This window comes from Klebsiella sp. JN_Kp121 (assembly GCF_040062145.1).
Taxonomy (GTDB): domain Bacteria; phylum Pseudomonadota; class Gammaproteobacteria; order Enterobacterales; family Enterobacteriaceae; genus Klebsiella; species Klebsiella aerogenes.
The window spans coordinates 1-57671 of the sequence record NZ_JBEAHX010000026.1; the positions used below are offsets into that span (position 1 = coordinate 1).

Here is a 57671-nt window from a genome sequence, read left to right on the forward strand (position 1 = left end):
CGACAACTGGCGCAGCCAGTTGGACAGACCGCGAACGCAGTAAGCGGGCTGCCCCACACGGGCGAGCGAAGCGAGTCAATCCCCCCCTCACCGCCATATTCGAGATAAGAGCTCGTACGAAAGTACGGGCTCTTTTCGCATCTAGCCCCTGTAAACCTCCCCGGGGTCGGCATAAATGCCTCGCCCGGGCTACCCATCCCACAGGCCACACCACCAGCCAGTAGCCCGTCCAGGCGCAGCGCCGCCGGGGAAATGCTGCAAAAACAACAAAGCCCGGGGCATCCCGGGCTTTGCACACTCACTAGCGTTTAGTAATAGGCTTTCAACGTTCGCTGGCAAAGCGTTGAACGCACGCAGTCATCGGTGGTAAAGCGCACGATGCCAATCATGTCGTCTTCTTCAAAACGCGACAGCGCGTCACTCAGGCCTGATTTTACGCCAGAGGGCAAATCACACTGGGTAATATCGCCGTTGACGATCACCGTGACGTTCTCCCCGAGGCGGGTCAAAAACATCTTCATTTGCGCCGCGGTCACGTTCTGGGCCTCGTCCAGAATCACCACCGCATTTTCAAAGGTGCGTCCGCGCATATAGGCGAACGGCGCGATTTCTACCTTGCCGATTTCCGGACGCAGGCAGTATTGCATAAAGGAAGCGCCCAACCGCTTCACCAGTACGTCATATACCGGTCGGAAATAAGGAGCGAATTTTTCGGCGATATCTCCCGGTAAGAAGCCGAGATCTTCGTCGGCCTGCAGAACGGGACGGGTAACAATAATTCTGTCCACATCCTTATGGATCAGGGCTTCAGCTGCTTTAGCCGCGCTGATCCAGGTCTTCCCGCACCCGGCTTCGCCGGTGGCGAAAATCAGCTGTTTATTGTCGATGGCATTCAAATAATGCGCCTGAGCTTCATTACGCGCTTCAATCGGCGAAAGATCGCGGCTATCCCGCGCCATGCCGATTGCTTCTACGCCACTCATTTGCACAAGCGATGTGACCGATTCTTCTTCACGTTGTTTATGGCTACGCGAATCCCGTCTCAGCACACGTTTTGCCTCACGACGAGCTTTGATCACTGCTTTTTGTCTTCCCATGGATAGCACCTTGCGTTGTTGGTTTACATCACGCGCGTCAAGAGCAACGCGATTATGCGCACGAACGATTGAGGTTTGGCTTCCTTGTAAGCCATTGCTTGCCGGTTGAATGGACAACGAGCCGCGGCTACGCGCACCGCGTACCCTGCCAGAGTTAGCCTGATTAATAGTGGAAGAGATTGGGGTTACAGAGTGAAAATCGCTGCCGGAAGCTGGGCCTCCGTGCTGGAAAGTACGGTATGTGGTTTTACGTTGTCCGCTACAGGACCTTACCATTCGCGATCTCCATAGTGAGCGACATCACTGCCGGGAACTACCGCGTATGTAATAAGTACATCAAAAAATATTCTTAATGCAACTTATTTTTTACATTGACGCAACAATGATTTCTCAATTTACTATAGAAAACTATCCGTCATTTGTATTACAGAAATATAACACATGGCAGGAAATATATTGAATCCGAGAAAAACAGCAGAAAACGCCCTGCCTTCGCCGGCAGGACGCGTATCAGGCTTGCAAAAGAGATTGTCCAAGATAATGCTGGTCGTTCATCACGCCGGGCAACACAAAGAAGTATCCACCACCAATCGGTTTAACGTACTCCTCCAGGGCCTCGCCGTTCAGCCGTTTCTGCACAGTCAGGAATCCCTTTTCCAGATCGTGCTGATAGCAAACGAACAATAACCCCATATCCAGTTGTCCGGAGTTGGTGACCCCCAACGAATAGCTGTAACCGCGGCGCATCATCAGGCTGGATTGCGTCTCAGGCGTACGCGGGTTCGCAAGACGAATATGGCTATCAAGGGCGATCACTTCACCATTCGGATCGCGACTATAATCCGGAACATCATGTTCATGTTTCATCCCCAACGGCGCGCCAGAATGTTTATCGCGACCAAAAATCGTCTGCTGCTCTTTCAGCGGCGTACGATCCCAGAACTCAACGTGGAACTGAATGATACGTGCTGCCTGGTAACTGCCGCCGATCGCCCAGGCCGGTTCGCCTTGGTCGGCAGTAACCCACACCACGTTATCCATTAGCGCTTTATCCTGGCTCGACGGGTTAGCGGTACCGTCTTTAAAGCCCAGCAGGTTAATTGGCGTCTCTTTGCCTTTGCTACGGGCCGCGCTATCAGAAATAAACCCTTCCCGCTTCCAGCGCACGCTCAGCAGATCGGGCGTGTGCTTGATAATGTCACGTAGTGCGTGAATCACCGTATCCTGGGTATTGGCGCAAATCTGCAGTAGCAGATCGCCATGGCACAGTGCAGCATCCAGCGAATCATTCGGGAAACGCGTCATTGCCTGCAGTTTTTTAGGCGCTTTGTCCGCTAATCCAAAGCGCTCATCGAACAGCGAATGGCCGACTGAGACGGTGATAGTCAGGTTATCCGGCGCAATCCACGGCCCTAAAATCCCGGAATCCATCGGCGGCAATCGGGGATTCGGGGTATCCGGTGCCGGACCGCCTGCGGTTAAAAAGGCGATCCGCTGAGTCAGCAAGCGGAACAGGCGTTCGAGGTCAGCTTTATCCGCCGCCAGCACATCAAACGCCACCAGCATCATCGAGGCCTGCTGTGGCGTCAGGATGCCCGCCTGATGCGGGCCATAAAATGGCTGTTTTTCCTGACGCGCATCGGGTGCGAGCGTGCCGGGGGAGCTTTCCGCTTTCGCCGCCTGCACCATCGGGCAACCGCCGCTGATGGCCAGCGCGCCGCCAAGCGCGCCGATCCCCTTCAGTAAGCGGCGACGTGACGGTTCATTCACGTCGCGAGGTTTCTGTTGTGTCATCGAATTAATCCAGGCCCAAAATTCCGCGTAGTTGAGCCAGATCTTCTGCCAGCGTCGTGATCGGCCCTTTCAGCGCATTACGGTCAGCGGTGGTAAGTTTGTCATAGGTCTCGAAACCGTCTTTCGTGCGGTATTTAGCAAGGATGACATCAACTTTTTTGAAGTTGGCGTCAACTTTGGCCAGCAGCGCGCTATTATCCTTTTGCAGCTGCGGGCGCAGCAGGTCGACGATTTTCTGTGCGCCGTCGATATTGGCCTGGAAATCCCACAGGTCGGTATGGCTATAGCGATCTTCTTCACCGCTAATTTTGCTGGCCGCCACTTCTTCAATCAGCCCCGCCGCGCCGCCTACCACTTTCGACGGCGGGAAGGCCAGCTCGCTAATGCGTTTTTGCAGTTCCAGCACATCGCTGTTCAACTGTTCAGCATAGTTTTCCATCCCTTTAACGCTGTTATCGCCAAACAGCGCTTTTTCCAGACGGTGAAAGCCGGTAAATTTCGGATCTTCGGCTTTTTTCTCGAAATCGTCTTCACGGGCGTCAATGCTGCCGTCGAGGTCAGAGAACAGTTCCGCAATCGGTTCGATGCGCTCGTAGTGCTGACGGGTCGGGGCATACAGCGCCTTCGCTTTCTCGATATCGCCAGCTTTTACCGCATCGGTAAAGGCTTTAGTACCGCTAACCAGCTGCGTGGTTTCCGCGGTGACGTAGGCTTTATACGCAGTAATCGCCTCGCCAAGACTTAGCACCGCATCGGCTTTCGCCGCATCTTTGCTGGTTTCACCGGTGACAATCAGCTTTCCTTTCGGATTAGTCAGCAGGCCACAGGTCATATCGTATTCGCCCGGCTGTAGGTTAGCCGTCAATTTTTGCGTGAATCCCGGCGCGATATTTTCACGCTCCTCGACCACCATTACGCCTTTCAGGATCTCCCACTCCAGCGCTTTCTGGCTGTGGTTCTGAATGATGAACTGGGTTTTACCCGCCTTCACCGTCACATTCATCGGTTCGCACTGCTTGTCGTTGACGGTAACTTTTACTTGCGGAATATCCGCAGCCTGAGCGTAGCATGCGGAACTGAACAGCGCGGCGACGGTTAACTGCAGCGCAGTACGGCGAAATTGAATTATCATGGCCATCCCTTTCGAAAAGTATGTTGTAACTATATTAATCAGCGGCGCCTGAATTACGCGGCCCGCGATGCTGTCGTTTTGCTGCCCGGCGGCAAGGCAAAACACACCAGTGCCGGGATCAAATAGAGAAGATAAACCGCCACTTCGCTGACGGTGGGCGTCTCCTGATAACCAAAGATGCCTTCCAGCAGCGTGCCGAACAGCGTATGCGTCGATACCACGTTGCTAAGATCAAAGGCGACATTCTGGAAATAATTCCACAGTCCCGCCTCATGGAAGGCGCGAATCGCCCCGGCTGCCAGACCGGCCGCCACCAGCAGGATAAACAGACTGGTCCATTTGAAGAACACGCCGAGATTAAGGCGGACACCGCCCCAGTAAAGCAGGAAGCCTAATACCACCGCCGTCGCCAGGCCGAGCATCGCCCCCAGCGGCGGCCAGATGCCCACATCCTGCTGGAATGCCGCCAGCAGGAAAAAAACCGACTCCAGGCCTTCGCGGGCAACCGCAAAAAACACCATCATCACCAGCGCCCAGCCGTGGTTATTCCCGCGCTGCAGCGCGTTATCCACCGCCTGCTCCAGCTGTTGTTTGACGTTGCGCGACACTTTACGCATCCAGAACACCATCCAGGTGAGAATAAATACCGCTATCACCGCCACGATGCCTTCAAACAGCTCCTGCTCGCGCTGCGGAAATTCTCCGGTGGTCTCGTTGATAAAAACCCCTAACCCGAGACAGAGCGCCGCCGCGAGGAATACGCCAATCCACATGACGCCGATCCAGTTGCCGCGCTGGGTTCGTTTTAAATAGCTGGCAATCAGGCTGACAATCAGCGCGGCTTCCAGCCCTTCGCGTAACATGATGAGAAATGGAACAAACATGCCGAAACCCTTAAATGTGAACCGCAGTCAACGGATGCAAAGATAGGTAAATATTTCTGATAGTGATTATCATTACAACAATGAGAAACACAAGCGAAATGTTCAGGGAATGATGACTAGTTGTAAATTAATCGCTACAAAATAGTCACTTGCGAAAATACCTCACCAACTAAGCATTAAAATGGCAAATAGCATGATTTTTTATGCCACATATTTACCGGGCCGGAGCGCTGTGGCTAAATGGCGGTCCTGATTTATCTGCGAAATAAATAACATGACTCAAATTTTGCACTTCCTGCTGGCGCTGGCGGTTATTCTCGCCCTCGCCTGGCTTGCCAGCTATGACCGACAAAAAATCCGCATTCGCTACATTCTGCAGTTAATTATTATTGAAATCGCCCTGGCTTTCTTTTTCCTTCACGCTGAAAGCGGTTTATGGGTAGTGAAAAATATTTCTGGATTTTTTGCTTCGTTACTCGGGTTCGCCGCTGAAGGGACCAATTTCGTATTTGGCGGGATGGGTGAAAAAGGGCTGGCCTTTATTTTCCTCGGCGTACTGTGTCCGATTGTCTTTATTTCCGCGCTGATAGGTATTCTGCAACACTGGCGTATTCTGCCGATCTTTATTCGTCTGATCGGCACCCTGCTGTCGAAGGTGAACGGCATGGGCAAGCTGGAATCATTCAATGCCGTCAGCTCGCTGATCCTCGGCCAGTCGGAAAACTTTATTGCTTACAAAGGCGTACTCGGGGACCTCTCCTCACGTCGCCTGTTCACGATGGCAGCAACAGCCATGTCAACGGTATCACTGTCGATCGTCGGCGCGTATATGACCATGCTTGATGCGAAATACGTGGTAGCGGCGTTGATTCTTAATATGTTCAGCACCTTTATTGTGCTGTCGATTATTAATCCTACGCGCCCCGGTAGCGAAGCAGAAATAAAGCTAGAGAAGATGCATGAATCGCAGAGCTTCTTTGAAATGCTGGGCGAATATATCCTGGCAGGCTTTAAGGTGGCGATGATTATTCTGGCGATGCTAATCGGCTTTATCGCCCTGATTAGCGCCGTTAATGCGTTATTTGCGACCGTTTTCGGCTTAAGCTTCCAGCAAATCCTCGGTTACGTATTTTATCCGCTGGCGTGGCTGGTGGGTATTCCATTAAGCGACGCGCTAAATGCCGGTAGTATTATGGCTACCAAGCTGGTTGCCAATGAATTCGTGGCGATGATCGAGCTGCAGAAAATTGCCGCCAGCATGACGCCGCGCGGGCTAGGGATCCTTTCCGTGTTCCTCGTCTCGTTTGCCAACTTCGCCTCCATTGGCATTATTGCCGGGGCGATTAAAGGGCTTAACGAGCAGCAAGGCAATACCGTTTCCCGCTTCGGCCTGCGTCTGGTCTATGGCGCGACGCTGGTGAGCCTGCTGTCCGCCAGTTTTGCCGGGCTGGTGCTGTAACTCATCGGGCGGGGGAGCTCCCCGCCCTGCGTTTCAGAAGTGTACGCAGACCGGCTGATCAACGCGCATAACGGACTCCTGGGCAAAGCGCGTCTTATACGTATTACGCAACGCTTCAATCCCCTGCTCGCTTTTCGCATCGTTGCTATGAATAAGCATTAGCGCCTTGCTGGATTCGCGGGCGACTGCGCCATTGTTGCCTAGCCACTGGCCGCGGGCGTCAAATACCGTCAGGCCATCGCGAAAACGCGGCGTCACATCGCGGTCGACAAACTGCTGCCATTCCTGAGCGGTAATATCTTTTCCCGCCGGGCGGCTAAGGCCGAAATAGAGGGTGGTTTGCATCATCCTGTTATCCGCCTGACAGCCGTTATTATCAACGTGCGCGGCGCTTTTCTCGGATGGCGCCACGCATCCTGCCAATAGTGCGGCAACGATCAGCACCGCAGCGCCCTGGGGTAATTTCATTTGCTATCCTCATTGTTTTTTGTACACAGATATCAGCGTATTTTCAGTGAATTAGCAAGAGATGCGCGAACATGACTCTCTGGCGATACGGCAGATTTTCTTTTGTTCTACACTGATAAACACAGCCTGGGCGAAATTCTTTTTTAAATTATTTCCTGCGTTTTTTATTTCAAAGACTTCTCTATAGTTGAGCGTTTTTAACTGGCCTGGCGGCCGCGTAAAATAACAACTGGAATAATTCATGATAGAAAATAATGAGTTAGCTAATATTGAGAAAAGAATTGTCACCCGCTTTCTCGATATGTTTATTAAGTTCGGCTTGATACTGGCGCTGGCCTCCTTCTGCTTTACCGTCTTCTCGCCGTTCCTGAACATGATGCTATGGGCGCTGATCCTGGCCGTCACCCTCTACCCTTTACATCAACACATCGCGCGACGTATCGGCGGGCGACAGGGGCTGGCATCAACCATATTGGTATTATTCGGCCTGCTGATCATCGTCATACCGACCATTTTCATGGTGACCTCGCTTGGCGAAAGCGCCGGTAGCCTGATTGATAAGGTCAGCGGAAGCGATCTGACGCTGCCGCCGCCTTCGGCTAACGTCGCCTCTATTCCCCTCGTCGGCGGTAAGCTGTATGCGTTCTGGCTGAAGGCCTCGGCGGACCTGCCGGCGGTACTGAGCAGTTATCACACGCAAATTGGCGAGGCGGCGAAACTGATGCTCGGCGTGCTGGCGAGTATGGGCGGTGGGCTGCTGGGCTTTGTCCTCTCCTTTATTGTTGCCGGCGCCATCATGACCTGGGGCGCGGCGGGCGCCAGCAGCGCTAAACGTATCGCTATCCGTATCACTGATGAAAATAAAGGTCTTGCTCTGAGCCGCCTGTGCACCGGCACTATTCGCGCCGTGGCGCAGGGGGTCATTGGCGTGGCGCTGATTCAGGCCTTGCTGACGGGAATTATTATTGCGTTGGCGGGGATCCCGGCCGCCGGGATCTTCTTTGTGCTGGCGCTGGTGCTCGGCATCGCGCAGATTCCGGTAATACTAGTCACCGCCCCGGCGATTGCCATTATGTGGATGACCGGCGACCACGGCACCGCGGTGAATGTCGTGTTTACCGTCCTGCTGATTGTCGCGGGAATGGTCGATAACGTCCTCAAACCGCTGATGCTGGGCCGCGGCGTAGACGCGCCGATGCCGATCGTTCTGCTCGGCGCGTTGGGCGGCATGGCCACCGATGGCATTCTCGGGATGTTTATTGGCGCGACCCTGCTCTCCATCGGGTATCTGATCTTCATGAACTGGGTAAACGAAGGCGCGGCGAAGTAACCGCCTTACCGCCAGTAGCTTTCCGCCGGGCCGTACAGGCAGCGAAAAAAAACGGCTCCCTTATGGGAGCCGTTGCGGTTTCTGGCGCTCGCTACTTTATTCAGCGGTGGCGCGTACCGGCGGCGCAGAGTGGTAATGCGCGTCCGCTTCAGCAAAACGCTGCTGCATGGCCGCCGATGGCGCCTTGCCCAGCAGGCTGAAGACCACAATCCCGATACTGCCGAACAGGAAGCCAGGGATGATTTCATACAGTCCCAGCCAGCCGAACTGTTTCCAGACGATAACCGTGACCGCGCCAATGATCATCCCGGCCAGCGCGCCGTTACGGGTCATACGCGACCACATCACCGAGAACAGCACTACCGGACCAAAGGCGGCGCCAAAGCCTGCCCATGCGTAGCTGACCAGACCCAGTACGCGGTTTTCCGGGTTAGCGGCCAGCGCAATTGCAATCAGCGCCACCACCAGCACCATAAAGCGGCCGATCCAGACCAACTCTTTCTGACCGGCGTTTTTACGCAGGAAGGCTTTATACAGATCTTCGGTAATAGCGCTGGAGCAGACCAGCAGCTGGCAGCTCAGGGTCGACATGACCGCCGCCAGAATGGCCGACAGCAGGATCCCGGCAATCCACGGGTTAAACAGGATTTGCGCCAGCTCGATGAATACCCGTTCGGCGTTCTGATTAACCGCGCCCGCCAGGCTCGGGTTGTTATTAAAGTAGGCGATACCGAAGAAACCGACCGATACCGCGCCCGCCAGACAGAGGATCATCCAGGTCATACTAATACGACGGGCATGAACGATACTGTGGTGCGAATCCGCCGCCATAAAGCGCGCCAGAATATGCGGCTGACCGAAATAACCCAGACCCCAACCCATCAGCGAAATAATCGCCACGAAGTTCAGTCCCTTAAGCATGTCGATATTTTCGATGCTTTTTTGCTTAATCACCTCCAGCGAATCGCCGAAACCGCCGACCGAGATAATCACCATCACCGGCGTTAAAATCAGCGCGAAGATCATCAGGCTGGCCTGCACGGTATCGGTCCAGCTCACCGCCAGGAAACCGCCCACGAAGGTATAAACGATCGTCGCGGCGGCGCCGGCCCACAGCGCGGTTTCATAGCTCATACCGAAAGTGCTTTCGAACAGACGCGCGCCGGCAACAATCCCGGAAGCACAATAAATAGTGAAAAACAGCAGGATAACCAGCGCGGAGATAATACGCAGCACGCGGCTTTTATCTTCGAAACGACCGGTAAAATAGTCCGGCAGCGTCAGGGCATTGTTGTTGACTTCGGTATGCACGCGCAGACGCCCGGCCACCAGTTTCCAGTTAATCCACGCCCCCAGCGTCAGGCCGATGGCGATCCAGCTTTCGGAAATCCCGGAGAGGAAAATTGCTCCCGGAAGCCCCATCAGCAGCCAGCCGCTCATATCCGATGCACCGGCAGAGAGCGCGGTAACAAACGGCCCGAGGCTACGCCCGCCGAGAATATAATCATCAAAGTTCTTGGTTGAGCGCCAGGCAATAAAACCTATCAGTACCATGCCAAAAATATAAACAATAAACGTCACCAACATGGGTGTGCTAATAGCCATGCAAATCTCCAGAATTTATTTCGACAACGTCCAACTTTGTCGTTTTAGCCACTACCGGAACGGGGTAATGGCGTATTGGTTGTATTGGGCGAGCGTATCCTGACGGATGCGTCGGTATTTCACAAACGATTTAACACAGCATTTACACGAAAGTTGTCTCAGGAAAAATAGCAATTTTCTATAGGTTGCACTCCCTCACGTTTTTACGGGTTGCACCTGAAAAAACTGTTAAGCAACGCAGATAAATACGTTATTTGAATGAGGCTATTTATTGGAAATTCTTATCAAGACTATTAACAATTCATTCATTTCTCAGCTTGCTAGCCAGGTCACAATTAACAAGGTTGCACAAAGTTGCAACATAGGTGATATTTCTACGCAACCAATAAAAGGGCATTACATAGCTAACAGGAGTTCCCGCAATGGGCACCACTACCATGGGTGTAAAACTTGACGACGCCACGCGCGAACGCATTAAGTCCGCCGCGAGCCGTATTGACCGCACGCCGCACTGGCTGATTAAACAAGCCATTTTCAACTATCTGGAAAAGCTGGAAAACGACGAGACGCTGCCGGAACTGCCGGCGCTCCTCTCCGGCGCCGCCAATGAAAGTGATGAAGCCGGCGCTCCGGCGGATGAGCCATATCAGCCGTTCCTCGAATTCGCCGAACAAATTCTGCCGCAGTCGGTCAGCCGCGCGGCGATCACCGCGGCCTGGCGTCGCCCGGAAACCGATGCGGTACCGATGTTGCTGGAGCAGGCCCGTCTGCCGCAGCCGTTAGGCGAACAGGCGCACAAGCTGGCCTACCAGCTGGCGGAAAAACTGCGCAACCAGAAAACCGCCAGCGGCCGCGCCGGCATGGTGCAAAGCCTGCTGCAGGAGTTCTCGCTTTCCTCACAGGAAGGCGTGGCGCTGATGTGCCTGGCCGAAGCGCTGCTGCGTATTCCGGATAAAGCCACCCGCGACGCGCTAATCCGCGACAAAATCAGCAACGGCAACTGGCAATCGCATATCGGCCGCAGCCCATCGCTGTTCGTCAATGCCGCCACCTGGGGACTGTTGTTTACCGGGAAACTGGTGTCGACGCATAACGAGACCAGCCTCTCCCGCTCGCTGAACCGCATTATTGGCAAGAGCGGCGAACCGCTGATCCGCAAAGGCGTCGATATGGCGATGCGCCTGATGGGCGAGCAGTTCGTCACCGGAGAAACCATCGCCGAAGCGCTGGCTAACGCCCGCAAGCTGGAAGAGAAAGGGTTCCGTTACTCCTACGATATGCTTGGCGAAGCCGCGCTGACCGCCGCCGATGCGCAGGCCTATATGATCTCTTATCAGCAGGCGATCCACGCCATCGGCAAAGCCTCTAACGGCCGCGGCATTTATGAAGGGCCGGGGATCTCGATTAAACTTTCCGCGCTGCACCCGCGCTACAGCCGCGCGCAGTATGATCGGGTCATGGAAGAGCTCTATCCGCGGCTGAAATCGCTGACGCTGCTGGCGCGCCAGTACGACATCGGTATTAACATCGACGCCGAAGAGGCCGATCGTCTGGAGATCTCCCTCGATCTGCTGGAAAAACTGTGCTTCGAACCGGAGCTGGCCGGCTGGAACGGAATCGGCTTTGTTATTCAGGCCTACCAGAAACGCTGCCCGTTTGTGATTGATTCGCTGATCGACATGGCGACCCGCAGCCGCCGTCGCCTGATGATCCGCCTGGTGAAAGGCGCCTATTGGGATAGCGAAATCAAACGCGCGCAGATGGAAGGCCTCGAAGGCTATCCGGTTTATACCCGTAAGGTCTACACCGACGTTTCTTATCTCGCCTGCGCCAAGAAGCTGCTGGCGGTACCGAACCTGATTTATCCGCAGTTTGCCACCCATAACGCCCATACGCTGGCGGCTATCTACCAGTTGGCGGGGCAAAACTACTATCCTGGCCAGTATGAGTTCCAGTGCCTGCACGGCATGGGCGAACCGCTGTATGAGCAGGTCGTGGGCAAAGTCGCCGACGGCAAACTAAACCGTCCGTGCCGTATCTACGCGCCGGTCGGTACCCATGAAACGCTGCTGGCGTATCTGGTGCGTCGTCTGTTGGAAAACGGCGCCAATACCTCCTTCGTTAACCGTATCGCGGATAATACCCTGCCGCTGGATGAACTGGTGGCCGATCCGGTCAGCGCGGTAGAAAAACTGGCGCAGCAGGAAGGCCAGGCCGGCTTGCCGCATCCGAAAATTCCACTACCGCGCGATCTCTACGGTCACGGCCGCAGCAACTCCGCCGGTCTGGATCTGGCTAACGAACATCGTCTGGCCTCCCTCTCCTCTTCGCTGCTTAACAGCGCGCTGCACAAGTGGCAGGCGCTACCGATGCTGGAGCAGCCGGTGGCCGAAGGCGAAATGCAGCCGGTCATCAACCCGGCGGAACCGAAAGATATCGTCGGCTACGTCCGCGAAGCCAGCGATGCCGAAGTGCAGCTGGCGCTGACCAGCGCTATCAATAACGCGCCAATTTGGTTCGCCACCCCGCCGCAGGAACGCGCCGCCATTCTTGAGCGCGCCGCCGTGTTAATGGAAAGCCAGATGCCGACGCTGATGGGGATCCTGGTGCGCGAAGCTGGCAAAACCTTCAGCAACGCCATTGCTGAAGTGCGCGAAGCGGTCGACTTCCTGCACTATTATGCCGGTCAGGTGCGCGACGATTTCGATAATGAAACCCACCGTCCATTGGGCCCGGTCGTCTGTATCAGCCCGTGGAACTTCCCGCTGGCGATCTTCACCGGCCAGATTGCCGCGGCGCTGGCGGCAGGCAACAGCGTGCTGGCCAAACCGGCCGAGCAGACGCCGCTTATCGCCGCGCAAGGCGTAGCGATTCTGCTGGAAGCCGGCGTACCGCCGGGGGTGATTCAACTGCTACCGGGCCGCGGGGAAACCGTCGGCGCCGCGCTAACCTCAGATGAACGCGTTCGCGGCGTAATGTTTACCGGTTCGACCGAAGTAGCGACGCTGCTGCAGCGCAACATCGCTAACCGCCTTGATGCGCAGGGCCGTCCGACGCCGCTTATCGCGGAAACCGGCGGCATGAACGCGATGATCGTCGACTCGTCGGCGCTCACCGAGCAGGTGGTGATCGACGTACTGGCCTCGGCTTTCGACAGCGCCGGCCAGCGCTGTTCCGCCCTGCGCGTGCTTTGCCTGCAGGAAGAAGTCGCCGACCATACGTTAACCATGCTGCGCGGCGCGATGAGCGAATGCCGGATGGGGAATCCGGGTCGTCTGACCACCGATATCGGCCCGGTAATCGACGCGGAAGCCAAAGAGAATATCGAGCGCCATATTCAGGCGCTGCGCGCGAAAGGCCGTAATGTCTTCCAGGCGGTACGTGAAAATAGCGAAGATGCCCGCGAATGGAATCACGGTACGTTCGTGGCGCCAACGCTTATCGAACTCGAGAGCTTCGACGAACTGAAAAAAGAGGTCTTCGGCCCGGTTCTGCACGTAGTGCGCTATAACCGTAACGAACTGGATAAGCTGGTCGAGCAGATTAACGCCTCCGGCTACGGTCTGACCCTCGGCGTGCATACCCGCATCGACGAAACCATCGCTCAGGTCACCGGCAGCGCGAAAGTCGGCAACCTGTACGTCAACCGCAATATGGTTGGCGCGGTAGTCGGCGTACAGCCGTTCGGCGGCGAAGGGTTATCGGGCACCGGCCCGAAAGCTGGCGGCCCGCTGTATCTGTATCGTCTGCTCTCCAGTCGCCCGCAGGACGCGGTCGGCGTCACTTTCGCCCGCCAGGATGCGGAGCGTCCGCTGGACGCCCAGTTGAAAACGCTGCTGGAAAAACCGCTGCAGGCGCTGCAGCAGTGGGCGGCTGGCCGTCCTGAACTGCAGGCGCTGTGTCAGCAATACAGCGATCTGGCGCAAAGCGGCACCCAACGTCTGCTGCCAGGGCCAACCGGCGAGCGCAATACCCTGACGCTGATGCCGCGCGAGCGCGTATTGTGCGTGGCGGATAACGAGCAGGACGCGCTGATTCAACTGGCTGCGGCAATGGCGGTTGGCTGTGAAGTGCTGTGGCCGGATAGCGCCCTGCAGCGCGAACTGGCGAAGAAACTGCCGCGTGAGGTCAGTGAGCGCATTCATTTTGCGAAAGCGGATCAGTTGACCAGCCAGGCTTTCGACGCGGTCATTTATCACGGTGATTCCGATCAGTTGCGCGAGCTGTGTGAGCAGGTGGCGGCGCGCGACGGGGCGATTGTATCGGTGCAGGGCTTTGCCCGCGGTGAAACCAATCTGCTGCTGGAGCGCCTGTATATCGAGCGTTCGCTGAGCGTCAACACCGCCGCGGCAGGCGGTAACGCCAGCCTGATGACCATCGGCTAAAACGGGCTCCCCGGTGGCGCTACGCTTACCGGGGCTACATAACCCCGCCAAAGGGTAGCCCGGCCGCCATCCGGGAAATCTACGGCGCGTTCAACTAATGACAGCCGACCACAGCTGTGCTAATTAAGGCTCCCGGACGGGAGCTTTTTTTATGGGAGTAGAACGATGAAACGCACTTTAATTGCCGCCGCTGCCCTATTGGCCAGCGGCGCGGCGTGGGCGGATGACTGTAGCAACGCCAACACGCAAACCGAAATGAATCAGTGCGCCGCCGCGCAATATCAGGCGGCCGATAAAAAGCTGAATGAGACCTGGCAACAGGCGCTGAAACGCGCCTCCGGCCAACAGCTGGAATTGCTGAAAAAAGCCCAGCAGGCGTGGATTTCCCTGCGTGACGCCGACTGCGCGTTTCTCGCTTCCGGCGCGGAAGGCGGCAGTATGCAACCGATGCTGATAAGCCAGTGCATGACCGATAAGAGCGTCGAGCGCGAGGCCTTCCTCGCCTCGCTACTTCAGTGCGAAGACGGCGACCAAAACTGCCCGCTGCCGCCAGCTAATTAACGTACGCGGATCCCTTCGATAATCATCCGCTGCACGTTATCCACGGTTTGCTGGAAAAACAACTCATCCTGCAGCGTTGCGCCGGTTACCGCCTCCACCTGAGTGGCGAAATCGGCGTAATGCTGTGTTGTCGCCCAGATCATAAAGATAAGGTGCTGCGGATCGACCGCCGCCAGCTTGCCGCTATCAATCCATGACGAGATTATCGCCGACTTTTCATCTATCAACGCCTTCAGATCGCCGGTCAGTTCGCCCATCAGCAACGGCGCCCCCTGCAGCATCTCCAGACAGAACAGCCTGGAAGCCTGAGGATGATCGCGCGATACCTCAAGCTTGAGGCGAATATATTCGCGGATCGCCACCAGCGGGCTGATATCTTCGCGAAATGCCCGCAGCGGCGCCAGCCAGATAGCGAGGATCCGCTGCAGTACGGCAACGTACAGCGCCTCTTTTGATGGGTAGTAATAGAGTAAATTGGTTTTCGATACGCCGGCCAGTTCAGCGACCTGCTCCAGCCGCGTACCGTGAATGCCGAACTGCGAGAAGGTCTCCAGCGCAGCGGCCAGAATGGCCTCTTTTTTGGCGCTCACCGCCTGTGAACGCTTGCCGGTTTTTTTCACGGCGCCCTGTGCCATACGTCTTCTCCTTCAGTAGTCGTCTTCAGCATAGCAAAAGCCCCTCGCCGACACGACCCTGCGCACTCCGATCGCGCATGACTGCCGTTTTTTCGTGCACTGATTTTGACCATTCGGTCCACATTTTTATCCTTAAATCCAGTAACCATTTCACAACACATTAATAACAAACACTTTTTTAAAACTGGCATTACCTTTGCTTTATTTCCGCTGCGAGGTGGTTCGGGGAGAGGCAGGATGCCGCACCGCGCAATTTCATCTTCCATGACGACAGAGAGGTAGTTATGAAAATCGGTGTTTTCGTTCCCATTGGTAATAACGGCTGGTTAATTTCCACCCATGCACCGCAGTATATGCCCTCCTTCGAACTGAATAAGGCGATTGTTCAGAAGGCCGAGCACTACCATTTCGACTTCGCGCTCTCCATGATCAAACTACGCGGCTTCGGAGGGAAGACCGAGTTCTGGGATCATAACCTGGAATCGTTCACCCTGATGGCCGGTCTGGCGGCGGTGACGTCGAAGATAGAGATTTATGCCACCGCCGCGACGTTGACGCTCCCTCCGGCTATCGTCGCCCGCATGGCCTCGACAATCGACTCTATCTCCGGCGGACGTTTTGGCGTGAATCTGGTGACCGGCTGGCAAAAACCGGAATATGACCAGATGGGGATCTGGCCCGGCGATGAATACTTCGCCAGTCGCTATGACTACCTGACTGAATACGTTACGGTTCTGCGCGATCTGTGGGGGACCGGGCGCAGCGATTTTAAAGGTGATTACTTCACCATGAACGACTGCCGGGTTAGCCCACGGCCATCGCAGCCGATGAAGGTTATCTGCGCCGGGCAAAGCGACGCCGGCATGGCGTTTTCCGCCCAACACGCCGACTACAACTTTTGCTTTGGCAAAGGGGTTAATACCCCCGCCGCCTTCGCGCCCACCGCCGCACGTATGATGCAGGCGGCGGAAAAAACCGGCCGCGAGGTCGGCTCCTACGTGCTGTTTATGGTGATCGCCGACGAAACTGACGAAGCGGCCCGCGCTAAATGGGAACACTACAAGGCCGGCGCGGATGAAGAGGCGCTGGCTTGGCTGACCGAACAGAGCCAGAAAGATACCCGCTCCGGCAGCGATACCAACGTCCGTCAGATGGCCGACCCCACCTCCGCGGTCAACATCAATATGGGCACCCTCGTCGGCTCCTATGCCAACGTCGCCCGTATGCTCGATGAGGTGGCGGCGGTCCCCGGTACCGACGGCGTACTGCTGACCTTCGATGATTTCCTGCAGGGCATTGACGCCTTCGGCGAACGTATTCAGCCGCTGATGCGCTGCCGTGACCATATTGATCCCATTACCCGCGAGGTGGCCTGATGATTACCCTTCCCACTCGCCCGGAATCGCTGACTTTGTCGCCGCAGCACAGCGCGCTGATCGTGGTCGATATGCAAAACGCCTATGCAAGCCAGGGCGGATACCTGGATCTCGCCGGTTTTGACGTCTCCGCCACCCGGCCGGTTATCGATAATATTAATCTCGCGGTGGCCGCCGCCCGCGCCGCCGGCATGTTAATTATCTGGTTCCAGAATGGCTGGGACGAACAGTATGTGGAAGCCGGCGGCCCCGGCTCGCCGAATTACCATAAATCTAACGCGCTGAAGACCATGCGCCAACGCCCGGAACTACAGGGCAAGCTGCTGGCAAAAGGCGGTTGGGATTATCAACTGGTTGACGAATTACGGCCCCGGGAGGGCGATATCGTCCTGCCGAAACCCCGCTACAGCGGCTTTTTCAATACCCCGCTCGACAGCATTCTACGCAGCCGCGGTATTCGCCACCTGGTGTTCACCGGCATCGCCACCAACGTCTGCGTCGAATCGACGCTGCGCGATGGTTTCTTCCTCGAATACTTCGGCGTGGTGCTGGAGGATGCCACCCATCAGGCAGGTCCCGCCTTCGCGCAACAGGCGGCGTTATTCAACATTGAAACCTTTTTCGGCTGGGTCAGCGACGTCGGCAGCTTCTGTCGCGCCATAGAACCCGAAGCCCCGCTCGCTTTTACCGAGGAGAAACGCTATGCCTAAACAGGTGATTATTCCCCCCGGCACCGCTACGCCGATTGCCCCCTTTGTTCCAGGGACGCTCGCCGACGGAGTGGTATATGTCTCCGGCACTCTGCCGTTCGATAAGCAAAACAATGTGCTCTACCCCGGCGACCCAAAGGCGCAAACCCGTCACGTGCTGGAGATTATCAAAAGCGTTATCGAAACGGCGGGGGGCAGTATGGCGGATGTGACTTTCAACAGTATCTTTATCACCGACTGGCAAAATTACGCCGCGATTAACGAGGTTTACGCCGAGTTTTTCCCCGGTGATAAACCGGCGCGTTTCTGTATTCAGTGCGGGCTGGTGAAACCCGATGCGCTGGTGGAAATTGCCAGCGTCGCCCATATCGGGACTCCAACATGATCAGGCTCAATATTGCCCCGCCGCCGTGGCCCGACTCCCCGGTGGTGGTGCTGAGCGCCGGGCTTGGCGGGGGTAGCGCGTACTGGCTGGCGCAGCGGGCGGCGCTGGAACAGCATTATCAAATGGTGTGCTATGACCATAACGGTACCGGGGAGAACCGCGGCCCGTTGCCGGAAAATTACAGCATGGCGACGATGGCGCAGGAGCTGTTCAGCGCCCTGCAGGCGGCGGGCATCATGCGCTTCGCGCTGGTTGGCCACGCCCTGGGGGCGCTGATTGGGATGCAGTTGGCGCTCGACTATCCGCGCGCGGTCAGCGCGCTGGTGCTGGTAAACGGTTGGCTAACGCTTTCCCCGCATACCCGCCGCTGCTTTCAGGTCCGCGAACGCCTGCTGCATGCCGGCGGCGCCCAGGCGTGGGTCGAGGCTCAGCCGCTGTTTCTCTATCCGGCGGAGTGGATGGCGGCCCGCCTGCCGCGTCTCGAAGCGGAAGACGCGTTGGCTATTAGCCATTTCCAGGGCAAAGAGAATCTACTGAAAAGGCTGCAGGCCCTGAAACAGGCGGATTTTTCGCGCCGCGCGGCGGCTATCGCCTGCCCGACACTGATCATCAGCGCCACCGACGACCTGCTGGTCCCCGCCTCCTGCTCGCGAATGCTGCAGGCGGCGATTCCCGGTAGCCGACTCGTGGAAATGGCCTGGGGCGGCCATGCCTGTAACGTTACCGACAGCGACACTTTTAACCCTATTTTACGCGACGGCCTGACGACCCTGCTGCCGGTCGCCGAGGAGAATATATGAGCGAAGCAATCAACCAAAAGGCTTGCGAGACCCTATTCACTCATGCCCGAACTTACAACGGCTGGCGGGATCTCGCGGTTAGTGACCAGCAACTGCGGGCAATTTACGACCTGATGAAATTGGGCCCGACCTCGGCCAACTGTTCACCGGCGCGAATCGTTTTTGTGCGCAGCGCCGAGGGCAAAGCGAAACTCCGCCCAACGCTCTCCAGCGGCAATGTGGAAAAAACCATGCAGGCGCCGGTCACCGCCATCGTGGCCTGGGATAACGCGTTTTACGAGCGCCTGCCCGCGCTGTTTCCGCACGGCGACGCCCGGAGCTGGTTTACTTCCAGTCCGCAGTTGGCCGAGGAAACCGCCTTTCGCAACAGCTCGCTGCAGGCGGCGTATCTGATTTTCGCCTGCCGCTCGCTGGGTCTCGACACCGGCCCGATGTCGGGGTTCGACCGCGAGAAAGTCGATGCGGCGTTTTTCGCCAACAGCGGCTGGAAAAGCAATCTACTGGTGAATATCGGCTATGGCGACCCCGGCAAATTGTACGACCGGCTGCCGCGCCTGAGTTTTGATGAAGCCTGCCTGCTGGCATAAGGAGACGGTAATGAACGTAGCGGATCAACACAGTTTTCGTGACGCCATGGCCCATGTCGGCGCGGCGGTCAACATTATCACCACCGAAGGGCCTGCCGGGCGCGCCGGTTTTACCGCCAGCGCGGTATGCAGCGTAACCGATACCCCGCCGACGCTGCTGGTGTGCCTCAACCGTTCGGCTTCGGTCTGGCCGGTATTCAGCGAACATCAGGCCCTTTGCGTCAATACCCTCGCGGCCGGACAGGAGGCCCTGTCGACGCTCTTTGGCGGTAAAACGGCAATGGATGAGCGCTTTGCCGCCGCCGACTGGCAAACCGGCGCGACCGGCTGCCCGCGGCTGAAAGAGGCGCTGGTCAGTTTCGACTGCCGAATCGACCAGCGGCTACAGGTCGGCACCCATGACATTCTGTTTTGCCAGGTCGTAGCTATCGCCCGCCAGCCGGAACCGCGCGGCCTGATGTGGTTTGACCGCGACTATCACACGCTTATGCGGCCCGTTTGTTAACCTCTCACCCGGGATATCATCATGGCACTCTTCGATTTTCCTCGCTGGCAGTTAACCACCCCCGCCGCAGATGCCGGCGTTGTCGCCCCGGATGAACGTTTATCCGCCGGGCAAACGCTGATCATGGGCGTGCAGCACGCCGTGGCAATGTTTGGCGCGACCGTATTAATGCCTTTATTGATGGGGCTTGACCCCAACCTGGCTATCCTGCTGTCGGGGGTGGGCACTCTGCTGTTCTTTGTCGTCACCGGCGGCCGGGTACCGAGCTATCTTGGCTCCAGCGCCGCCTTCGTCGGCGTGGTCATCACCGTGACCGGCTTTACGGGCCAGGGGTTGAATCCTCATCTCAGCATCGCCCTCGGCGGCATTATCGCCTGCGGGCTGCTCTATACCCTGATCGGTCTGGTGGTGATGAAAATCGGTACCGGCTGGATAGAGCGACTGATGCCACCCGCGGTAACCGGCGCGGTGGTGATGGCGATCGGTCTAAACCTGGCGCCGATTGCCGTGCACAGCGTTTCCGCCAACGCCTTCGACAGCTGGATGGCGATGCTGACGGTGCTTTGTATCGGCGCCGTCGCGGTCTTTACCCGAGGACTGCTGCAGCGTCTACTGATCCTTATGGGGCTTATTATCGCCTGTGCGCTCTATGCGCTGCTGGCCAACGGATTCGCTCTTGGTAAACCGCTGGATTTTGCCCCTGTCGCCCAGGCGGCGTGGTTTGGCGTCCCGCACTTGACTTCCCCCACCTTTGACAGCCAGGCGATGCTGCTGATTGCGCCGGTGGCCATCATTCTGGTGGCGGAAAACCTGGGGCATTTAAAGGCCGTATCGGGAATGACGGGGCGCAATCTGGATCCCTGGATGGGGCGCGCGTTTGTCGGCGACGGGCTGGCGACCCTGCTTTCCGGCGCCTGCGGCGGTAGCGGCATCACCACCTATGCGGAGAACATCGGCGTTATGGCGGTGACCAAAGTCTATTCAACGCTGGTGTTTGTCGCCGCGGCGCTGATCGCCATCCTGCTCGGCTTTTCGCCCAAGTTCGGCGCCCTGATTCATACGATCCCAGGCCCGGTCATTGGCGGCGCATCAATCGTGGTCTTTGGTTTGATTGCGGTCACCGGGGCGCGGATATGGGTGCAGAATCGGGTCGATCTCAGCCTGAATGCGAATTTAATCATGGTGGCGGTGACGCTGGTTCTGGGCGCAGGCGATTTTACTTTATCGCTGGGGGGCTTTAGCCTTGGAGGGATTGGGACGGCGACTTTCGGCGCTATTTTATTGCATGCGTTACTTAACCGCCGCCAGCATCAGGAAAAGGTGGCAAAAGCCACTACGGTATAATCAGGATTCGCCCCGGCGACGCGCGCCGGGGCCATAATTAGGGCTCGCGCCGCTCGGCAAGCTCTGGCGCTTCCTCTGCCGCAATCTGCGGCCGCGATTTTTTCTTCCACTTCAGCTCGCTGACCAGCACTCCGGCGAGAATAAACAGACAGCCCACCAGCGCCAACAGCGGCAGACGCTCGCCGGCGATACGACCAAACACGCCAGCCCAAACCGGCTCGCCGGTGTAAATCAGCGTCGCCCGCGTCGGCGATACGCTACGCTGCGCCCAGTTCATGGTGACCTGAATAATAGCGCTGAAAATCCCCAGTCCCAGCGCGACGGCCAGCAGTTCCGGGCGCATCGGCGGGATAGACTCCCCAGCCGGCGCCATCGCGGCAAAAGCCACCAGCGAGGCGGTCGCCAGCTGTACCACCGTCACCCGGCGCACATCGACCTGACGCGCCCACGCGCTGATTAAAATGATTTCGGCAGCGATAGCCACCGCGCTTGCCAGGGTAATCATTTCGCCAATCCCCAAAGCCAGCAGATTGTTTTCCGGCCCCGCCAGCAGGATCAGCCCGATAAACGCCAACACGATGCCCACGCAGGACATGACGCCAGGCATGCGCCCAAGACACAGCCACTGCAACAGCGGCACCAGCGGTACATACATGGCGGTAATAAACGCCGATTTACTGCTGGAGATGGACTGTAAGCCCCAGGTTTGCAGGCTGTAGCCGAGCGCAATCGCCACGCCGATCGCCACACCGGCCTTAACCTCAAGCCAGGTCAGGCCGCGTAACGTACGCAGCGACAGTAGCGCCACCGCCAGCGCGGCGGTGGCAAAGCGCAGGCCGACGAAGAAAAACGGCCCGCTAAAGTTCACGGCGTACTGTACGGCAAGAAAGGTACCGCCCCAGAACATGGTGATCACAATCAGGATCAGTTCCTGCGGCGTTATCGAGAGTTTGAGCGAAGACATGAGGCGACCAATAGCAATAAATAGCTAACCAGTTTCGCAGGCGCTTCAGGCCGAAAGCAACACCCATAGACAAAAAAACCGCCGACATACGTCGGCGGCGAGGGTGATGCGGCAGGGTCGGGGGAGATTAACACCGCATCATAAAAGACAGTCCCGGCTAGCTATTGCGATTGCCGTGACTATTTTTACCCCCTTTTTTGCCAGCTTCCGAGGCGCGTTGAGGATCGTTTTTAAAGTTCCCCCCGCTGTGCTGGCCACCTTTACGACCTGCTTCTGATGCTCTGGCACGATCTTCGGCAAAATTGCCGGAACCGCCACGATGGTTTGCCATTACTGACCTCCATTGGGTTTGACATCATATTGCATTAGGTGAGTTCAGGGCCTAAGCCCCCGCGGCATATGGCATGGCCATTATGCATCGCGTGCTTATAAGCGTAGTAAATGAAACTCATTCCCCAAGCAAATAGTCACATTCCGCAACATTTAATCGTCAAAACCAGACGCCAGCGGCGATCGCAACCGCTAAGCATTTCTTCTTACAGCTGAAATCAGCCCTGCGCAAAATGTATCTATTTGCTACGAGGCATGTTGCAAATTAATCTTTGCCATTTTGTTATAAATCAAACAAATGTTTGTTGGATTTGCACTCTGCGCCACAGGTCTTATCTTTATAGGTAGCCAGTCGTTTGGCTGGACAATTACGCAACCGAGGAGTGATGCAAATGGCTAAAATTCTGGTGCTTTATTATTCCATGTATGGACACATCGAAACCATGGCTCATGCCGTTGCCGAAGGGGCAAATAAAGTTGACGGCGTTGAGGTGGTTGTGAAGCGCGTGCCGGAAACTATGCAGGCTGAAGCGTTTGCCAAAGCAGGCGGGAAAACACAAAATGCGCCCGTCGCCACACCGCAGGAACTGGCGGAGTATGATGCCATCATCTTTGGTACCCCTACCCGTTTCGGCAATATGTCGGGACAGATGCGCACCTTCCTGGATCAGACCGGCGGCCTGTGGGCGTCCGGCGCGCTGTATGGCAAAGTCGCCAGCGTCTTTAGTTCAACCGGTACCGGCGGCGGCCAGGAGCAGACAATTACCTCAACCTGGACTACCCTTGCCCATCATGGGATGATCATTGTGCCGATTGGCTACGGCGCGCAGGAGCTGTTTGATGTCTCCCAGGTACGCGGCGGCACGCCATATGGCGCAACCACCATCGCAGGCGGCGACGGCTCCCGTCAACCAAGCCAGGAAGAGCTGGCTATCGCTCGCTATCAGGGTGAACACGTCGCCAATGTAGCTGTGAAATTACACGGCTAACCTTCAACAGGAGGAGTTGCATGCCGAATCAAGAAGCGAAGGCCCACCACGTGGGCGAATGGGCAAGCTTACGTAATACCTCTTTGGAAATCGCCGAAGCCATTTTCGAACTCGCGAATTACGATGAAAAGCTGGCGGAGAAAATTTGGGAAGAAGGCAGCGATGAGGTGCTGTCGCGAGCTTTCGCCAAAACCGATAAAGACAGCCTCTTCTGGGGCGAACAGACCATCGAACGTAAAAACGTCTGATAGCGCAATTGCGCGGGCATTGCGCCCGCGCTCATTCATCACCCGGACTGCTCCGGGTTTTTTGTTTTATTTTGCCGCCTCGTTCATGACCTTTTTGAACGTCTCCAACGGGCAGAATCCCTGGTCATCAACCGGACAACCGTTAAGCGCCAGCGTGACCCGCTGCGGTGGAGATTGCAGGCTCAAAGCATCCGCGTTGCGCAGCTGTTCAGTGCTTTGATAGACATACTCAATCTTCATTAAATCGCGATTGCTGCCGCTATCGTGCCAGCGCTGGAACAGCAGCTTGCCGCCGATGGGGGTGCGCTCATACTGGCCGGGTAACTGGTAGGGTTTAAAGTCCAGCGCCGTCAGCAGCGAAGCGATGTTGGAATCATGCCCGACCAGCAGCGTCACTTTCGCCTTAGCGGCGCCATCGCCCACCAGCGCATTATCGATATATTTAACCAGCGGCTTAGCGACGTTGCGCGCCACTTCCGCGGAAGTAAACAGACTATCCTGATAGCCATTTTTCAGCTTTGACAGCACCTGCCACTGCTTATCGCTGGCAATTTCGCCCCACGCCACCTGATCCTTCGGAAAACCTTCGTAGTACTGCAGGGTGAAGGCATCCACCAGCGAGTTACCGACCTTCAGCGGCCCGGAAACACCTGGCTCCTGCTGATATTTGGCGCTAAAGGTATCTTTACCGTCGCTAAGCGAGCAGACATGCTTTTCTTTACAGGATGGCGAATTACGATAGTCGGTCATCTCTTCCAGCAGCTTGTAGCTCTCAGCGAGCTGCATCCCCTGACGCTCTTTTTCCATTGCCTGCACCGCTTTTTGCGCGAATTCGGCTGAATCGTCAGTAATGACCGGGTTGAACGTGGGATCCATCGTTCCCATCTGCGGCTGATGATGCACAGGCACCCCGCAGCCAGGGAAAGCGCCGGTAATAAAGAACTGCGCGGTGGCGACGGTCCGCTGCAGGCTATTAGCGTAGGCGTAGACGGCATTTTCCGGCGGGCATTCGCCGCTGGTCACCAGCTTCTGCTGCGCCAGCCACTCACGCATATAGTGGCCCATATAGACCTCCAGCACGCCGCCTTTGGTGGTTAACTGACCGCCTGGCACATCCCACTGCGGCCAGGATTTCGGCGTCGACTGCTCAAGTACGCTGCCGTTATTGGCCAGCGGCGCGCGCAGGTTGTGGCGACTCATGATCAGCACCTGTTGCAGTTGATACCCTTCCGGCGCAACGGCGTCCTGCGCCTGGGCGCCGGCGGATAACAATACGGCCCCGGCCACCGCGGCGGCGAGTAGACTTTTTTTCATCCCTTCATCCTCAGTCATTTATTATCATCGCCATCATTGTGACGGATTTATGACATTTTTGCGGGCAATGGCTCACAAACTGAGGCGTCGGTCGCTTTTTTAACACTTCAGAGATGGCCGGGAGCGGCAGATTCAGGACCGTAGATACGGTTATCGGTTGGCAACTTTCTTAAGGAGTTTTCCCGGACGCGGCGCGTTGCGCCTTCTCCGGGCTACCAAATCGCAAAGCACTGTAGCCCCGGTAAGCGGCAGCGCCACCGGGGATTTGAGGCCGCAACACCGGCAGTTTCAGCCTGCATGGTGAATAAATTAACGGCAGGTCGCCCGGATAAAGCGCAAGCCATAACCCGCGAGTACCTCAGTTGGTATGATCTTAACCGCTACCGAAGGCATAAAACAGAGTCAGGATGAGTGTCGCAGAGGGAGTGGCGAAAGCGGCTACCTATTCCGGTAATGGCACCGCCGCCAGCGTACAAATCGCTTCATGTTCACCGCCCCGGCGGTCGACCATCACCACTTTATCCCCGGCCTTTTTACCTTCGCAGGGTTTTAACACCTGCTCGACAATTCGTTCGCGAACCTGTTGGCTTTCCGACTGCGCCCAACTGGCAAAAGCCGTCAGCATAAGCGCCGAAGCAAGCAGGCTGGCGAGACTTGTTTTAAACATGCATTACTCTCAGAAAATTCTCATTCAACGGTTAGCGTAACAGCCGCAATCCCATCCGTCTGTAAAATGACTTAACGGAGTGTTACATCAGACGCTAAGGCGCGCACATAGCGTCACAATACATTAACACCATCAATATTTTAACATAATGAGCCATGCTGGATGCCTTTGGCACTTTTAGGTCATCTTTCGGAAACATCCCGATGTTATCGTCTTCGTGAGGCGTTATTTTTTCTTCTGTTTAAACAAATTATTAGGTTAATTTATGTCGGGTTTCTTGCTCTTTATCGTGGCGATCGCTCTACTGGGTGTCGCCGTTTACAGCCTGGTGTCTTACATCAAAGAACGTCGCGCCGGTCAGTTGCCAACCGATAAAAAAAAGAAATAACTTCACTTTGCCAATCTTTACACCCGGGCTGCGTATTACCAGGGAAGAAGCCGATCTCACGGTCGGCTTCTTCCCGTCTATACAATAAGATTCAGCTCAATACCCCATATGTTGATATGCCTTATTGACGGCTAAAACAGTCAATGACAAACCAACGCCAAAAGCGATAATTGCAGGAATGGCTATACTCGCCACGATCCACAGCGTAGAGATATGTTCAGGTTTAGGCGTAAAACTCACATTATAAAACAGCCACGAAATCATCAGGCCTCCCGATACTATAACGCTGTGCACAACAGGTGGTATCGTATGGCCCCACTTAGCTTTGTCGGGTAAATTCGTCTTCTTTGAAGACAAGGAAGTAATAGCAAACTTGTTATTTTCAGATGTCGCCACCAGCTGCTCGCCTTGCGCATATCTAACGGCATCGGCAGCCAGCGCCAAAGCCAGCCATCGATAACCGGCACTCTTTTCCCCTAGTGAGGCCTCCATATCCAGGCGTTCTGACGCCAGATTTTTTGCATCTAACGCCTGCAATAATGGGTATTTATCCACTCTGGACAATCCTGTATACCACAGTGTTTTAGGTGCAATAACGGACTCAACCTCCAGATAGACCGGCATCTTTTCTTCTACATCAGTAACGCCGGACATCGGCTGATAAAGATATACCGGCTTTTCGCCTGCTCCTCTGACATAGTGATTAGTGAACAAAAACGCACAGGCGCTTTCCATGCTTTTAGAATCGCTATCTTCTTCATGCATATCGACAGTAATGACGATTCGGTTAATGACGTTGTCATCGGGCGCAGCGATCCATTTATCCACCATGCCGTACTCCGGACACTCGGTAAGGTATTCGATTTCACAGGCGTTGGCGTTAGGGATATTCAGATGCTCCAGCACCCTCCTCAATGCATCTACACAGAAGTTATCTCCCCCACGTACCCAGACGATAATTTCAATTCCGCGGTAATTATTACCGTTCAACATCATAGCCATTGGGGTAAGCAATTTCGTGAAAATTTGCTCATTACGGGTCTGCTCGAAAAGATCTTCAATTTCTATCCTGAGAGGGGTTTTCGGCGCTAACGGAAACTCTCCCTCCAGTTTCAGCATATTGAGCGCAGGCTGTTCTAAAGGGGTTAGAGTAGTCCAGGCGGCTAGCGCGATATTTTTTCGGGCATAGGTTTTAAGCTCCACCTCCCAGGATTTGGCAATATATTTGCGTATTTCTGCGTAACACACTGTCGCACTCAATACCATCTTCACGAAGAACAATATCGTGGTCAAAACACAGGCAGGAAGTAATACGGAAGGAATGAAGAACTCACACGTGACCGGTTTATTTTCAGGCCAGACTAGCGCCTGTATAAACAGGCATACCGCGATAAGCGCTACATAAATCATCACGACAGCCAATACAGGCATCTCATCCTGAATATCTTCCTGCTCAGAATATAGCCACCATTCCATTACACCGCTCCCGCAGTTTGTAGCGTCGTTCGTATCGTGCATCCACATTCAGCTTTACAGCCATCCACCACCACACCGCGACCGTTCATCGTCCAAAAGGGGTGGCACTCAGTAATACCGAAAGTCCCTTTGTGCGTAGCACACTGAACTTTGTCACCTTTTAGGGTGACAGGGGCTCCCATAAATTCAGCACCGGATGATGTGATCACTTTTCCTCCGCCCGCCAGCGGATCATTTAACCTAATGACACCTTTCATTATTTTTGCTCCCTTAACGTCCTGCATCCATATCACAACGCATATGATCCCAACCGGTATAGCCTTTTACTTCGGGTACTCTGTCGGGCACCCGCGCGGGCACCGTACCGGCAATGACAGGTCGCGACAGATACTCCGGTCGAAAGTTGTATCCTGACAGATACGGAATGCCGGCGAGCTGCGCGTGATAATGCCGGGCTCGACTGCCCGTAATCGTCATGGTGGTAATCAAAAAACCCGGTTTGAAGCCGTCTGGTACCGGCCCAGTAAGGTGAAACATAACGCCAGGCCGCAGCGCCGGATCGCTGGTTGTTGCACTGAGCCGGCTCTGCTCATTCAGTAGACGTTCATAGCGTAGGCGGGCGTAAAACGTGGCCGTCTCAGCTTCTGTTGCGTGAAAATCGCCGTCTGCGAGGTAATGATCGGCGTAGTGATACTCTCCCCCGGACGTAATCCCCTCCGGGATATCATTATTGATAATGGTTTTAACAGCTTGTGGAGAATACGGATCGCGATAGTTGTAGGTGCGTACTAATACCTGTTCAGGAACCAGCGAGTGCTGCTCTTCCAGATCGGTCACGTACTCGTCATAGCTGGTCATCCCGGAATAGCGGACGTAGGGGAGTTTTTTATCGCGGTAAATGTATCGACTGTCAGAGTCAGCAAAAATCACCACGGTTTCCGTCTGAACCTTATGGTGATTCTCAAAACGAAACCAGATGCCAATTTCAGCCAACAGCCGACGAATAAACTGCAGATCCGTTTCTTTCCACTGAATAATCATTTCCCTTCGAGGATAGGTGTAACTCAGCCTGTCGAAATCGATATTATACCCTTTGAAGTAGCCGCTATTTTTCATGAGTTGCGTAACCACTTCCGGCACGGTGACATCCGTATACACCGCTGAGCGATAATTTTTATCCAGCAGCGCAAGCTCATGCTCCAGCACGCACTCATATAGCGCCTCATCTGAGGACGACTTCAGGCGGGTAAATTGTGTTATAACGCCGTTAATCTGACGTACCGGTAACCAGGCAGCCTCGTTCTGCCAACGCGCGTTCGGATTAGGCGCCCGAAGATAAAACTGCGCGATCTGATTGAGAACAGCTCCGGCGGGGATATTGTCATCGGCACTGGAAAAACGGATGGTATAACGATACGGTTTACTGAGCGTCTCTTCGCCTATAAAAGAATGCACATCGACAGCCGTACTTTTGCTTCGCGGAAAGTAAAGCAAATAACGGCTTAACGTATCCTGCAATTGAATTATTTTAGTTTGTTCTGTCATAACCAAATATCCTTTTGATAAAACAGCACTGACCAAAAATAATACGCCCAGCAACACAAAATTAAAATATAAGTTTATTATCCCGCAATATATAATATTATCGAGCCATTATATTCACAGCGGAAATAAAATCCGTTCATTTAAAATCGACAAAAAAAGATGGGGTAAAGCAGATATTCAAGTCATTAAAAAGGGCCCCATGATAAACATGGAGCCCTTATTCGATATCAGGCCTGGCTGCCTGGTTGTCGTGGTAACAGCAAATTACGACTCCCAGGCCTGCTCCGCTTTCGTCGCATCAAACTGCGGCGGCGGTTTACGGAAACGGCGGGTCAGGTAGGTCAGATAAAGCAATCCCAGCGCGGCCCACACCAGCCCCAGCGTCAGCGAGGTCGCCTCGAGGTTCAACCACAGCACCCCCACGGTCAGGGCGCCGACCATTGGCAACAGCAGATAGTGGAAGCGATCTTTCCAGGTTTTGTTATACCCCTTGCGCCGCCAGAAGTGGTTGTATACCGAGAGATTAACGAAGGTAAAGGCCACCAGCGCGCCGAAGTTGATAAGCGCCGTCGCGGTCACCAGGTCGAAGAACAGCGCCGACAGCGCGACGATGCCCACCATAATCACGTTCAGCGCCGGGGTACGCCATTTCGGATGCACATAGCCGAAAATGCGCTCCGGGAAGACGTTATCGCGGCCCATCACGTACAGCAAGCGCGACACGCTGGCGTGTGACGCCAGGCCCGATGCCAGGGTATTAACAAAAGTGGTGCACAGGAAAATCGACTGGAACAGCTTGCCGCCGACATACAGCGCAATTTCCGGCAGCGCGGCGTCCGGATCTTTAAAGCGATGGATATCCGGGAAGAACAGCTGCATAAAGAACGAGGCGACGATAAAAATAATGCCGCCGTACATCGCGGTAAGGAAGATGGCCTTCGGGATCACCCGCGCGGCATTCGGGGTTTCCTCAGAAAGCGTGGTAACGGCGTCAAAGCCGAGGAACGAGAAGCAGACAATCGTCGCGCCGGTAATAATCGGGATCAGATGCGCATTCTCGCTGATAAACGGCTGCAGAGACCAGACGGTGCCAACGCCCTCGCCCTTATGCAGCCCTTGTACCACCAGAATCACAAACACCACCATGATGGAGATCTGCACCAGCACGAACAGGGTATTGAAGTTGGCCACCAGGTTAACGCTTTTCAGATTCGCCGCGGTCAGAATGGCGACAAAGGTCACCACCCACACCCACGGCGGCACTTCCGGAAACAGCGCGGAGAGGTAGATCTTCGCCAAAAGGACGTTAATCATCGGCAGGAACAGATAGTCGAGCAGCGAGGACCAGCCGACCATAAAACCGATGTGCGGGCTAATTGATTTTTGCGCATAGGTGTAGGCCGAGCCCGCTTCCGGGAACTGGCGCACCAGCTTGCCGTAGCTGATGGCGGTGAACAGCACTCCAGCCAGCGCCAGCAAATACGAGGCCGGAACGTGGCCATTGCTGATACCGGAAACGATGCCGAAGGTATCAAACACCGTCATGGGGGTTAGATAAGCCAGCCCCATCATTACCACTTGCCACAGTTTGAGCGATTTACGCAGACGCGGTTTCCCCGCCTGAGCGGCGTTTTCTGCAGGAAGATTAGCAGCCATGACGCATTCCCCCCATGCCGACGACAGTTTGCGGGCACAAAGACCGGGTAACAAACCTGCTTAGCAAGGGGGTAAGGCGTAAATAAAAGGGTAAGACGGACCGATGAACGGCGGTAAGTTGGCATCCAATGCGGCCAAAGAGGCCCCCTTCTCCCTGCGGATATTTGAACATCTGCATCATCTCATTTCCTCGTCACACACTGTGTCGTTAACTGAAGCCCCGTTGCCGCCTGCGCTCCTTAACGCGACATCCGGGAAATGGCTGGGCTCCCAGCAAAAAAGAACGACCAGGCTCCGCTCAGGCCGTATGATGCTACCGATTAAACTAATGCGCCCCTTACGGGGCGACCATCAGGCGTTTTTCAACATCCACTCAATTTCCGTTTCTGTGATAAGACGCTCGAACTGCAGTAACTCATCATTCTTACAGGCGTGGTAAACGTGGCAGAAACGCTCGCCAAGACGCTCCCGCAGATGATCGTTTTGCATAAACTCCCACAGGGCGTCGCTCTGGCGGATTGGGAACGGCAAGCCTTCTTGTTCCAGACCGTTACCTTCCACCTCGTCCTGCAGCGGCAGCGGATTATCCAGCCCGTGCAGGATACCGGCGAAAATCGCCGCCATCACCAGATACGGGTTGGCGTCCGCCCCGGCCACGCGATATTCAACGCGGTGGTTATGCCGATCGCCACACGGAATGCGCAGCGCTACCGTACGGTTGTTATGCCCCCATGACGCCTGCGTCGGCACATACATGCCCGCCTGGAAGCGACGATACGAGTTCACGTTCGGCGCCAGCAGCGCCATCGACGCCGGCATCAGGTCAATCATCCCGGCCAGCACGCGTTTCAGCAGGGCTGAATCCTCGCCGTCCGCATCCGCCAGCACGTTTTCACCTTTATTGTTTTGCATGCTGATATGGATATGCATCCCGCTACCCGCATGCTCTTCATAAGGTTTCGCCATAAAAGTGGCGTGCATCTTATGCTTCTCCGCCATTAAACGCACGAGACGTTTTAATGCCAGCGCATCATCGCACGCATCCAGCACGTTATCGGTGTGGTGGAGGTTGATTTCGAACTGCCCCGGAGAGGCTTCAGCCACCGCGCCATCCGCCGGGATCAGCTGTAACTGGGCCAGTTCATCAATATCATTCAGTACATCGGCAAAATGGTTGAGGTTATCAACGGAATAGACCTGGCTTTGGGTATTACGGTCGTCGGTGCCGGGCGCGCACGGCGGCTGCAGGTAGCCTTCGGCATCGCGTTTGCGATCGAGTAAATAGAACTCCAGCTCTACCGCTACCACGGGGAACAATCCGCGCTGGCGGAGCTGCTGCCAGAGGCGGTTGAGTACGTTCCGCGGCTCAACGTCAAAGGGAGCGCCATCTTCATCAACCATGGTCAACAGGACCTGGCCGATGTATTCCGGATCGGCTGCCGAAGGGGTCAACGTGCCCAATACCGGGACGCAGCTGCGGTCCGGTTCGCCCATATTCTGGCCAAGCCCGGCCTCTTCCACCACGTTGCCGAGAATATCCATCGCGAAAACGGACGCCGGGAAGTAGCAGCCCTTCTCCAGCTTGCTGAGGCTGGCGACCGGAATGCGTTTGCCGCGGAAGCAGCCGTTCAGGTCTGTGAGGAGTACATCGACATACTGAGTGTTGGGGTAGGTTTCGAGGTAGCGCTTCACTTCTTTAGCGAACGCGCTTACCCGTCTCTCTTCCGTCTGCTGAACAAAATTCTCAACTTCTACGATATTGGTATCCATGATTCACCGCCGTTGTTTTAGTTTTCGGACCCTGACTGAAAACGTCAAATATAATGTCCACCCTTCGAATGTGTATGCAAACAAAATGTTTGTCAAATGTTAAATTAAGTTTGCAAACGGCTATTTCCACTGCTAGATTGAGAAAATATTGAACGATATGGCCGTTTATCAGCCACAGGCGGTCATAATTTAGTCCACTTTGTGAGGGCGATCATGGAAAATATAATGTACAAGCCAGTTATTGGCGTCGTGATGTGTAGAAACAGGCTTAAGGGTCACCAGACCCAGACTCTGCAAGAAAAGTACCTGAATGCCATTGTTAACGCTGGCGGACTGCCGATTGCCCTGCCGCACGCGCTGGCCGAGCCGGAACTGCTGGATGCGTTAGTCGATAAACTGGACGGGATCTACCTGCCAGGCAGCCCCAGCAACGTGCAGCCGCACCTTTATGGTGAAAACGGCGATGAGCCTGACGCCGACCCCGGGCGTGATCTTCTGAGCATGGCGCTAATTAACGCCGCGCTCGAAAGGCGCATCCCCATTTTCGCCATCTGCCGAGGGCTGCAGGAACTGGTTGTCGCCACCGGCGGGACTCTGTATCGTCGTCTGTTTGAACAGCCGGAACTGCTGGAGCATCGCGAAGATCCTGAACTACCGGTGGAGCAGCAGTATGCGCCGTCCCACCAGGTGGAGGTGCAGGAAGGAGGTTTACTTTCTCAGTTAATACCGGGCTGCAACACGTTTTGGGTAAACTCGCTACACGGCCAGGGCGCAAAAACGCTGGGTTCGCGTCTGCGCGTGGAGGCCCGTTCACCGGATGGGCTGGTTGAGGCGGTCAGCGTCAACGACCACCCTTTCGCGCTGGGCGTGCAATGGCATCCTGAATGGAACAGTAGCGAATACGCCCTGTCGCGTATGTTGTTTGATGGTTTTATCACCGCCTGTCAGAGCCATGTCGCCGAAAAGCGGCGGCTCTGACCACTACAGTTAAGGAAATGCAAATATGAGCGATGACGGACTGGCGCCAGGGAAACGTCTGTCAGAGATCCGCCAACAGCTGGGTCTTTCACAGCGTCGTGCCGCCGAACTGTCTGGGTTAACACATAGTGCCATCAGCACCATAGAGCAGGACAAAGTCAGTCCTGCCATCAGTACGCTGCAAAAGCTGCTGAAAGTATATGGGCTGTCGCTCTCGGAATTCTTTTCTGAACCCGAAAAGCCGGATGAACCGCAGGTCGTCATTAATCAGGACGATCTTATCGAAATGGGGAGTCAGGGCGTTTCAATGAAACTGGTTCATAACGGAAATCCGAACCGTACGCTGGCGATGATTTTTGAAACTTACCAGCCTGGGACCACAACCGGGGAGAGAATTAAGCATCAGGGTGAGGAGATAGGCACCATACTGGAAGGTGAGATCGTGCTGACGATTAACGGTCAGTCGTACCACCTGGTGGCTGGACAGAGCTATGCCATTAATACCGGCATCCCTCATAGCTTCAGCAACACCTCGGCAGGTATCTGCCGCATTATCAGTGCCCACACCCCCACCACATTCTGATTTCTTAGCCTGAGCAGGTTTCAGGCTTTCTTCAGGCCTGTCGCGGCGGATGTAATATTTCCGCCGCGGCGAAGAACTCGCAGTAATAATACCTGCGCAGCGCGGAAATCTTATTTCCTGCTGGCCCAAAGATAATTAACGCCAGTGAATGGCGAAGAGACGGTTTTCTACCCCGGGGACGCCCTGCGCCCTGAGCCCCTGAAAACGCCGAACCCTATATTTTGCCGATGATGTTTTTAAGGAGTCATGATGAATTTTCAGCACCTGGCTTACTGGCAGGAAAAAGCGAAAAACCTGGCCATTGAAACGCGCTTATTTATTAACGGCGAATATTGCGCCGCGGCCGATAATACCACCTTCGAGACTATCGACCCTGCCGCACAGCAGACATTAGCGCAGGTCGCCCGCGGTAAAAAAGCCGATGTCGAACGGGCGGTGAAAGCCGCGCGTCAGGCTTTTGATAACGGCGACTGGTCGCAGGCCTCTCCGGCCCGGCGTAAAGCGGTTCTCACGAAATTTGCTGACCTGATGGAAACCCATTGTGAAGAGCTGGCGCTGCTGGAAACGCTCGATACCGGCAAACCGATTCGCCACAGCCTGCGCGACGATATTCCCGGCGCCGCCCGAGCCATTCGCTGGTACGCCGAAGCGCTGGATAAAGTTTATGGCGAGGTCGCGCCCACCGGCGGCAACGAGCTGGCAATGATCGTTCGTGAACCGATTGGCGTGATTGCCGCGGTAGTGCCGTGGAACTTCCCGCTGCTGCTGGCCTGCTGGAAACTCGGCCCGGCGCTGGCGGCAGGTAATAGCATAATACTCAAACCCTCGGAAAAATCGCCGCTCACCGCCCTGCGACTGGCAGGGCTTGCGAAAGAAGCCGGACTTCCGGACGGGGTGTTAAACGTGGTCAGCGGCTTTGGCCACGAGGCCGGACAGGCGCTGGCGCTGCACTCTGACGTTGAAGTCATCACCTTCACCGGATCCACACGTACCGGCAAACAGCTGCTAAAAGATTCCGGCGACAGCAATATGAAGCGCGTGTGGCTGGAAGCGGGCGGTAAGAGCGCCAATATCGTCTTCGCCGACTGTCCGGATCTGCAAAAAGCGGTCAACGCCACCGCCGGCGGTATCTTCTATAACCAGGGGCAGGTCTGCATCGCCGGCACCCGCCTGCTGCTGGAAGAGAGCATCGCCGACGAGTTCCTGGCATTACTGAAAGTACAGGCGCAAAACTGGCAGCCGGGTAATCCGCTCGATCCCGATACCACCATGGGAATGTTAATTGATAACGCCCATGCCGACAGCGTGCACAGCTTTATCCGCGGCGGAGAAACCAAAAGCACGCTATTCCTCGACGGGCGAAAAAATCCGTGGCCTGCCGCCGTCGGCCCGACCATTTTCGTCGATGTCGATCCGACATCAACCCTCAGCCGCGAAGAAATCTTCGGCCCGGTGCTGGTCGTCACGCGCTTCAAAAGCGAAGAAGAGGCGCTGCAGCTGGCCAACGACAGCGACTACGGTCTTGGCGCCGCGGTGTGGACCCGCGATCTGTCGCGCGCCCACCGCATGAGTCGCCGCCTGAAGGCCGGCTCGGTCTTCGTCAACAACTACAACGATGGTGATATGACCGTTCCGTTCGGCGGCTATAAGCAGAGCGGCAACGGGCGCGATAAATCGCTGCACGCGCTGGAAAAATTCACCGAACTGAAAACCATCTGGATTGCTCTGGAGTCTTGATCATGACTGAACATACCACTAGCTACTACGCCGCCAGCGCCAATAAATATGAACCGTTCCCGACGCTGGAGGAATCAATCACCTGTGATGTCTGCGTCGTCGGCGGCGGCTACACCGGCCTCTCCTCGGCCCTGCATCTGGCCGAAATGGGTTACGACGTGGTGGTGCTGGAAGGCGCGCGTATCGGCTTCGGCGCCAGCGGCCGTAACGGCGGACAGCTGGTTAACTCCTATAGCCGCGATATCGACGTTATTGAGAAGAACTACGGCCCGGATGCGGCCAAAATGCTCGGCAGCATGATGTTCGAAGGCGGCGATATTATTCGCGAGCGCATTCAGCGCTACCAGATCCAGTGCGATTACCGCCCAGGCGGCCTGTTTGTGGCCATGAACCATAAGCAAATGGAAACGCTGGAAGAGCAAAAAGCCAACTGGGAGCGCTACGGCAATACCCAACTGGAGCTGCTCGACAGCCATGCCATTCGTCGCGAAGTAGACAGCGACCGCTACGTCGGCGCCCTGCTCGACCACAGCGGCGGCCATATTCACCCGCTGAACCTCGCCATCGGCGAAGCGGACGCCATTCGTCTTAACGGCGGCCGGGTGTATGAGCAGTCGCTGGTGACCCGAATTCAACACACCAGTCCGGCGGTGGTCAGTACCGCTCGCGGCCAGGTAACCGCGCGCTATGTGATCGTCGCCGGTAACGCCTATCTCGGCGACAAGCTTGAGCCGGAACTGGCGAAACGCAGCATGCCGTGCGGCACTCAGGTCGTGACGACCGCACCGCTGCCGGAAGCGCTCGCCCGCTCGCTGATCCCGAAAAACTACTGTGTGGAAGACTGTAACTACCTGCTGGACTACTACCGTCTTACCGGCGACAACCGCCTGCTGTACGGCGGCGGCGTGGTCTACGGCGCCCGTGACCCGGACGACGTAGAGCGTCTGATTATGCCGAAACTGCTGAAAACCTTCCCGCAGCTGCAGGGGGTGAAAATTGACTACCGCTGGACCGGCAACTTCCTGCTGACCCTGTCGCGTATGCCGCAGTTCGGCCGTCTCGATAACAATATTTACTACATGCAGGGCTACAGCGGCCACGGCGTGACCTGTACCCATCTGGCCGGACGCTTGATTTCAGAACTGCTGCGCGGCGATGCCGAGCGCTTCGATGCTTTTGCCAAACTGCCGCACTACCCGTTCCCGGGCGGGCGCAGCCTGCGAATTCCTTTTACCGCCATGGGCGCCGCCTACTACAGCCTGCGCGACCGCCTTGGGGTCTGATTTGCCGTTCGGTTCCGTGATTAACTTTTGCTAAAGGGTGTTTATTATGAGCAACAATGAATTCCATCAGCGTCGTCTTTCCGCTACCCCGCGCGGGGTGGGCGTTATGTGCAACTTCTTTGCCCAGAGCGCGCAAAACGCCACCTTGACCGATGTCGAAGGCAATGAATATATCGATTTCGCCGCCGGCATCGCGGTGCTGAATACCGGTCATCGCCATCCGCGGATGGTCGCCGCGGTTGAACAGCAGCTACAGCAATTTACCCATACCGCCTATCAGATCGTGCCTTATGAAAGCTATGTGTCGCTGGCGGAGAAGCTCAACGAACTGGCGCCGGTAAAAGGTCCGGCAAAAACCGCCTTCTTCTCTACCGGCGCGGAAGCGGTCGAAAACGCGGTGAAAATCGCCCGTGCCCATACCGGACGCCCGGGCGTTATCGCCTTCGGCGGCGGTTTCCATGGCCGTACCTATATGACGATGGCGCTAACCGGTAAGGTCGCGCCGTACAAACTGGGCTTCGGGCCGTTCCCCGGCTCGGTATACCACGTGCCGTACCCGTCAGCGCTGCACGGTATCAGCACCGCCGATTCGATTACCGCCCTTGAACGCCTGTTCAAAGCCGATATCGAAGCCAAACAGGTGGCGGCGATTATTTTCGAACCGGTACAGGGCGAAGGCGGTTTTAACGTCGCGCCGAAAGAGCTGGTTGCCGCAGTACGCCGCCTCTGCGATGAGCACGGCATCGTGATGATTGCCGATGAAGTACAGAGCGGCTTTGCCCGCACCGGTAAATTGTTCGCCATGGATCACTATGTCGATAAACCGGATCTGATGACGATGGCCAAAAGCCTGGCGGGCGGCATGCCGCTTTCCGGTGTGGTTGGTAACGCGCAGATTATGGATGCCCCGGCGCCGGGCGGCTTAGGCGGCACCTACGCCGGCAACCCGCTGGCGGTGGCGGCCGCGCATGCGGTGCTGGATATCATTGATAACGAAGCGCTGTGCGAGCGCGCCCAGTTCCTCGGCGAGCGCCTGCTGGCGACGCTACAGGAAGTTAAGGGCTGGTGTCCGGCGCTGGTGGAAGCGCGCGGCGTGGGTTCGATGATCGCCGCCGAGTTCTTCGATCCGGCGACCGGCGAACCGTCGGCGGCGATTGCGCAGAAAATCCAGCAGCAGGCGCTGGAGCAGGGCTTGCTGTTGTTGACCTGCGGCCAGTATGGCAACGTTATTCGCTTCCTCTATCCGTTGACCATCCCGGATGCCCAATTCTCCCGCGCGCTGACGATTCTGCAGAGCGTCACTCGTCTGTAACGCCCTCCGCCGGCGGCGCTGGTCGCCGGCTGTTTTCCTCGCTGCTGACGATACACTGCTGGGGATAGTGTTGCTGAAAATAGTGGCGCAGAAACTCCACGGTGGTGCGAATTTTGGCTGAGGTCGCCAGCCGCGACACGTAGACCGCCCAGACGTTGGCGGGCTGGAAGTAGTCCGGCAGCACGTGCACCAGATGGCCGCTGGCGATATTTTCACTGACATCCCACCATGAGCGTAACGCAATGCCCTGCCCATCCAGACACCACTGATGCACAATCTCTCCATGGTTGGAGGAGAGCGGCCCGGTCACCTTGATCGCGTGCTGACCCTCTTTGCTATGCAATTGCCAGACGCCAAACGGATGGTCGCGCTCTTTAATCACCAGACAGGGCAAGGTAGCCAGATCGCTAAGCTGCTTCGGCTGCGGATGGCGGGCAAGAAACTGCGGCGACGCGCAGAGAATACGGTGGTTGGTCGCCAGCTTGCGGGCAATCAGATTCGGCGCGATATCGTCGCCGACGCGAATATCGAGATCCACCCCTTCATTGACTAAATCCACCAGCCGGTCCTGGACATCGAAGCGCAGCTCAAGTTGTGGGTACTGGCGCGCCAGCGCCGACAGCGCCGGCGCCACCACCCGACGGCCAAAACCAAAGCTGCTGATAATACGCAGCGTTCCCTGCGGTACCTGACGCACGTCGGAAAGCTCGTCCATCATCTCATCCACATCCTGCAGAATGCGCTGCGCCCATTCGTAGATCCGCTCCCCCTCTTCGGTAATGGTGACCCGACGGGTGGTACGGTGCAGCAACATCACATGCAGGGTTTGCTCCAGCAGCGAAACCCGCTTGCTGACAAACGCCGGTGAGACGCCAAGCTCCTCGGCGGCGGCGGCAAAACCGGCCCGGCGAGCGACCAGCATGAACACGCGTAAATCATTTAGCAGCGGCAGATTATTCATGATCTGTGTTTTATGTTTCACCAGTTAGCGTGATTAATTATGAACCAGTCAATTATAGGATAGGCAGGTGGTCAAACATCATCGCTAAAAAGTGAGAACCGGAATGAAAAAAACCTGTCGTATTGCCGCCATCCCCGGTGACGGAATTGGTAAAGAAGTTCTGCCTGAAGGTATTCGCGTGCTGCAAGCCGCCGCGCAGCGTTGGGATCTGTCGCTGAGCTTCGAGCAGATGGAGTGGGCAAGCTGCGAATATTACGCCCATCACGGCAAGATGATGCCGGACGACTGGCGCGAGCAGTTGCAGGGCTTCGATGCTATCTATTTCGGCGCCGTCGGCTGGCCGGATACCGTCCCCGACCATATCTCGCTTTGGGGGTCGCTGCTGAAGTTCCGCCGTGAGTTCGATCAGTACGTCAACCTGCGCCCGGTGCGCCTGTTCCCCGGCGTCCCCTGTCCGCTGGCAGGTAAAAAGGCCGGCGACATCGATTTTTACGTGGTGCGCGAAAATACCGAAGGCGAATATTCCGCCCTCGGCGGCCGCGCCAATGAAGGCACCGAGCATGAAGTGGTGATTCAGGAGTCGGTCTTCACCCGCCGCGGCGTTGACCGAATCCTGCGCTACGCCTTTGAGCTGGCGCAAAGCCGCCCGCGTAAAACGCTGACCTCAGCAACCAAATCTAACGGCCTTGCGATCAGCATGCCCTACTGGGATGAGCGCGTGGAAGAGATGGCCAAAAGCTATCCTGAAATTCGCTGGGACAAGCAGCATATCGATATTCTCTGCGCCCGCTTCGTGCTGCAGCCGGAACGTTTCGACGTGGTCGTCGGCTCCAATTTGTTTGGCGATATTCTGTCGGATCTCGGCCCGGCCTGTACCGGCACTATCGGTATTGCGCCGTCGGCTAACCTGAACCCAGAGCGGACCTTCCCGTCGCTGTTCGAACCGGTTCACGGGTCGGCGCCGGATATCTACGGTAAAAATATCGCCAACCCGATAGCTACCGTTTGGGCCGGGGCGATGATGCTCGATTTCCTCGGAAACGGCGACGAGCGCTACCATGCCGCGCACAACGGCATTCTGGCGGCGATAGAGCAGGTGATCGCCAGCGGGCCGAAAACCCCGGACATGAAAGGCAACGCCTCAACGCAGCAGGTCAGCGACGCTATCTGCAAGGCCATTTTGGCGTAATTACCCCGCCGCTCCCCGGTGGCGCTCCGCTTACCGGGGCTACAATGGCACGATAATATCACCCGGCTAAGGCGGTACCCGCCACCCGGCAATAAACGGCACCGCGAGTAGCCCGGGTAAGGCGTAGCCGCTACCCGGGAAAACCCGCACGCCTGGCCTGCCAACTCCCCTCTCTCCTCTGAATGCAGAATCCCCCACGATTGACAAGTGAACCGCATCACAGCGGCGAACTTTATTGATTCCTGAAAGGAAAGAACCTGCGCCAATTCACCTTTTATTATTTCCGTTCCGTGTTTTATTGCTTCACGAATCGGCCAATTGTTTAATTCATGTAACGAAGAAATAATCCAATTGTTAATAGCATTTTGCTACGAACCCTGACCCTACAGCGTGATAACAACGACAGGCTAAAGCCACCGACGGGCAACCGTGCCCAGGAGATCACTCATGTTGAGCAACGTAAAGAAAAAAGATGTGCCGCTGATTGTCATCAGCCTGGCGGCCATTGTTTTCATCGCCGCTACATTAAGTCTCTTCCCCCAACAAACCGCCCAGGCGGCTAATTCGATTTTTAACGGCGTCACCCGCCTGCTGGGTTCCGCGGTACAGGTGCTGGTGCTGCTGGCGCTGGGACTGGTGTTATATCTGGCCACCAGCAAATACGGCAATATCCGGCTCGGCGAAGGCAAAGCCGAGTACAGCACTCTCTCATGGCTGTTTATGTTTATCTGCGCCGGACTCGGCTCCTCTACCCTGTACTGGGGTGTTGCCGAGTGGGCTTATTACTACCAGACCCCTGGCCTGAATATTGCGCCGCATTCAGCAAAAGCGCTGGAATACAGCATCCCGTACTCTTTCTTCCACTGGGGCATTAGCGCGTGGGCGACCTACACCCTCGCCTCGCTGATCATGGCCTATCACTTCCACGTGCGGAAAAATAAGGGCCTCAGCCTTTCCGGGATCATTTCGGCGATCACCGGCGTTAATCCGCAGGGCTTTTGGGGCCGCCTGGTCGATCTGATGTTCCTGATCGCCACCGTCGGCGCGTTAACCATTTCGTTGGTGGTCACAGCCGCCACCTTCACCCGCGGCCTGTCAGCTCTCACCGGACTGCCGGATAACTTCACCGTCCAGGCGTTTGTGATCCTGCTCTCCGGCGGTATTTTCTGCATGAGTTCGTGGATTGGTATCAACAACGGCCTGCAGCGTCTGAGCAAAATGGTCGGCTGGGGGGCGTTCCTGCTGCCGTTGGTGGTATTACTGATCGGCCCGACCGAGTTCATCACCAATAACATCATCAACGCCATCGGTCTGACGAGCCAAAACTTTCTGCAGATGAGCCTGTTTACCGACCCGCTCGGCGACGGCGCCTTTACCCGCAACTGGACCGTCTTCTACTGGTTGTGGTGGATCTCCTATACCCCTGGGGTGGCGATGTTCGTCACCCGCGTCTCCCGCGGCCGTAAGATTAAAGAGGTGATCTGGGGGCTTATCCTCGGCAGCACCGTCGGCTGCTGGTTCTTCTTCGGGGTGATGGAAAGCTATGCCATGCATCAGTTCGTCAACGGCGTGATTAACGTGCCGCAGGTCATGCAGACCCTCGGCGGCGAAACCGCCGTCCAGCAGGTGCTGATGTCGCTGCCGGCGGGCAAGCTGTTCCTCGCCGCCTATCTGTTCGTGATGATTGTTTTCCTCGCTTCGCACATGGATGCGGTGGCTTACACCATGGCGGCGACCAGTACCCGTAACCTGCGCGAAGGCGAGGATCCGGATCGCGGCATGCGCCTGTTCTGGTGCGTGGTGATAACCCTTATCCCGCTATCGATTCTGTTTACCGGCGCTTCGCTGGAAACCATGAAAACCACCGTGGTGCTAACCGCCTTACCGTTCCTTGCCATTTTACTGATCAAGACCGGCGGCTTTGTACGCTGGCTAAAACAGGACTACGCCCACGTGCCTGTGCATCAGATAGAAACCCATACGCCCGAGCCGATCGTTAAAGCCGAGACGCTGCCGGTTGGCGCGGTACTCAAAGGCGACGGCCAGTCGCTGTAAAAAACGCTTACTGACAATAATCACAAGGTGACCCTACATGAGCAATTTAAGCCCTGACTTTACCCTGCCGATTAACTTTTGCGCCAACCCACAGGACGCCTGGACCATTCCGGCCCGTTTTTACACCGACAGCCAGGCGTTTGAGCACGAGAAAGAGCGTATCTTCGCCAATAGCTGGATTTGCGTCGCCCACGGCAGCGAAGTCGCCAGGCCGAACGATTACATTACCCGGGAGATCATCGGCGAAAATATCGTTATCGTCCGCGGGCGCGACAACATTCTGCGCGCCTTCTATAACGTCTGCCCGCACCGCGGCCACCAGTTGCTGAGCGGCGAGGGTAAAGCCAAAAACGTGATTACCTGCCCCTATCACGCCTGGGCCTTCAAGCTGGACGGCAATCTCGCCCACGCCCGCAACTGCGAAAACGTGGAGAATTTCGATAGCGATAAGGCAACGCTTGTGCCGGTTCGCCTTGAAGAGTATGCCGGCTTTGTGTTTATCAATATGAACCCGCAAGCGGAGAGCGTGGAAACGCAGCTACCGGGGCTGCAGGACAAAGTGCTGGAAGCCTGCCCGGATGTTCATGAGCTGAAACTGGCGGCGCGCTTTACCACTCTTACCCCGGCGAACTGGAAAAATATCGTCGATAACTATCTGGAATGTTACCACTGCGGTCCTGCGCATCCAGGCTTCTCGGATTCCGTGCAGGTTGACCGTTACTGGCACACCATGCACGGCAAATGGACGCTGCAGTATGGCTTCGCCAAACCGTCCGAGCAGTCCTTTAAATTCGAAGAAGGCACCGACGCCGCGTTCCACGGTTTCTGGCTGTGGCCGTGCACCATGCTCAACGTCACGCCGATCAAGGGCATGATGACCGTCATTTATGAATTCCCGGTGGATGAAGAGACCACCCTGCAGAATTACGACATCTATTTCACCAACGAAGAGCTGACCGACGAGCAGAAAGCGCTGATTGAGTGGTATCGCGACGTGTTCCGCCCGGAAGATTTGCGCCTGGTGGAAAGCGTGCAGAAAGGGCTAAAGTCCCGCGGCTATCGTGGACAGGGGCGCATTATGGCGGATAACAGCGGCAGCGGGATCTCCGAGCACGGGATCGCGCATTTCCACAATCTGGTCGCCCAGGTGTTCCAGCCGTAATTGTTGAAGGAGTTAGCCATGTCCGTATTTCACTCAAATCTGTTTCGCCAGCAGGCGCTGATTGCCGGAAGCTGGCGCGACGCCGCCGACGGTACATCGCTTGCCGTCAGCAATCCCTCCACCGGCGCGATGCTCGGCCAAATCCCCAATATGGGACGAGCGGAAGCGCAGCAGGCGGTGGATGCCGCCGCAGCCGCGCTGCCGGCATGGCGCGCGCTTACCGCCGCCCAGCGCGCCGCGCTATTGAAGAACTGGCACCGCCTGATCCTCGAAAACAAGACCGCGCTGGCGCAGATAATGACCGCCGAGCAGGGCAAGCCGCTGGCGGAAGCGGAAAGCGAAATCGCCTATGCCGCCTCGTTTATTGAGTGGTTTGCCGAACAAGGGAAACGCGCCAACGGCGAAATAATCCCTTCCCCCGGCGCCGATAAACGCCTGATGGTGATCCGCCAGGGCGTGGGGGTCTGCGCGGCGATCACCCCGTGGAACTTCCCGGCGGCGATGATCACCCGTAAGGCCGGCCCGGCGCTGGCCGCGGGTTGTACGATGGTAATTAAGCCTGCCAATGAAACGCCGTTTACCGCGCTGGCGATGGCGGAACTGGCGAATCAGGCCGGGATCCCGCAGGGCGTCATTAACGTTGTCACCGGCCAGTCGCGTGAGATTGGCGCGGTGCTCACCGGCGATGAGCGGGTGCGTAAGCTCTCCTTTACCGGTTCGACCGAAGTCGGCCGCGTGCTGATGCGCCAGTGCGCGGAATCCATCAAAAAGCTCTCTTTAGAGCTCGGCGGTAACGCGCCGTTTATCGTCTTTGACGACGCCGATATCGATAAAGCGGTCGAGGGGGCGCTGATCGCCAAGTTCCGCAACGCCGGGCAAACCTGCGTCTGCGTCAACCGCTTCTATATTCATCGCGCCGTCTACGACCAATTCTGCGATAAGTTCGTTGCCCGCGTCGCCGCCCTGAAAGTGGGCGATGGCAGCGAGTCCGATGTCCAGATTGGCCCGCTTATAAATGCCGATGCCGGACGCAAAGTGCAGTCCCTGCTCGACGACGCCATGAGCCGCGGCGCCACGCTGTTAACCGGCGGAAAAGCGCATCCGCTTGGCGGTAATTTCTTCACCCCTACGGTTATCGGCGACGTACAGCCGAGGTCACTGCTGCTGCAGGAAGAGATCTTCGGCCCGGTGGCCGCGCTGGTGAAATTTGAGGATGAGCAGCAGGTCATCAAGCAGGCCAATAACACCATCTACGGTCTCGCCTCCTATTTTTACAGCAACGATGCCGCCCGTATCTGGCGCGTCTCCGAGCAACTGGAATACGGCATGGTCGGCATCAATACCGGGCTGATTTCCAACGAAGTCGCGCCATTTGGCGGAGTGAAACAGTCGGGTCTTGGCCGCGAAGGCTCGGAACACGGAATCGAAGATTACCTGGAGATGAAGTATCTCTGCCAGGGGTTGTAAATATCCTCTCCCGGCGACGGCACTGGTCACGCCGGGATTTTTTGATGGAGTTCCGCGATGTCTGATTATCAAATGTTTGAGACGATCGTTCGCGATGTTGAACAGATCACCGCCCAGGTTAAGCGTTTTACGCTGGTGTCGCCGACCGGCGCCCCGCTGCCGGGATTCAGCGGCGGTAGCCATATTATCGTCCAGATGCAGGATGGCGAGCAGCGCTACAGCAATGCCTATTCGCTCATGAGCTCGCCGCTGGATACCACCAGCTGGCAGATTGCGGTGCGTCTTGAGTCGCCTTCCAAAGGCGGCTCGCGTTTTATGCATCAGCAGGTGCGACCGGGCGATACCCTGACGGTGTCCACCCCCAACAACCTGTTCGCCATCGAACCGCAGGCGCGCAAGCATCTGCTGATCGCCGGCGGCATCGGCATTACGCCGTTTTTAGCGCATATTCCTGAACTGGAACAGCAGCAGGCTGACTGGCAGCTGCACTACTGTTTCCACGACGCCGACAATAATGCTTTCGTCGATGCGCTCAGCGCAGCGCCGTGGCGCGACCGGGTCGATATTCACATATCAGCGCTCGGCAGCCGTCTCGACCTGTCGCGCCTGTTCGCCGATATCGAACCCGGCACCCACATCTATACCTGCGGCCCGGCAGCGCTTAACGAGGCGGTGAAAGCCGCCGCCGAACGGTATCAGGTTCCCGCCAGCCAGCTGCACTTTGAGCAATTTATCGTTGAAGATAAAGGCGGAGAGGCATTTACCCTGGTGCTGGCGCGTTCCGGACGCGAATTTACCGTGCCGCAGGATATGACCATTCTGCAGGTGATCGAGAATAACAAAGCGGCGAAAGTGGAATGTCTGTGCCGCGAAGGGGTGTGCGGCACCTGCGAAACGATGATTCTGGAGGGCGAAGCCGACCACCGCGATCAGTATTACAGCGATGAAGAGAAAGCCAGCCAGCAGAGTATGCTGATCTGCTGCTCACGCGCTAAAGGCGGCCGGTTAGTGCTGGATTTATAGCTCGCTCTCCGGCCAGCGGCGCTGGCCGGAGAGACAATCACAGTTCCAGCTCGCACCGCAATAAGAATGGACTGACCCCGCGGAAATATTCCAACGACCTACCACTCCATGGCGACGAGATCAGTGGCGCGGATACTAAAGCGTTCGCTGGTAGCGTAATTAGCACAATGTGCTACATCAGCAGCGAATTAACGCATCTCCGCGCCAAATCAATTTTTATCCCGGCTGAACGTTCAGCTTTTCACCGCTATGCGCAAAATATCCGCGCCTGACCAATAACGTCCAGGCGAACCGCGGCGCCAGCTTGCCAGGCGGCCTGGCTGACGGTTTTCAGCACCAGCGGCATCGATTGCCCCGCCGCGCTCACGGTCAGCGTCGAGATATGGCCGGCGAAATCGACATCCACGATGCGAAAGGCGCTCTCCTGCGGCGCGCACGACGACACCCGCAGTTGTTCCGGGCGCAACATCACGCGTCCGCGGCCGCTGGCGTGAGGATCGTCGGTCGGCAACTCGCCGATGGCGCAACGGGCGCGCCCTTCCATGAGCTCGGCGTCGAGCACCAGCGCATCGCCAAGAAATAGCGCGGTGGCCTCGTCAACCGGACGCGAGTAGACCTCGAACGGCGTCCCTACCTGAGCGAAACGCCCCTGCCGCATCACCGCGACCTGACTTGCAAACGACAGCGCCTCCGTCTGGTCGTGAGTGACCAGGATCGAGGCTACGCCAGCCTCGGCCAGCAGATCGGCGGTGGCTTTGCGCGTCGCCGCCCGCAGCCCGGTATCCAGCGCCGAGAAAGGTTCATCCAGCAACATCAGGGATGGCCGCTGGGCCAACGCGCGCGCCAGCGCAACCCGCTGCTGCTGGCCGCCGGAAATTTCATGCGGCCAGTGGTTCGCTAATGTCGCATCTAACGCCACCATCTCCATCAGTGCGGCCACCCGACGGCGTTTCTCTTCGCGACTGCAATCGAGTCCCCAGGCAATATTATCTGCGACGTTAAGATGGGGGAACAGCGCCCCTTCCTGCGGCACGAAACCGATCCCGCGCTGATGCGCCGGCACAAACACGCCTTCGGCAAACAAGGTATTGCCCTGCAGAACGATTCGCCCGTTGTCGGGGGTTTCAAAACCGGCAAGAATCCGCAGCAGCGTGGTTTTACCGGAACCCGACGGGCCGACAATGGCGGTACGGCTTCCCGGCGCCACGGTCAGATTAAGGTTATCGAGCACCAGCGCGTCGGCGAAAGATTTCGAGATAGAAGACAATTCCAGCATGTTACAACCCTGCAATTTTTTTCGACTGCACATAAAGAACCGCCGTCAGCGGCAGCGAAATCACGATCATCAGCATCGCATAGGGCGCCGCGGCGACGTAGTCGATCTCGCTGGTCAACGCCCAAAAACCGGTCGACAGCGTGCGGGTGCCTAACGGCGATAGCAGCAACGTCGCGGTGAGCTCGTTGCTCACGCCAAGAAACACCAGCGCGGCGCCAGCGGCCGCTCCCGGCGCGGCCAGCCGCATGGTGACGCTCCATAAGGCGCGGGCCGGGCTGCGCCCAAGGCTACGGGCGACATTTTCCAGCTCAACCGGCGCCTGGGCGATACCGGCGCGCAGGTTAATCAGCGCTCGCGGCATAAACATCAGCAGGTAGGCAAGGAACAGGGTCACCTCGGTCTGGTACACCGGACGGGCATAGTGGATGGTGACCGTCACCAGCGCCAGCGCGGTGACGATACCCGGCAGTGAGCTGGTGATGTAATTACAGCCTTCCAGCAGGCGAAACAGCCGGCGCGGATAACGCACGCCGAGCCAGGCGATAGGAATTGCGCAGGCGGTGGTCAGCAGCGCGCCGCCCGCGCCCAGCAGCAGGGTCTGGCGCAGCGAATGCCAAAGATCGGCATGCAGCCAGTTCTCCACCCCGCCAAGCCATAGCCAGCGGCACAGCACCAGCAGCGGGACGCCCATCGCCAGCATCACCAGCGTCAACAGCAGCAGTTGCGCGGTCCATGCGGCCACGTTCCCCAACGGACGTCGCTTCTGTTCGCGCGCCGCGCCGGCGCCGATGCGCGCGTAGCGCGCTTTACCGCGCGAAACGCTCTCCAGTAGCAGGATCGCCAGGCAACACAGCGCCAGCACACCCGCCAGCATATTCGCCGCCGGGCCGCTAAAGGTGGACTGGAACTGGTCATAAATGGCGGTGGTGAAGGTATCGAAGCGAATCATCACATACAGGCCATATTCTGCCAGCAGATGCAGCGCCACCAGCAGCGCACCGCCGCAGATAGCCAACCGCAGCTGCGGCAGCACCACGCGGAAGAAAACCTTCCACGGCGGCGTACCCAACGAGGCGGCAACATCTTCCAGCGTCGGATCGAGACGACGGAGCACCGCCGCCACCGGCATGTAGATAAAAGGATAGTAGGCCAGCACCGAGAGGAACACCCCGGCGGACAGGCCGTGCAGCGAGGGAACCGCGCTGACCCAGGCATAGCTCTGGACAAATGCCGGGATAGCCAGCGGCGCGACCGCCAGCGCCGACCATAGCTGACGCCCGGCAAGCGCGGTGCGTTCAGTGAGCCAGGCCACTGCCACGCCCAGTACGATAGAGATAGGCACCGCCAGCAGCGTCAGCCACAGCGTATTGCTGAGCAGTTCAGCTACCCGCGGGCGAAACACCAGTGCTTTAATGGTCGGCCAGCCGGTCTCAATCCCCACCGCGGCCACAAAACCTAACGGCAGTAACGCCATTACTGAAAACAGTACAGCTAAGGCAACCATCGGAAATGCAGGACGCCTGCGCTCGGGCAGGCGTCCTGTTTTCTTTCCGAGTACCAGACTCAGGACAGACATAGATAAATCACTTCAGCATCAAATTACAGCAAGCCAGCCTGGGTCATCAGGTCGATCACTTTTTTGCTATTCAGCGTTGACGGCTCTACCTTCGGCGCGTCCAGCTCTTTCAGCGGCGTCAGTTTCGGGTTAGAGGCGGCATTCACGCCCACCGCATATTCGAAAGCATTATTGGTACGCAGCTCATCCTGACCCTGCTTGCCGGTGATCCATTTGATAAAGGCCTGCGCCTGCTCTTTATGTTTGCTGGACGCCAGTACGCCGCCGCCGGAGATACTCACGAAAGCGCCCGGATCCTGGTTTTTAAAGTAATACAGCCTGGTGTTTTTGCTGTTCTCGCCGGTTTTCGCCTGGTCGACAAAGCGGTAATAGTGGTAGATCACCCCGCCGTCGATTTGCCCGGCGTTGACCGCTTTCATTACCGTGCTGTTGCCTTTGTAGGCCACGAAGTTCGTTTTCATCGCCTTCAGCCAGTCGAGCGTCGCTTTTTCGCCCTTCAACGCTAGCATGGCACTAACGATGGCCTGGAAGTCTGCGCCCGATGGAGAGGCGGCCCAGCGCCCTTTCCACTCAGGTTTCGCCAGGTCCATCAGCGAATGCGGCAGCTGAGATTCGCTGATTTTCGCCGGGTTATAGACGAAAACGGTGCTGCGGGCAGCAATGCCAATCCAGCGGCCGTGCTCAGGACGATACTGCGGCGCGACCTGATTCAGCGTCACGGCATCCAGCGGCGCAAACAGTTTGGCATTATCAACCAACACCATTGAAGGTGAGTTTTCGGTCAGGAAGACATCCGCCGGCGAGGCTGACCCCTCCTGCACCAGTTGATTACCCAATTCGCTATCGTCGCCGTTGCGCAGCGTGACTTTAATACCGGTTTCTTTGGTAAAGCCGTCAACCCAGGATTTCACCAGGTTTTCATGCTGGGCGTTATACACCACAATGCCGTCGCCATTGTCAGCAGCCATAACCTGCGGAGCGGTAAACAGAGCCGAAGCAGCGAGCATCGCCGCGCAATATGCCGATAAGCGGAAATTCATAAGCTAATCCTTAGTATGGGTAGTCGAAAAGCCGTGGAGAAACCGGGTTGGCACGGATTAAATCGCAGAGGAATGTGAATGATAATGAAAACAATTACCATCATTTTAAAAAAGTGAAAAACACCGCCAATTAGAATTTCCTGATGACAAAATGCTTATTTCAACGCGCGACCGAAACAAACATTAAGACAACATTAAGCCAGCAGATTTAAATATTATCGCTGTTTAAAATCTTGATCGTCTTCACAGATTCTCTCCGCGACACAGCAACGGCCAGCTGCTTACCGGGTGAAATCATCACCCTTGCCAATAATTTTAAATGAGAATGATCTTGATAATCATTCTCAATATCACATATCATCCTGTTCCAGCAGCAAGATACGAAGAAAAGACGACTAAAAAGCCGAAAATGGATATTTTATGTTTAAGGAACCCCTTTTAAAGACTCTGGTTATAGGCTGCGCGTGGTTACTGAGCGCCTGTCACAGCCCGGTTCACCCCCTCTCTCCTGCCGGGGAGCACGCGCTGGTAGAGAAGGCGAATATTCGTGATACCGCCAGCGGGCGCACCCTGACGCCGCAACAATTGCTGAACCAACTCGCCCAGGCGCCGCTGGTTATTGTTGGCGAAGAACATACCAACGCTCAGCATCACCAGATTGAGCGCTGGCTGCTGCAGAACCTCCACACCCTTCGCCCGCAGGGTAGCGTGCTGATGGAGATGATCGACCTAAGCCAGCAGGAGGCAGTCAATCGGGTCAAGCGGGCCAGCCTCAGCGGGACGACCGTGAGCGCCACTCGCGCGGCGGAAACCCTGCGCTGGAACCCCGGCTGGCCGTGGGCGCTTTATCGCGACGTCGTGATGACCGCGCTGCAAGCACCTTATCCACTGCTGGCAGCCAACCTTAGCCGCCAGCAGGTGAGCGATATCTATCAGCATCCCACGTTTCCCCGCGGAATGCTCTCCAACAGCCCGCAGGTACATGAATCGCTATCGGCCATTATCTATCTGATGCATAACGGGCAAATCGATGGCGAGCAGGTCACCTCTATGCTCGCTATTCAGCAGCAGCGCGATCGCCTGATGGCGACGCAAATGCAAGCCGCGCCGCGCCCGGCGCTGCTGATTGCCGGCGGCTATCATGCGGCTAAAGATATTGGCGTACCGCTGCATCTGGCCGATCTCAAGGCGGAAAAACCGCTGGTGTTACTGCTGACCACCGACGGCGCCACGCTGACGGCGAAGCAGGCTGATTACATCTGGTCGGTGGCGGCGGAAAAATGAATATCCCTCTCTCCACGCCATTGATAGCGTCGCATCCCCGCTGGTTCACGGGAACAACGGCCAGCGTGCTGGGTCATCTGGCGCTGGCGGTGCCTTTTATCATTCATTTCGGCTCGCCGCCGGATGTCGCGCCCCCTGCCGCGGTGATGGTGGAGTACGCGCCGGAACTGGAAGTGTCATTTATTCACCCCGAGCTGCCGCCGGGCGTCACCCAGCAGCGCAAAGTCGAGGCGATGACCGAGCAGGAAACAGCAGCGGTGAAAGAGGCGCCGAAGCTACATATTCACGACAATGCGCAAATAAAGCTCTCCGCCAGCAAACCCGAACAGCAGCGGAAAAAGAAAATCGAGGTTAAAAAACAGTCCCGCCGCCAGCAGCAAGAGGAAAAGGGCAATTCAACCATCACCAGCTTCGCTGCGCCCCCGGCGCCGGCCGTCCTCACTCAGCGCACCACCGCGCCGCTCGATAGCGATGCCGCGCGCCTGAGCGACAACAAGATCAGTTGGGAATCGCTGGTGAAAGGCAAAATCAACAAAATGCGCCACTACCCGGAAGATGCGCGCCGCCGTAAACGTACCGGTACCGTCATTATTACCTTCAGCGTCAACGAACGCGGCGAGGTGTTGCAATCGCAGCTGGCGAACTCGTCAGGGACCCATTCGCTGGATCGCGCCGCGCTGATGGCGCTGGAAAATGCGCGTCCGCTTCCGCCGCCGCCAAAAGAGCTGCTGCGTAACGGTATTAATAAGGTCACCCTGCCGGTAGAGTTCGGCTTATTAAAAATATAAATCCAGGGTTCCCTGTTATTTATTCAGGCAACCTGGACGTTATTTATCACGGTCACTGACCGCTAATAATTTTTTATTTTGGGCAATGTGTCATCGCACTTAGCAATAAGCGCGATGCACGCTGCTGCCCTTTTTGTGCGTTAACTATTTATTACCTCAGGATTGGATTATGGAAAAATCACAAATAATCACCGGGCTCGTTACCGGGCTACTTATCGTCAACGGCCAGGCTTTCGCCGCCGAAAGCGAAGGGGAATCGGTTTTCTCTCCTATCACCATTACCGATAACCCGCTGGCGGAAAATGCCGGCCAGGTCGGCTCCTCAGAGGAGAGCTATACCCGTCCCGGCGCCTACAGTTCGCGAACGCTCAATAAGAATCTGCAAAGCCTCGATGCCTCGCTGCGCAGCATGGCGGGCACCTATACGCAAATCGACCCGCTGCAGGGCACCATCAGCGTCAATATCCGCGGCATGAACGGGCTGGGCCGGGTAAACACCATGGTCGATGGCGTCACCCAGACCTTCTTCGGCATGGCGCCGGCTAACTATCACGGCGGGGCGAATACCGCCGCCGGGGTGCCGCTTGACCCCAACTTCCTGGCCGAAGTGGATATCACCCGCGGCAACAGCGCCGGTTCGCAAGGCGTCAACGCGCTGGCGGGCAGCGCCAACCTGCGCACGATCGGCATCGATGATGTGTTAAAACCGGGGCATCAGGTCGGCCTGCTGTCGCGTTTTTCCGTGGGCGATAACGGACTCGGCCGCACCGGTATGGTAACGGTAGCCGGCAAAACCGACACCTTCGATAACGGCGGCGGCCTTGGCGCACTGCTCGGCATCAGCGGCACCCGCACCTATGCGACCTATAAAAACGGCGGCGGACGCAGCAGCGAAGAGTTTATCGGCGAGGATAATAAATATTTGCGTCAGGAGCCGCGCTCGCAGCTATATAAAATCAATTTCAACGTCGATCAATTTAACCGCTTCGAGTTTTCCGGGCGTAATTACCGCAATAGTTTTACCCGTCGCGATATTAGCAGCGACGACTACTATCTGCGCTATAACTACGCGCCGCTCAATGAACTGGTCGAGTTCAATGTATTAGCCAGCACCAGCCGCGGCAATCAGGCATATAAACCGGAGTCGCTGTATAATTTTAATAACTCCTCGACCACCAATAAGTCCAACGCGCTGGACATGAACAACACCAGCCGTTTTCGTATTACCGACGATCTGTATGCCGCTTTCCAGCTCGGCGGCAAATTAATGGACACCCGCTATTCCCGCCGCTTCGTGCAGGATACCGAGACCGACCACAACGCCTTCGCCCCGGCAGGCAAGCAGAAGATCGCCTCGCTCTATAGCGGGCTGACATTAAACAAGGATATTTATCAGCTCGATCTTAATCTCAACTATACCCGCAGCCGGGTACAGGGCTATAAACCGGCCTGTGCAGATAACGAAAAATGCTTCCCGCAAGGGGCAACCCAACTCAACGTCAAAGATAACGGTTTTAATCCCTCGGCGACCTTCTCCGCTCAGGTGACGCCATGGCTGCAGCCGTTTGTCAGTTGGAGCCGTTCCTCGCGGGCGCCGAACGTTCAGGAAGTGTTCTTCGCCAACGAGGGCGGCGCATCGATGAACCCGTTCCTGAAGCCGGAAAAAGCTGAGACCTGGGAGGCCGGTTTTAACGTTATCAAACAAGGATTATTGAGCGAGCAGGATAGCCTGCATCTGAAAGCCCTTACCTACCGCTCGCGGATTAAAGATTACATCACCAGCGAATCCTTCCTGCTGTGCAGCAACGGTGGGCTGTGTAAAGATGTCGCCAATGCTTCGCCGGATTTCAACGCCAATATCTCGGTTAACGTGACCTCGCCGGTGACCACCGAGGGCTATGAGATTGAAGCCGGATACGACATCGGTTTTGCCTACGCCAATGTGTCATGGAGCAAGCAGCGTACCGATCAGCCCACCTCTATTGCCAGTACGGTCTATAGCTTCGCCTATAGCGACCTTAGCGACCTCCCCAGCAGCTACGCCACGGTGGATGTCGGCGGGCGCCTGTTCGATCGCAAACTCACCGTCGGCAGCCTGGTGAAATTCACCGGTAAATCAAAACGCCTGAGTACCGAAGGCATTAGCCTCGACACCAATACGGTGCCTAAAGAGAGCATGCCGAATATCCCGACCATTATCGACCTCTATAGCAGCTGGCAGATGACCGAGAACGTGCTGCTGCGCTTTAGCGTGCAGAACGTAACGAATCGTGACTACTCCGAAGCGCTAAACCGTATGAACCAGAGTCTCGATAACGCCAAAGAGGGCGCGTCTGTTAACACCACCGCCCGCGGCCGCACCTATATTTTCGGCGGCGAAATCCAGTTCTGAGCCCTATTTGTCAACAAGGATAACCATCATGCCTAATCGCAACTTGATAAAACCGCTGGCTGCGCTACTGCTCGCCGCCCTGCTCCCCCACCCGGCTTTCGCCATCGATCCGCCGCCGCGGGAGGCATCGCGCTTTGCGATGAAAACCAATTACCTGCAGGAAGCCAACGAAGGGGTTTATGAACTGGCGTTCGACAACGGCGACAACCTGCTATTCGCCGCGGCCACCGACCGGGTTAACCGCGCGGCCAATAAAGGTTATCTTTACGCCTTTAATCCGGCCACCCTGCAGGTTATCCAGCGCTATGATATGCCCTGGCGCGCCTTCTCACTGGCGATGAACCAGCCGGCGCGCGTGCTTTACGTCGGCCACACCCAGGCGGCTTCGCTGCGTATCAGCCAGTTCGACGCCGCCAGCGGTAAAATCACCCGCACCAGTCCGCGCCTGAGCTTCCCCACCGACGGCGCCGCCGATGCGCGCTTCGAACATCTGCGGCATATGGTATACAGCCGCTCCGCTAATCTGTTATTTGTCAGCTACAGCCATATGCTGAAAACCCAGGACGGGATGCGTCCGTTGCATAAATTGCTGATGCTCGACGGCACGACGTTACAGCTGAAAGGGGAAGTCAAAGGCGCCTATCGCGGCACCGCCTACGGCCTGACGCTGGATGAAAAGACGCAGAAGATCTACGTTGGCGGCCGCGACTATATCAACGAAATCGATGCCAGAACCCAGCAGGTTGTCCGCACCATCCCGGTTAACGCGCCGCAGTTGGCCAGCGCGCAAAACCTGATCGTCGATTCCGACTCAAGGCGTATTTTCGTCGTCGCCTTCGATCACGACGATCGCAGCGGCCCTCACGACGGCCTGTATATTTTCGATCTGAAAGACGGCAAATCGCTGGGTTACGTGCGTACCGGAGTGGGCGCCAACGCGGTGCGCTTCAATCCAAAATATAACGAGCTGTACGTCAGCAATTTCACCAGCGGCACCATCAGCGTTGTGGATGGCAAGACCTGGCGGGTGACTCATGAATTCCGCGCCCCGGTTTATCCGAATCAAATGGCGCTGTCGCCGGACATGGATACCCTGTACGTCGGCATTAAAGAAGGGTTCAATCGCGAGTGGGATCCTGAGGTATTTGTCGAAGGGGCGAAGGAGCGCATTCTGCGCATTGATTTGCGTAAATCGTAATCCGCTAACCACCTGCCCGGCAGGTGGTTATTAGCCTTCGTTGGCCAGCTTCGCGCGCAGGCGCTTAATCGCCTGGCTGTGCAGCTGGCTAACGCGGGATTCCCCCACCTCCAGCACCGCGCCGATCTCTTTAAGGTTGAGCTCTTCCTGGTAGTAGAGGGTAAGGACCATTTTTTCGCGTTCCGGCAAAGCTTCAATGGCCTCGATGACCCGCTGGCGCAGGCTGCCTTCCAGCAGATGATGCAACGGATTGGCCTCTTCGTGCCCTTCCAGCAGTCGTTCGGCATTCTCGCCCTGCTCTTCCCGCCATTCATCGTAGGAGAACAGCTGGCTGTTATTGGTATCCAGCAGGATTTGTCGGTACTCGGCAAGGGAGATACCCAGCGTCTGCGCAAGTTCGCTTTCCGTGGCCGGGCGGCCCAGATGCTGCTCCAGCTTCTGCATCGCCTGGGCGACTTCGCGGGCGTTACGCCGTACGCTGCGCGGCACCCAGTCGCGGCTACGCAGTTCATCGAGCATTGCGCCGCGGATACGTTGCACCGCATAGGTGGTAAAGGCCGTTCCCTGTAGCGAGTCATAACGTTCGATGGCGTTCAACAACCCGATTCCCCCGGCCTGCAGCAGATCGTCAAGCTCGACGCTGGCGGGCAGCCTGACCTGCAGGCGTAACGCCTCGTGCCGCACTAACGGAACGTAGCGCAGCCAGAGGGAATTTTTGTCCATCACGCCTTCGGCGGTATACAAATCGCTCACTATTTCTGAAACCTGCGGATAAGAGAGTCAGCGCTATTATGCGCAGGGGCAAAAATGCCAATCGCCGGAAAAACCGCATAAAAGCGTCTCTATTTACGACATGCTTTCTCATTCAGCCGTTTTGCCAGGCGGTTACGGGCAAAAAGCAAAAACCCCGCCGAAGCGGGGTTGCGATGCGACAGTAATCAGACGTGCGATTAACGCAGCAGAGACAGGACGTTCTGAGTCGACTGGTTAGCCTGCGCCAGCACGGAGGTACCTGCCTGCTGCAGGATGTTCGCGCGGCTCATGTTGGACACTTCGGTCGCGTAGTCAGCATCCTGAATACGGGACTGGGACGCGGACAGGTTGTTCACGGTGCTGTTCAGGTTGTTGATAACAGAATCGAAACGGTTCTGTACCGCACCCAGGGAGGAGCGCAGTTGGTCAACCTGGGACAGGGCGTTGTCTAAAACTGAGAGCGGATCAGCTGTTTTAGCTTGGGTAGATAGCTGGGCACCTTTGCTCACTTTACCATCAGCATCAATCGTAGCTTTTGCATAAGACACCTTCCCATCAGCATCAGTGCTTTTAACAACATAACCGTCATTACCTTTTTCATCTTTAAAAGTACGTAATTCTTCACCGGCTTTGAGGCCTGAAGTTACTGCTACTTCTCCAGTTTTTACAGTTGACAGTGTATTGATTTTCTTATCACCAAGATCGATATCAGTTTGAATAGTTGCTTTCTCGTCGGTTTTTGAAGAGAAAGTAACTTTGCCATCGGCACCTAAAGTTGCGCTGTAGCGTTCTGAGCCATCTTTAGACTGAACAAAGTACTTAGTAGTTGTACCATTGTTGTATGAATACAATTTGCCATCAATTTCATTAGGAGCAGTCGTTTCACTATCAGACATAGTTGGCGCACCAGTTACATCGACCTTAGTTAACGCTGTAGCACCAACATTGTTAGTATTCATCTGATTAGCCACGCTGAACTTATCCAGACCCAGAGTCTTCGCATTGATATCTTTCAGATCGATATCGATAGTTTCGCCATCGTTGGCGCCGACCTGGATGGTCAGTTTCTGGTCGCCGCTCAGGACTTTAACGCCGTTGAAATCTGTCTGTTCGGAGATACGGTTGATTTCAGCCAGACGCTGGGAGATTTCATCCTGGATGGACTGCAGGTCGCTTGCGGAGTTGGAGCCGTTCTGCGATTGTACGGTCA

50 protein-coding genes (1 of these 50 running past the window's edge) are annotated in these 57671 nt (G+C 56.4%); 28 read left to right on the top strand and 22 right to left on the bottom strand.

Annotated elements, in window-relative coordinates:
• Positions 1-308: 308 nt before the first annotated feature.
• The 4 genes from phoH to efeU form a co-directional block, all read right to left on the bottom strand.
• Positions 309-1097 (bottom strand): phosphate starvation-inducible protein PhoH, encoded by a 789-nt coding sequence (gene phoH / locus ABLU86_RS17735; protein ID WP_015367231.1) that lies wholly within the window; start codon positions 1095-1097, stop codon positions 309-311.
• Between the two features lie 510 nt (positions 1098-1607).
• Positions 1608-2891: an iron uptake transporter deferrochelatase/peroxidase subunit gene (gene efeB, locus ABLU86_RS17740; RefSeq protein WP_046883751.1), complete on the bottom strand. Its 1284-nt coding sequence runs from the start codon at positions 2889-2891 to the stop codon at positions 1608-1610.
• A 4-nt stretch (positions 2892-2895) separates the two neighbouring features.
• The gene (efeO, locus tag ABLU86_RS17745) at positions 2896-4023 is read right to left on the bottom strand and encodes an iron uptake system protein EfeO (protein WP_015704996.1); all 1128 of its coding nucleotides are present in this window, start codon (positions 4021-4023) and stop codon (positions 2896-2898) included.
• Between the two features lie 53 nt (positions 4024-4076).
• Positions 4077-4907 carry an iron uptake transporter permease EfeU gene (gene efeU, locus ABLU86_RS17750; RefSeq protein WP_015367234.1) on the bottom strand — a complete coding sequence of 277 codons (831 nt, stop codon included), beginning with the start codon at positions 4905-4907 and terminating at the stop codon, positions 4077-4079.
• Positions 4908-5181: 274 nt separating this feature from the next.
• Between efeU and ABLU86_RS17755 the strand changes: the two genes are divergently transcribed.
• A complete protein-coding gene (locus tag ABLU86_RS17755) occupies positions 5182-6366 on the top strand; it encodes a nucleoside transporter C-terminal domain-containing protein (protein WP_032714255.1) in 1185 nt (394 codons plus the stop codon).
• 33 nt (positions 6367-6399) lie between these two features.
• On the opposite strand, the gene ABLU86_RS17760 is transcribed toward ABLU86_RS17755, so the two are convergent.
• Positions 6400-6834: a DUF3574 domain-containing protein gene (locus ABLU86_RS17760; protein ID WP_048230771.1), complete on the bottom strand. Its 435-nt coding sequence runs from the start codon at positions 6832-6834 to the stop codon at positions 6400-6402.
• A gap of 241 nt (positions 6835-7075) precedes the next feature.
• Between ABLU86_RS17760 and ABLU86_RS17765 the strand changes: the two genes are divergently transcribed.
• Positions 7076-8164: an AI-2E family transporter gene (locus ABLU86_RS17765; RefSeq protein WP_072383011.1), complete on the top strand. Its 1089-nt coding sequence runs from the start codon at positions 7076-7078 to the stop codon at positions 8162-8164.
• A gap of 96 nt (positions 8165-8260) precedes the next feature.
• Here ABLU86_RS17765 and putP read toward each other — a convergent pair whose 3' ends face one another.
• A complete protein-coding gene (putP, locus tag ABLU86_RS17770; protein WP_015704992.1) occupies positions 8261-9769 on the bottom strand; it encodes a sodium/proline symporter PutP in 1509 nt (502 codons plus the stop codon).
• Between the two features lie 422 nt (positions 9770-10191).
• Here putP and putA point away from each other — a divergent pair, with 422 nt between their 5' ends.
• Complete coding sequence (gene putA / locus ABLU86_RS17775) at positions 10192-14154, top strand: trifunctional transcriptional regulator/proline dehydrogenase/L-glutamate gamma-semialdehyde dehydrogenase (RefSeq protein WP_348796244.1); 3963 nt, start codon at positions 10192-10194, stop codon at positions 14152-14154.
• Between the two features lie 165 nt (positions 14155-14319).
• Positions 14320-14715: a lysozyme inhibitor LprI family protein gene (locus ABLU86_RS17780; RefSeq protein ID WP_032707747.1), complete on the top strand. Its 396-nt coding sequence runs from the start codon at positions 14320-14322 to the stop codon at positions 14713-14715.
• Here ABLU86_RS17780 and rutR read toward each other — a convergent pair.
• Positions 14712-15350 (bottom strand): HTH-type transcriptional regulator RutR, encoded by a 639-nt coding sequence (gene rutR / locus ABLU86_RS17785; RefSeq protein ID WP_015367241.1) that lies wholly within the window; start codon positions 15348-15350, stop codon positions 14712-14714. The genes ABLU86_RS17780 and rutR overlap by 4 nt on opposite strands.
• Positions 15351-15634: 284 nt before the next feature.
• Between rutR and rutA the strand changes: the two genes are divergently transcribed.
• From rutA to rutG, 7 genes are read left to right on the top strand one after another with little or no spacing between them, the layout of a single operon-like run.
• A complete protein-coding gene (gene rutA, locus ABLU86_RS17790) occupies positions 15635-16726 on the top strand; it encodes a pyrimidine utilization protein A (protein WP_020079162.1) in 1092 nt (363 codons plus the stop codon).
• Positions 16726-17436, top strand: coding sequence for a pyrimidine utilization protein B (gene rutB, locus ABLU86_RS17795; RefSeq protein WP_348796245.1), 711 nt, complete (start codon positions 16726-16728; stop codon positions 17434-17436). The genes rutA and rutB overlap by 1 nt, the downstream gene beginning before the upstream one ends.
• Positions 17429-17821: a pyrimidine utilization protein C gene (gene rutC / locus ABLU86_RS17800; protein WP_020079164.1), complete on the top strand. Its 393-nt coding sequence runs from the start codon at positions 17429-17431 to the stop codon at positions 17819-17821. Before rutB ends, rutC begins: the two co-directional genes overlap by 8 nt.
• Entirely contained in the window at positions 17818-18621 is an 804-nt protein-coding gene (gene rutD, locus ABLU86_RS17805) for a pyrimidine utilization protein D (RefSeq protein ID WP_348796246.1), read from the top strand. Before rutC ends, rutD begins: the two co-directional genes overlap by 4 nt.
• On the top strand, positions 18618-19208 hold the full coding sequence (locus ABLU86_RS17810; protein WP_020079166.1) for a malonic semialdehyde reductase: 591 nt from the start codon (positions 18618-18620) through the stop codon (positions 19206-19208). The genes rutD and ABLU86_RS17810 overlap by 4 nt, the downstream gene beginning before the upstream one ends.
• A gap of 10 nt (positions 19209-19218) precedes the next feature.
• Positions 19219-19713 carry an NADH-dependent FMN reductase RutF gene (gene rutF, locus ABLU86_RS17815; protein ID WP_045360071.1) on the top strand — a complete coding sequence of 165 codons (495 nt, stop codon included), beginning with the start codon at positions 19219-19221 and terminating at the stop codon, positions 19711-19713.
• 21 nt (positions 19714-19734) lie between these two features.
• Entirely contained in the window at positions 19735-21057 is a 1323-nt protein-coding gene (rutG, locus tag ABLU86_RS17820) for a pyrimidine utilization transport protein G (protein ID WP_348796247.1), read from the top strand.
• Positions 21058-21094: 37 nt separating this feature from the next.
• Here the strand turns inward: rutG and ABLU86_RS17825 are convergent, their stop codons facing one another.
• Both ABLU86_RS17825 and ABLU86_RS17830 read right to left on the bottom strand, forming a co-directional pair.
• Entirely contained in the window at positions 21095-22021 is a 927-nt protein-coding gene (locus ABLU86_RS17825) for a DMT family transporter (protein ID WP_015367249.1), read from the bottom strand.
• Between the two features lie 157 nt (positions 22022-22178).
• Complete coding sequence (locus ABLU86_RS17830; protein WP_015367250.1) at positions 22179-22352, bottom strand: general stress protein; 174 nt, start codon at positions 22350-22352, stop codon at positions 22179-22181.
• Between the two features lie 391 nt (positions 22353-22743).
• Between ABLU86_RS17830 and wrbA the strand changes: the two genes are divergently transcribed.
• Both wrbA and ABLU86_RS17840 read left to right on the top strand, forming a co-directional pair.
• The gene (wrbA, locus tag ABLU86_RS17835) at positions 22744-23340 is read left to right on the top strand and encodes an NAD(P)H:quinone oxidoreductase (RefSeq protein ID WP_015367251.1); all 597 of its coding nucleotides are present in this window, start codon (positions 22744-22746) and stop codon (positions 23338-23340) included.
• A 20-nt stretch (positions 23341-23360) separates the two neighbouring features.
• On the top strand, positions 23361-23588 hold the full coding sequence (locus tag ABLU86_RS17840; protein WP_015367252.1) for a YccJ family protein: 228 nt from the start codon (positions 23361-23363) through the stop codon (positions 23586-23588).
• A gap of 66 nt (positions 23589-23654) precedes the next feature.
• Here ABLU86_RS17840 and agp read toward each other — a convergent pair whose 3' ends face one another.
• Complete coding sequence (agp, locus tag ABLU86_RS17845) at positions 23655-24902, bottom strand: bifunctional glucose-1-phosphatase/inositol phosphatase (protein WP_015704989.1); 1248 nt, start codon at positions 24900-24902, stop codon at positions 23655-23657.
• Between the two features lie 442 nt (positions 24903-25344).
• Positions 25345-25569, bottom strand: coding sequence for a hypothetical protein (locus ABLU86_RS17850; RefSeq protein WP_348796248.1), 225 nt, complete (start codon positions 25567-25569; stop codon positions 25345-25347).
• Between the two features lie 265 nt (positions 25570-25834).
• On the opposite strand from ABLU86_RS17850, the gene ABLU86_RS17855 reads away from it, so the two are divergent.
• A complete protein-coding gene (locus tag ABLU86_RS17855; protein WP_015367255.1) occupies positions 25835-25957 on the top strand; it encodes a small membrane protein in 123 nt (40 codons plus the stop codon).
• A 96-nt stretch (positions 25958-26053) separates the two neighbouring features.
• Here ABLU86_RS17855 and ABLU86_RS17860 read toward each other — a convergent pair whose 3' ends face one another.
• The 5 genes from ABLU86_RS17860 to ABLU86_RS17880 all read right to left on the bottom strand — a co-directional run bounded on the left by ABLU86_RS17860 (position 26054) and on the right by ABLU86_RS17880 (position 32404).
• Positions 26054-27433, bottom strand: coding sequence for a hypothetical protein (locus ABLU86_RS17860; RefSeq protein WP_348796249.1), 1380 nt, complete (start codon positions 27431-27433; stop codon positions 26054-26056).
• Complete coding sequence (locus ABLU86_RS17865) at positions 27433-27690, bottom strand: PAAR domain-containing protein (RefSeq protein ID WP_046883778.1); 258 nt, start codon at positions 27688-27690, stop codon at positions 27433-27435. Before ABLU86_RS17865 ends, ABLU86_RS17860 begins: the two co-directional genes overlap by 1 nt.
• A 13-nt stretch (positions 27691-27703) precedes the next feature.
• Positions 27704-28978, bottom strand: a complete 1275-nt coding sequence (locus ABLU86_RS17870) for a phage late control D family protein (protein ID WP_348796250.1) — start codon at positions 28976-28978, stop codon at positions 27704-27706.
• 264 nt (positions 28979-29242) lie between these two features.
• Positions 29243-30634 (bottom strand): APC family permease, encoded by a 1392-nt coding sequence (locus tag ABLU86_RS17875; RefSeq protein WP_015367261.1) that lies wholly within the window; start codon positions 30632-30634, stop codon positions 29243-29245.
• A 351-nt stretch (positions 30635-30985) separates the two neighbouring features.
• A complete protein-coding gene (locus ABLU86_RS17880) occupies positions 30986-32404 on the bottom strand; it encodes a glutamine synthetase family protein (protein WP_020079175.1) in 1419 nt (472 codons plus the stop codon).
• 225 nt (positions 32405-32629) lie between these two features.
• Between ABLU86_RS17880 and puuD the strand changes: the two genes are divergently transcribed.
• The 5 genes from puuD to puuE all read left to right on the top strand — a co-directional run bounded on the left by puuD (position 32630) and on the right by puuE (position 38297).
• Positions 32630-33382 carry a gamma-glutamyl-gamma-aminobutyrate hydrolase gene (puuD, locus tag ABLU86_RS17885; RefSeq protein WP_161798760.1) on the top strand — a complete coding sequence of 251 codons (753 nt, stop codon included), beginning with the start codon at positions 32630-32632 and terminating at the stop codon, positions 33380-33382.
• Positions 33383-33407: 25 nt separating this feature from the next.
• Complete coding sequence (puuR, locus tag ABLU86_RS17890) at positions 33408-33965, top strand: HTH-type transcriptional regulator PuuR (protein ID WP_002898590.1); 558 nt, start codon at positions 33408-33410, stop codon at positions 33963-33965.
• A gap of 249 nt (positions 33966-34214) precedes the next feature.
• Entirely contained in the window at positions 34215-35702 is a 1488-nt protein-coding gene (gene puuC, locus ABLU86_RS17895; protein ID WP_348796251.1) for an aldehyde dehydrogenase PuuC, read from the top strand.
• 2 nt (positions 35703-35704) lie between these two features.
• Positions 35705-36985, top strand: a complete 1281-nt coding sequence (locus ABLU86_RS17900; protein WP_058675570.1) for an FAD-binding oxidoreductase — start codon at positions 35705-35707, stop codon at positions 36983-36985.
• A 46-nt stretch (positions 36986-37031) separates the two neighbouring features.
• Positions 37032-38297: a 4-aminobutyrate transaminase gene (gene puuE / locus ABLU86_RS17905; RefSeq protein ID WP_032707736.1), complete on the top strand. Its 1266-nt coding sequence runs from the start codon at positions 37032-37034 to the stop codon at positions 38295-38297.
• Here puuE and ABLU86_RS17910 read toward each other — a convergent pair.
• Positions 38284-39279 (bottom strand): LysR substrate-binding domain-containing protein, encoded by a 996-nt coding sequence (locus tag ABLU86_RS17910; RefSeq protein WP_015367267.1) that lies wholly within the window; start codon positions 39277-39279, stop codon positions 38284-38286. The two genes, puuE and ABLU86_RS17910, sit on opposite strands and share 14 nt — an antisense overlap.
• A gap of 82 nt (positions 39280-39361) precedes the next feature.
• Here ABLU86_RS17910 and ABLU86_RS17915 point away from each other — a divergent pair, with 82 nt between their 5' ends.
• From ABLU86_RS17915 to ABLU86_RS17935, 5 genes are all read left to right on the top strand, one after another.
• The gene (locus ABLU86_RS17915; protein ID WP_015367268.1) at positions 39362-40447 is read left to right on the top strand and encodes a tartrate dehydrogenase; all 1086 of its coding nucleotides are present in this window, start codon (positions 39362-39364) and stop codon (positions 40445-40447) included.
• 447 nt (positions 40448-40894) lie between these two features.
• Positions 40895-42502, top strand: a complete 1608-nt coding sequence (locus ABLU86_RS17920) for a BCCT family transporter (protein WP_020079181.1) — start codon at positions 40895-40897, stop codon at positions 42500-42502.
• A 37-nt stretch (positions 42503-42539) separates the two neighbouring features.
• Positions 42540-43664, top strand: coding sequence for a carnitine monooxygenase, oxygenase subunit YeaW (gene yeaW / locus ABLU86_RS17925; RefSeq protein ID WP_020079182.1), 1125 nt, complete (start codon positions 42540-42542; stop codon positions 43662-43664).
• A gap of 18 nt (positions 43665-43682) precedes the next feature.
• Positions 43683-45131 carry an NAD-dependent succinate-semialdehyde dehydrogenase gene (locus tag ABLU86_RS17930; protein WP_047055954.1) on the top strand — a complete coding sequence of 483 codons (1449 nt, stop codon included), beginning with the start codon at positions 43683-43685 and terminating at the stop codon, positions 45129-45131.
• A 57-nt stretch (positions 45132-45188) separates the two neighbouring features.
• Positions 45189-46154 carry a PDR/VanB family oxidoreductase gene (locus tag ABLU86_RS17935; RefSeq protein WP_047058251.1) on the top strand — a complete coding sequence of 322 codons (966 nt, stop codon included), beginning with the start codon at positions 45189-45191 and terminating at the stop codon, positions 46152-46154.
• A gap of 247 nt (positions 46155-46401) precedes the next feature.
• Here the strand turns inward: ABLU86_RS17935 and ABLU86_RS17940 are convergent, their stop codons facing one another.
• From ABLU86_RS17940 to ABLU86_RS17950, 3 genes are read right to left on the bottom strand one after another with little or no spacing between them, the layout of a single operon-like run.
• The gene (locus tag ABLU86_RS17940) at positions 46402-47430 is read right to left on the bottom strand and encodes an ABC transporter ATP-binding protein (RefSeq protein WP_047041772.1); all 1029 of its coding nucleotides are present in this window, start codon (positions 47428-47430) and stop codon (positions 46402-46404) included.
• A 1-nt stretch (position 47431) separates the two neighbouring features.
• Positions 47432-49006: an iron ABC transporter permease gene (locus ABLU86_RS17945; protein WP_032714219.1), complete on the bottom strand. Its 1575-nt coding sequence runs from the start codon at positions 49004-49006 to the stop codon at positions 47432-47434.
• A gap of 23 nt (positions 49007-49029) precedes the next feature.
• Positions 49030-50013 (bottom strand): iron ABC transporter substrate-binding protein, encoded by a 984-nt coding sequence (locus tag ABLU86_RS17950; RefSeq protein ID WP_226926441.1) that lies wholly within the window; start codon positions 50011-50013, stop codon positions 49030-49032.
• 453 nt (positions 50014-50466) lie between these two features.
• Between ABLU86_RS17950 and ABLU86_RS17955 the strand changes: the two genes are divergently transcribed.
• From ABLU86_RS17955 to ABLU86_RS17970, 4 genes are all read left to right on the top strand, one after another.
• A complete protein-coding gene (locus ABLU86_RS17955; protein ID WP_151085066.1) occupies positions 50467-51330 on the top strand; it encodes a ChaN family lipoprotein in 864 nt (287 codons plus the stop codon).
• A complete protein-coding gene (locus ABLU86_RS17960; protein ID WP_348796252.1) occupies positions 51327-52118 on the top strand; it encodes a TonB family protein in 792 nt (263 codons plus the stop codon). Before ABLU86_RS17955 ends, ABLU86_RS17960 begins: the two co-directional genes overlap by 4 nt.
• Positions 52119-52287: 169 nt before the next feature.
• On the top strand, positions 52288-54510 hold the full coding sequence (locus ABLU86_RS17965) for a TonB-dependent receptor (RefSeq protein WP_049052974.1): 2223 nt from the start codon (positions 52288-52290) through the stop codon (positions 54508-54510).
• 28 nt (positions 54511-54538) lie between these two features.
• Positions 54539-55708, top strand: coding sequence for a YncE family protein (locus ABLU86_RS17970; protein ID WP_047076273.1), 1170 nt, complete (start codon positions 54539-54541; stop codon positions 55706-55708).
• Positions 55709-55738: 30 nt separating this feature from the next.
• Here the strand turns inward: ABLU86_RS17970 and ABLU86_RS17975 are convergent, their stop codons facing one another.
• Positions 55739-56461 (bottom strand): RNA polymerase sigma factor FliA, encoded by a 723-nt coding sequence (locus ABLU86_RS17975; protein WP_032707723.1) that lies wholly within the window; start codon positions 56459-56461, stop codon positions 55739-55741.
• Positions 56462-56658: 197 nt separating this feature from the next.
• A protein-coding gene (locus ABLU86_RS17980) for a FliC/FljB family flagellin (protein ID WP_348796253.1) crosses the window boundary here: on the bottom strand, positions 56659-57671 show its 3' portion. Its footprint extends 283 nt past the window's final position; 1013 of the gene's 1296 nt are visible here — the last part of the coding sequence; its start codon lies off the right edge, out of view; it ends in the stop codon at positions 56659-56661.

What these genes read in the sequence shown, in the direction of transcription:
- phoH (WP_015367231.1), bottom strand. Translation starts at nt 1,097, where the DNA reads ATGGGAAGACAAAAAGCAGTGATCAAAGCTCGTCGTGAGGCAAAACGT.
- efeB (WP_046883751.1), bottom strand. Translation starts at nt 2,891, where the DNA reads ATGACACAACAGAAACCTCGCGACGTGAATGAACCGTCACGTCGCCGC.
- efeO (WP_015704996.1), bottom strand. Translation starts at nt 4,023, where the DNA reads ATGATAATTCAATTTCGCCGTACTGCGCTGCAGTTAACCGTCGCCGCG.
- efeU (WP_015367234.1), bottom strand. Translation starts at nt 4,907, where the DNA reads ATGTTTGTTCCATTTCTCATCATGTTACGCGAAGGGCTGGAAGCCGCG.
- ABLU86_RS17755 (WP_032714255.1), top strand. Translation starts at nt 5,182, where the DNA reads ATGACTCAAATTTTGCACTTCCTGCTGGCGCTGGCGGTTATTCTCGCC.
- ABLU86_RS17760 (WP_048230771.1), bottom strand. Translation starts at nt 6,834, where the DNA reads ATGAAATTACCCCAGGGCGCTGCGGTGCTGATCGTTGCCGCACTATTG.
- ABLU86_RS17765 (WP_072383011.1), top strand. Translation starts at nt 7,076, where the DNA reads ATGATAGAAAATAATGAGTTAGCTAATATTGAGAAAAGAATTGTCACC.
- putP (WP_015704992.1), bottom strand. Translation starts at nt 9,769, where the DNA reads ATGGCTATTAGCACACCCATGTTGGTGACGTTTATTGTTTATATTTTT.
- putA (WP_348796244.1), top strand. Translation starts at nt 10,192, where the DNA reads ATGGGCACCACTACCATGGGTGTAAAACTTGACGACGCCACGCGCGAA.
- ABLU86_RS17780 (WP_032707747.1), top strand. Translation starts at nt 14,320, where the DNA reads ATGAAACGCACTTTAATTGCCGCCGCTGCCCTATTGGCCAGCGGCGCG.
- rutR (WP_015367241.1), bottom strand. Translation starts at nt 15,350, where the DNA reads ATGGCACAGGGCGCCGTGAAAAAAACCGGCAAGCGTTCACAGGCGGTG.
- rutA (WP_020079162.1), top strand. Translation starts at nt 15,635, where the DNA reads ATGAAAATCGGTGTTTTCGTTCCCATTGGTAATAACGGCTGGTTAATT.
- rutB (WP_348796245.1), top strand. Translation starts at nt 16,726, where the DNA reads ATGATTACCCTTCCCACTCGCCCGGAATCGCTGACTTTGTCGCCGCAG.
- rutC (WP_020079164.1), top strand. Translation starts at nt 17,429, where the DNA reads ATGCCTAAACAGGTGATTATTCCCCCCGGCACCGCTACGCCGATTGCC.
- rutD (WP_348796246.1), top strand. Translation starts at nt 17,818, where the DNA reads ATGATCAGGCTCAATATTGCCCCGCCGCCGTGGCCCGACTCCCCGGTG.
- ABLU86_RS17810 (WP_020079166.1), top strand. Translation starts at nt 18,618, where the DNA reads ATGAGCGAAGCAATCAACCAAAAGGCTTGCGAGACCCTATTCACTCAT.
- rutF (WP_045360071.1), top strand. Translation starts at nt 19,219, where the DNA reads ATGAACGTAGCGGATCAACACAGTTTTCGTGACGCCATGGCCCATGTC.
- rutG (WP_348796247.1), top strand. Translation starts at nt 19,735, where the DNA reads ATGGCACTCTTCGATTTTCCTCGCTGGCAGTTAACCACCCCCGCCGCA.
- ABLU86_RS17825 (WP_015367249.1), bottom strand. Translation starts at nt 22,021, where the DNA reads ATGTCTTCGCTCAAACTCTCGATAACGCCGCAGGAACTGATCCTGATT.
- ABLU86_RS17830 (WP_015367250.1), bottom strand. Translation starts at nt 22,352, where the DNA reads ATGGCAAACCATCGTGGCGGTTCCGGCAATTTTGCCGAAGATCGTGCC.
- wrbA (WP_015367251.1), top strand. Translation starts at nt 22,744, where the DNA reads ATGGCTAAAATTCTGGTGCTTTATTATTCCATGTATGGACACATCGAA.
- ABLU86_RS17840 (WP_015367252.1), top strand. Translation starts at nt 23,361, where the DNA reads ATGCCGAATCAAGAAGCGAAGGCCCACCACGTGGGCGAATGGGCAAGC.
- agp (WP_015704989.1), bottom strand. Translation starts at nt 24,902, where the DNA reads ATGAAAAAAAGTCTACTCGCCGCCGCGGTGGCCGGGGCCGTATTGTTA.
- ABLU86_RS17850 (WP_348796248.1), bottom strand. Translation starts at nt 25,569, where the DNA reads ATGTTTAAAACAAGTCTCGCCAGCCTGCTTGCTTCGGCGCTTATGCTG.
- ABLU86_RS17855 (WP_015367255.1), top strand. Translation starts at nt 25,835, where the DNA reads ATGTCGGGTTTCTTGCTCTTTATCGTGGCGATCGCTCTACTGGGTGTC.
- ABLU86_RS17860 (WP_348796249.1), bottom strand. Translation starts at nt 27,433, where the DNA reads ATGGAATGGTGGCTATATTCTGAGCAGGAAGATATTCAGGATGAGATG.
- ABLU86_RS17865 (WP_046883778.1), bottom strand. Translation starts at nt 27,690, where the DNA reads ATGAAAGGTGTCATTAGGTTAAATGATCCGCTGGCGGGCGGAGGAAAA.
- ABLU86_RS17870 (WP_348796250.1), bottom strand. Translation starts at nt 28,978, where the DNA reads ATGACAGAACAAACTAAAATAATTCAATTGCAGGATACGTTAAGCCGT.
- ABLU86_RS17875 (WP_015367261.1), bottom strand. Translation starts at nt 30,634, where the DNA reads ATGGCTGCTAATCTTCCTGCAGAAAACGCCGCTCAGGCGGGGAAACCG.
- ABLU86_RS17880 (WP_020079175.1), bottom strand. Translation starts at nt 32,404, where the DNA reads ATGGATACCAATATCGTAGAAGTTGAGAATTTTGTTCAGCAGACGGAA.
- puuD (WP_161798760.1), top strand. Translation starts at nt 32,630, where the DNA reads ATGTACAAGCCAGTTATTGGCGTCGTGATGTGTAGAAACAGGCTTAAG.
- puuR (WP_002898590.1), top strand. Translation starts at nt 33,408, where the DNA reads ATGAGCGATGACGGACTGGCGCCAGGGAAACGTCTGTCAGAGATCCGC.
- puuC (WP_348796251.1), top strand. Translation starts at nt 34,215, where the DNA reads ATGAATTTTCAGCACCTGGCTTACTGGCAGGAAAAAGCGAAAAACCTG.
- ABLU86_RS17900 (WP_058675570.1), top strand. Translation starts at nt 35,705, where the DNA reads ATGACTGAACATACCACTAGCTACTACGCCGCCAGCGCCAATAAATAT.
- puuE (WP_032707736.1), top strand. Translation starts at nt 37,032, where the DNA reads ATGAGCAACAATGAATTCCATCAGCGTCGTCTTTCCGCTACCCCGCGC.
- ABLU86_RS17915 (WP_015367268.1), top strand. Translation starts at nt 39,362, where the DNA reads ATGAAAAAAACCTGTCGTATTGCCGCCATCCCCGGTGACGGAATTGGT.
- ABLU86_RS17920 (WP_020079181.1), top strand. Translation starts at nt 40,895, where the DNA reads ATGTTGAGCAACGTAAAGAAAAAAGATGTGCCGCTGATTGTCATCAGC.
- yeaW (WP_020079182.1), top strand. Translation starts at nt 42,540, where the DNA reads ATGAGCAATTTAAGCCCTGACTTTACCCTGCCGATTAACTTTTGCGCC.
- ABLU86_RS17930 (WP_047055954.1), top strand. Translation starts at nt 43,683, where the DNA reads ATGTCCGTATTTCACTCAAATCTGTTTCGCCAGCAGGCGCTGATTGCC.
- ABLU86_RS17935 (WP_047058251.1), top strand. Translation starts at nt 45,189, where the DNA reads ATGTCTGATTATCAAATGTTTGAGACGATCGTTCGCGATGTTGAACAG.
- ABLU86_RS17940 (WP_047041772.1), bottom strand. Translation starts at nt 47,430, where the DNA reads ATGCTGGAATTGTCTTCTATCTCGAAATCTTTCGCCGACGCGCTGGTG.
- ABLU86_RS17945 (WP_032714219.1), bottom strand. Translation starts at nt 49,006, where the DNA reads ATGTCTGTCCTGAGTCTGGTACTCGGAAAGAAAACAGGACGCCTGCCC.
- ABLU86_RS17950 (WP_226926441.1), bottom strand. Translation starts at nt 50,013, where the DNA reads ATGCTCGCTGCTTCGGCTCTGTTTACCGCTCCGCAGGTTATGGCTGCT.
- ABLU86_RS17955 (WP_151085066.1), top strand. Translation starts at nt 50,467, where the DNA reads ATGTTTAAGGAACCCCTTTTAAAGACTCTGGTTATAGGCTGCGCGTGG.
- ABLU86_RS17960 (WP_348796252.1), top strand. Translation starts at nt 51,327, where the DNA reads ATGAATATCCCTCTCTCCACGCCATTGATAGCGTCGCATCCCCGCTGG.
- ABLU86_RS17965 (WP_049052974.1), top strand. Translation starts at nt 52,288, where the DNA reads ATGGAAAAATCACAAATAATCACCGGGCTCGTTACCGGGCTACTTATC.
- ABLU86_RS17970 (WP_047076273.1), top strand. Translation starts at nt 54,539, where the DNA reads ATGCCTAATCGCAACTTGATAAAACCGCTGGCTGCGCTACTGCTCGCC.